This is a genomic window from Metabacillus kandeliae (assembly GCF_021166585.1).
Lineage (GTDB): Bacteria > Bacillota > Bacilli > Bacillales > Bacillaceae > Metabacillus_B > Metabacillus_B kandeliae.
Map to the genome: position 1 here is coordinate 284,092 of NZ_JAJOZE010000002.1, position 57,671 is coordinate 341,762.

Sequence of the window (57,671 nt, forward strand, 5' to 3'; positions counted from 1 at the left end):
TAAGGAGGTAGCTTTTCATGCAATATACGGCAAAATTAATTGAATTAAACCCTGTAATTGAAGAAGAAGCTGTACTTGAAATTAATGAGCAGAGATTAGTTACTTTCATCAATTACTGTCCTTTTGAAATAATTCAAGGAGGTCATTACAAAGTTGAATTGGAATTAGCTATACTTGATGACTTCGTAATTTCTAAGAGTAATTCAGAAGAAAAAGGTATTGAACAGATAGGAGATAGTTTTTCGTATTTTATTAAAGGTACCTTAAATATTGATAAAGGTACTATAGACGCAGGCATATTATTTGAAATAGATAGTGAATTTCTTTTTGACCATGGATATCTTCATGAAGAAAACGTAAGAATCCGGGTGGATAGATTAAGCGTTGATTTTATTGGATGATAAAGAACCTTGATTGGCTATGAGCCTTTCAAGGTTCTTTAAATTGATGGGGCTACCTAGTGATGATTGCTCATTTTTTTCAGGAGAATAAGGTCAACCCTTGTAATCTCAAGATGATGTCTTTATATTAGAGGTCTTAAAAGTTGATGGTAGTCCTATACAATTAGGTCACAGCCTCCTTCCCGCTTTATAAATGGACCGGTTCTCTTGTTTAGGAAGCAGTAGAACCGTCCCCGTGCTTCCAGCCTCTCTCCCGCTGTTCTCTTGTTTAGGAAGCAGCAGAACCGTCCCCTTGCTTCCTATTTCAATGTTACAGAATCCAACTGAAAGCTCCCGTATATATTTTTTATTGTTATAAGATTCGTTCCTTTTTTCAACTTCACTTTCTCGTTTACTTCTCTCCATTTATCATTGGACTTACCCAATGCAATCGGTTTAGAATCGGTCTTTTTCCCGCTTTCAACATCCCTTACAAGAAGATCTGCTGCACTGAGTTCCCCTGCTCCATATTTCAGGTTTAATTGATAGTTTCCTTCTTTTGGAGCATCTATGGCATAGGTTACACTTTGACCAAATTTATTGAGATTGATATATCCGAACCCGTCATATCCTTCTGCTGTTTTGGCAAATTGCGCCCCATTCGAATAGGAGGCAACTTCTGCTTCGTATACTTTATTTGATTTTGCAGAGGCAATTTTATAGACAGCACTGTCATGCGGAGCAAGAGTTTCATTAAACGCTGACTGGATACCTAAATCCTTATGTTGCCAAATATCACGCACTTCTCCTTTTTCAATTCCAAGTTCCTCTTTAAAGTTAAAAGTTAGTGTCCTGCTCACATCCTGACGATTGAACAGCCCGACAACCCAGGTTCCGTCCGGAAGCTGCCCTGCCCATCGTTCACTGTCGCGGCTATCATTGGATTGCTCATATGGGACAGCGCTTTTGAAAATCGGTTTTCCTACCAGACCCTTTTTATTTAATTCAATCAGCTCGGTGTTTTGATAATATTTGTAGTTGTTCCCAATCGTATCTGGACGGTCTGCAATGGCGATTGGAGAACCTGCCATCGTGTAAAGGGACATTGTTGTCTTTTTCTCGTTTTCGGCATAATCCCCTGAATACGTATTAAGCCGGAGGAAATCTCCATCAAGCATTAAATTGGAGCGTCCTGAAATATCGGAAAACCCTGTGAATCCCTGGAACGCGTTGGCCCATTGTGACCAGCCCGGCTGCCAGCTTTGGCGCCTCCCGCTAATATGATCCCATCCTCCTTCAAATGTGTCTTCATCAATGCGGATCATATCGCCATATTTTTGTTCCAGATCTCCGTGTTTTAAAAGATTCGGCATGACGAGACTCAGCGTTATATGGTATTTCTTTGCGGCTTCAGACATCCATCTTAAGGCTGTTTCATAGTCCTTTTCATGTGCCCTGCCAACTGTTCCTAGGTTGGGATCTTTTCCTGTTTCATACCAGGAAAGAAAATCTACCCGGAGAAAATCGGCCCCTTGATCTGCAAAATATTTTACGTATCCTTTCAAATACTTTTCAGCACCTGGGTGATTGATATTAAGCCAGTATAAAGAGGCCGCATTCGGGCTTCCACCGCTGAACCGGTCCCCATCATTCGGGTCGTTTGGATTTCCCTGATCAATCATATCTGCCACATATGTAGGACCGGCTGAATTGTGCTCCGTTCCTTTTACCATATATTTGTCTGGATGTTTGACAGCCTCAGGGCTTACCCAAAGCGGATTGTAGTAAATTCCAAATTTCATACCTTTTTTGTGAATGTAGTCGCCCCAATACTTCCAAGTGTGGCCTTCCGGATATTTCTGGGATGGGTATTGAAATGGTTCATTGTCATTTGCAGGTTTTTCACCTGTTTTAAAAAGCTCAACATGATCGAGTTGGAATGAGCTGTATTGGGCTTTGGCATCCACATTAAATTCGATGGTTAACTGACCGTTTTTTACCTCTGCCTGCATTTCGAAGAGACCGTAAACAGGCTTTCCTGATTCATCCGTCAAACCTTTGTTAAGTTCTATGGATTGTTCAGGAGATGCCTCAGCAAAATCTTTCAATTTCATAGTTGCCCTGCTTGTCCCATTTATGAAATCATTGACATCGCCATTCGGAAATTTAACCCGTGCTCTCACCGTATAATTTCCGTTACTAAGGTCTGTTATTTTTTGAGAAACCTTTGCTGTATGCGGATCATTTGCAAACACCCACAGCTTGGAGCCCTCATACGCATCATTGGAGTCCACACCGTAAGCGGCATTCGTTTCGATGTTCCATCCATTCAGGCCATCTTCGAAATCCCCATTCTGAAGCACCCCTGTAACAGGTTTGGAGCCTAATGGATTAGTCATCCATTTATTATTATGAGTGACCACATAACCGTTTTTATTTAATAAGGATGCTCCCTCAATCCAGCCGTCCGTACTGATCATGTCATAGCCATATGGCTTGAAATTTTCCGCCATCCAATCAATATCCTTCTTATATTCGTCTTCATGCATATAAGAATTATTGGTAAACTGATATTCGTAGGTTGAAAAGTACATGGGGCCAGCCCCTTGCCTGGTAAATTCCGAATCCTGGGCCAAGGCTGTCCCTGCCGGTATTGCGGTAAAAGCCAAAGAGGCAGCAGCTGCAGAAAAACTGATCTTTCTCCATAAACCTTTTGCAGGTTTAATCATTTGATTTCCCCCTTTCATATTTTGGTAAATACATCCCTAAACGATTTGTACCAATGAATAGGTGAACCATTTTTTCCATACAAAGCTTATTATTTACCGGGGCAAAATCATCGTGATCTAAGAATTATGTCAGCGCTTTCATTTTCTTGTGCAGCTTCACCTCCCTACAGTAACTTGATAGATGGGCAGCTGAAAAATATGAGTAAGGACAAGGAGTGATCCTCCGACTAACCAGGCATCATCATTTAACCGGGACTCCACAATTTTTGTAGTATGGCCTACCTTTGAGAAGAAATTATTTTGGGCAACTTGTCGTACTTTATCCATAAACAAACTGCCGTATTTCATCCCCTCACCAGCTATTACAATTTTTTCAGGATTTAAGGTGTTTATTAAATTACGTATCCCATGACCAAGATAAGAAGCCATCTCGTCAACTAACTGCCCGGCTATTTCGTCACCGTTTATTGCTTGTTCAGCCACTTCCTCAAATTTAAAGCTTTTTAAACCACTATTGGGCTGAAGCAAAAGCAGTTCTTTTCCCTTATTTTCAAAATAAAATTCGGAAGCATACATTTCGAGACATCCCCGTTGCCCGCAGTGGCAAAGGTAGCCATCAACCGCTATCGTCGTATGGCCGAATTCTCCAGCTCCCCCGATGCTGCCATAATTAATCTTGCCATCTATAACAACAGACAGGCCAACTCCAGACCCAACAGATACTAAAACAAAATTGCCGCTCTCTTTTCCCTCTCCTTTTGAAATTTCAGCCAGCGCGTACCCATTGATATTCTTGTCTGCCATAACCGGAATGTTTCGGAACCTTTCTTTCAGCATTTCTGAAATAGGCACATTACTCCAGTCTAATAAGGAGGATCGAATCACCATGCCATTACTGCGATTTACAAGTCCTGATGATAATAGGCCGATTCCTTTCAAGTCTGCCAAACTTTTTTCGTTTTTTTCAAAAATGAGTTTTATATTCTTAACCATTTTGCTGACAATACTCTCCGGTGAAGCATGTCTTTTAAAAGCTATTTTCATCACATCAATAATCTCTGCATCCATATTTGTCAGTCCAACAAGAAGACGTTCTTCTTCCACCTTAATGCTGACAATGTAGCCGAAATTTTTATTAAACTCTATTAATCTGGCTCTTCTGCCGCCAGTAGAAGTAGATTCTCCAATTTCAAAAATATATCCCTGTTCAGTTAATTCCTCAATAATATAGGTGAGTGTAGACATACCAAGGGCACTTAACTTCGCAATCTCCACCCGGCTGATCGGATGTTTCTCACGTATAATTTTTAACACTTTAAACCGATTGATATCTTTTATAAGTTCTTTGCTTCCGTTTCTTATCACATTCATCATTTTCACAGCAACTTTCTTTATTCAATGAACGAAGTATGTTTATAGTTTAATGGAAAAACTTCTCAGTTTCAATTTATAATTTTTATAATATTCAAAAAAGAAGCACTGGGACGGTTCTCTTGCTTCCTAAGCGCCAGAACCGTCCCCATGCTTCCTTAATCAACAACCCTTGCCACATCTTGTCCGCAGTTTTTGCATTTCCCTTTTATAACAATGCCGTGATCTCCATCTTCTATTATGTAATGGACAATAGTGGTCACATCTGAGCAATTTCCGCACCTGACATTGCTGATAATCCGCCTTCTTGCTTCTTTCGAGAGGGTAAGATATTTTTCATTTGCCTTCATTTAAGAACCTCCATCCTCCTCCATTTTTGTACATTTTACTTCTTTATTATTTTTATGAAAAGGAAGCGCGGGGACGGTTCTCATGCTTTTTTGAAGCACCAGAACCGTCCCCATGCTTCCTAATCAAAAGCCAGCCCGCAAGAACAACGGTTCTCCCCAAACAGCAGATGATATGAAGCCGGAAACTCCTGATTTACTTTCTGCACTTCCTCCGCAAATTCCCTGCTGTCTGCCGGCACTCTTGGCAGTGCGTTGGCTTTTTGCTGGGTATCGATATTGGCGCCCGGCGGGACGAAGCGGTTTGGGGCCACTTTGACTCCGTTTGTGACGACAGCATTGTAGGAGATAAAGACTCCTTCTCCTACGATGGCGTTGTAAACAATGGATTTAAACCCGATAAATACGTTGTTTCCGATGTAGCATGGTCCATGAATCAGAGCTCCGTGGGCAGCGCTGACTTCTTTGCCGATGTAAATGGAGTATTTTCTCCCACCGGCTGCAATTTGCTTTTTGAGGATGCCGTGCAAAATTACGCCATCTTGAAGATTGGTATTGGATCCTATATAAAACGGCGTTCCTTCGTCAGCACGGATGCTGACGTTTGGCGCAACATACACATTCTCCCGTATCGTCACATCCCCGATCACACTGGAAAATTGGCTGATAAACGCTGTTTCATCGATATCAGGGTAGATCTGCACCGGATTAAATGTGGTGATGGGATTTGGACTGATGAAGGGTGAAAAACAGCACTTTGATTCCTTTTCTTCATTCATTGGATTCGCCCCTAAAAACATGTTTACGGCAGTATATGGGGATGACAACTACTGTGCAACAAAGGGAGCCGGGTCTGTATAAACATCTTCTCCCGTGTTAGACTAGGATTCTAAAACAATCCAGGAACGGGAGACAACTAACGATGAATATGGATCATAATGACCGCTTAATACGGCTGCGTTATGCATTAGATTTAAAAAATTCCGAGGTAGAAGATATTTTCAGCTATGGCGGCGTTGAGATTTCAAGACCCGATATCAGCAAGCTGCTGACAAAAACGGACGAAGAAGATGATGAAAATTACATTCCCTGCAGCTCTCACATGTATCAGTCTTTTCTAAACGGACTTATCGTGTTTAAAAGAGGAAAACAGGAAGGCCAGCCGGATCAACCCCCAATGACGCAGGAGCATCCGAACAACATTCTGTTGAAAAAGGTGAAGATCGCTCTCTCACTCACCACAGACGATATCATTGAAGTGCTGGATCTTGCCGGTGTCACCATCACAAAGGGTGAACTCGGTGCCCTGCTTCGAAAAGAAGGCCACAAAAATTACAAAGAATGCGGCGATCGATATGCCCGGAACTTCTTAAAAGGATTAGCAATTAAATATAGAGGATAGGAACGGCGGATTAACATGATTCATACGTATTCAGGGGAAACCATCAGCTTCGACATTCAATACAAAAAACGTTCAACCATAGGCATCTATGTAGATGCCTATGGAAATGTGGAAGTCCAGGTTCCAAAGGGCACTGCGGATGCTGCAGTACTGAAGCTTGTTGAGGAAAAATGGGATCTGATTCAGCAGAGAGTAAAAGAAAATAAAGAACGGCTCCTCGGTCCTCAAGTCAAGATGTACGAAGAAGGAGAAAGCTTTCTTTATTTAGGCAAAGCCTATTCCTTGAAGGTTCGAGAAGACTTGCAGGCTGAGAAGGATTCTGTCTTTTTCGAAGGGGACGAGCTGCACGTCGTTGTCAGGCAGCTGGAGGATGAAAAAATCAAAAACGCGCTGAAACGGTTCTATTACCGGCAGTGCAAGGCTTTGGTGGAAAAAAGAATCTCCGCCCATCAAAAGCACTTTAAAACAAAACCGCGCTCCATCCGCATTACAGACAGCCGAACAACTTGGGGAACCTGTGACGCACAGCTGCAGCTAACCTTTAACTGGCGGCTCGCCATGGCCCCGCCAAGAGTCATCGACTACGTCGTCGTTCACGAAATGTGCCACATGGTCCACCTCAACCACGACCGTTCCTTCTGGCGGCTCGTCGGGAAAATGGTACCTGACTATAAGGACGATGAAGCATGGCTGGCGCGGTCTAGCTGGAAGATGACGGTTTAGGAAGCATAGGGACGGTTCTCGTGCTTCCGAAGCAGCAGAACCGTCCCCATGCTTCCAAAAAAACAGCACAGCCCGCATTCAATGGCTGTGCTGTTTTACTATCATTCTTTCCCAAATTCCTCAAGCATCGTCCGCACTTCATCCGTCGATTTCGTATTCATCAACCGGTTCCGCAGCTCAGCCGCTCCAGGGAATCCTTTGACGTAAATTTTGAAAAAGCGGTGAAGCCCTGTAACAGATCGCGGCACTTCCTCCGCATATTGATCCTGAAGATCAAGCTGCAGCCTCAAAAGATCGAGGTACTCCTCACTGCTATGCTCTTTAGGCTCTTTTTCAAAGGCAAACGGATTTTTAAAAATTCCGCGCCCAATCATCACGCCATCAATGCCGTACTTCTCAGCTAACTCAAGGCCGACTTTCCGGTCAGGGATGTCCCCGTTAATGGTCAGCAGCGTATCCGGTGCGATCCGGTCGCGCAGCTCTTTGATTTCCGGAATCAGCTCCCAGTGCGCATCAACCAGACTCATTTCATCTCTAGTCCGCAAATGGATGGAAAGGTTCGCAATATCCTGCTGCAAAATATGCTCGAGCCACTCCTTCCACTCGTCAATCTCCTTAAAGCCAAGCCGCGTCTTTACGCTGACAGGAAGTCCGCCCGCTTTGGCAGCCTGTATCAATTCCGCCGCCACATCCGGACGCAAAATAAGCCCGCTGCCCTTCCCTCTTTGCGCCACATTCGGAACTGGACAGCCCATATTAATATCAACGCCTTTGAAACCAAGCTCCGCCATCCCAATACTCATTTGGCGGAAATACTCAGGATTATCTCCCCAAATATGCGCCACCATCGGCTGCTCATCCTCTGTAAACGTCAACCGGCCGCGCACACTTTTGATCCCCTCCGGATGGCAAAAACTATCCGAATTTGTAAACTCCGTGAAAAACACATCCGGCCTGCCGGCTGCACTGACAACATGGCGGAAAACAACGTCTGTCACATCTTCCATCGGTGCAAGCACGAAAAATGGCCGCGGTAAGTCACGCCAGAAATTATCTATCATGTTGAACTTCATTTCCTTTCGTTATGGGTCGTGCTTTATATTTATTTAAAGTTATGTTGTGTGAAAATAGACATTGTTTATTTTAACGGAAATTGGCCGTGAATGGAATTTTTATATACAAAAAAGGTGCTGGAATTTATTGTTTCTGGAAGCACGGGGACGGTTCTCTTGCTTCCGAAGCAGTAGAACCGTCCCCGTGCTTCGCCCATGCTTGTTATGAGAGACAGATCGGGGTTATTCCCGCCTAATCTGGATTATAACGAATGATACCAGTGACATTAGGGGATAGATAGGATAAATCAAGCGAAAGGGAGTGTAAAGATGAGTAAACCAAAAAGCCGTGAAGAACGTGAGTGGGACCAAAGGAAGGAAAAGCAAAATCCCCACGGAGAAATCAAATCCCTGAAGGAACTGAGCAAAGACGAAAAGAGTCAGAAGTAATAGTGTTATCATTCAGAAGACTTTTTGCTTGTCTTAAAGCACGGGGACGGTTCTTTTGCTTCCGAACAAGCAGAACCGTCCCCGTGCTACTAACAAAAAAAGGTTCTAGTATTTATTGGATTAATATTGAATGCTCTCCACCTTACCCCAGTGGTTCTTCCCCAAATTCCCTCCATAGCACAGGAAATAAATCTTCCAGATCGTCTTCCTCCCAATCGAATTGTATCTCAGGCTCAGGCTGTAACCCCTTTTCATCAAGCGCTTCTAATAACTCATCATATACCTCATCATCCCACTCGACATCGCCCGTCTTGATCAGCGTAAAAGCATCTGCTCCAACCGCAAGCAAATCTTCATTTTCAGGGACACCTTCATCGCCAAGATTATGTTCATTTATGTATGCTGCTAAGTATTCAGGATCTTCCATTACCTGATAAAATACTTCATCACCCTGCCCAATCAGCCAGCCTCGAAAATAATCAAAAGAATCATCCGAACAGCCGCCCATCAACACATATGCTGCTCCCCATAAACGGGATTGATAACTATCGTTCATTAATTTTCGAAAAATAAATTCAAAATCTAATACTTCCTCTATACCTTTTTCAACCAGCAGCTCTGTTAGCCATTCTGCTTGGTTATCATGTTCTTTAGACTTTTCAACTAAGCCCCAAAATTCTTTCTGGTCCACTACATAACCCCCATTCGCTTCCTTCTCCTTCTCAAAAGGAACGGTTCTGCTGCTTCATGGAAGCACGAGAACCGTCCCCATGCTTCCCTAATGAGCCTTCTCCAGAGCCAGCTTTATACCAAATCCAATAAGGATAGTCCCTGTAATGCCTTCAATGATATTCTTAGTTTTAGGTTTTTTCATAAAAGCACTAATTTGAGTAATTAAAAAGATATAAAGCAAAAACCATACCGCTGTCAAAAGAGTGTAAGTAATGCCCATTATGAGAAACGGCAAAAAGGTATTGCTTCCCGTATCCACGAATTGAGGCAGAAAGGTTAAAAAGAAGACAGCAACTTTAGGATTTAGGATATTGGTAAGAAACCCTTGCTTGAAAAAAGATGGTGCTTCAAGCTGAGGTTTTGTGTTCATTTCGACGCTTGCTGCTTCTTCCTTTTTCCTGACAGTCCATAATGTTTTCACACCCAGATAAATCAAGTAAACAGCGCCAACATATTTGAAAATAGAAAACAACAGCGCTGATTTCACAATGATCGCAGAAAGTCCTAATACAGCAGCAGAAGTATGAATAAGAAGCGCGCAGCAAGTGCCTAAAGCTGTCCGGAGACCTCCGCTCCTTCCAAAGGTGACCGTGTTTTTCGTAGCCATGGCCGTATCAGGACCAGGTAAAATAATCAGCAAAACACACATAACCAAAAATAGATAAAAGTTTACCATGTTGAGATCTCCTTTCTGATTGGAAGCATGGGTGGAAGCATGGGGACGGTTCTGCTGCTTCATGGAAGCACGAGAACCGTCCCCATGCTTCATAAAGGCAAAGCAATATACACAGCTGTCACTTCTCCCGGAATGCTCTCTATCCAAATTTCCCCGTTATGAGCCTCAACCAGCTGTTTGGCTATGGTCAGTCCTAAGCCGCTTCCTCCATATCTGCGGTTTCTGGATTTCTCCGTTCGATAAAACCGTTCGAATACTTTTTGGACGTCTTCATCCGGAATGCCGATGCCTGTGTCTGCAATAACAATTTGAGCCTTTGGCCCTTTTTTCTTTGCAGTCACCGTGACGGTTCCCCCTGCTGGCGTATATTTTAATGCATTCGATAGTAAATTGATCAAAACCTGCATCATCCGTTTTTTATCTAATGGCATCTGAATATCAGCCTTAGAAGATGAAAGCATTACTCCTTTTTGTGCATAGGATTCTTTCACGGTGTTTATGCTTTGCTGAATTACGTGATCCAGATTCTCTGGCTCTTTATCTAAAACAAAGTCAGGTGCCTCATAAGCTGTTAATTGTTCCAGATCTTCCACTAAAGAAATCAGCCGCTCAATTTCTTCTCCAAAAGAATGCATCCGTTCTGGTGTGGCTTCAAATATGCCATCTTCCATTGCTTCTATATGACTTTTCAGGGTAGCCAAAGGGGTCCGCAGTTCATGAGCAATATCACTGGTCATGTTTTTACGGGCTGTTTCCTGTTTTTGGAGCTGGGAAGCTAATTTATTCAATGAATATCCTAATTCCTGAAGCTCATCATGACCTTTGGTTTTCACGCGGATCTTAAGGTCTCCCTTTGCCATTTTTTCAGCTGCCCTTCTCATCATCACTAGCGGCTTCGATAACCTTTTGGCCACGAGGTAACTGAGGAGGCATACCAATATAAAAACACCAACAGATGTCCAGAGAATTGATCCTAAAACTGCCCTTTCAAAATGCAGAACAAGGGGCTGAATCGAACGGAACTCGGGCGCGTCCATCCGAAACATCTTAAAATGATGGTGAACTTCAAATAAAATCACGATGCTTGCCACTGTTAAAATCAACGTAGCTGCAAGGATAAAAACAAGGGTGAGACGGGCATGCAAACCTTTCATTTTCACAAAAGTCACCCCTTAAATTTGTAGCCGGCTCCAAATACGGTATGAATGTACTTTGGCTGCTTAGGATCGGCTTCAATCTTGTAGCGAAGGTTTTTGATATGCTGATCAATGGTTCGAGGTTCTCCTTCGTAATCAAACCCTAATACTTTTGCCACAAGCTCTTCTCTTGAAAAAGTGCGATTGGGGTTTCTGGCCAGGACCAGCAAGGTTTTGTATTCAATCGGTGTTAAGTAAACCTGCGTATGTTTTAAGAAAACCTCTTTCGCTTTCGCATCAACCGTTAACTCTCCGCCGCCATATGATATTTGATCGGCGAGCAGATCGCTTTCATTAACACGTCTCATAATGGCTTTCACCCGCATAACCAATTCCCTCGGGCTGAAGGGCTTGATCATATAATCATCTGCCCCCAAAGACAAACCGTTTATCCTTTCGTTTTCCTTCACTTTTGCGGTGAGCATCAAGATTGGAACAGCAGCCTCCCGGCGAATAAATGTACAAACTTCTTCTCCGCTAATATCCGGCAGCATTAAATCGAGAATCACAAAATCAATATAATGATTCTTCATAAGACGCAATGCTTCTTGCCCTGTTGAAGCTTCTACCGTTTGATATCCTTCATTTTTCAAGTATGTAGAGATGACCTCCAGGATCTTTTCCTCATCATCAACAATTAAGATTGTTTTTGCCAAATCGTTCTCTCCCTTTGGCTTATTATACCTTCTGTTTCGAGAAAAAACGGAAATTCCATAAGAATGAAATTTCCGTTTTTTCAGGTGCTTTATTCAGGCTGAAGCTCACTCTCAGTGACCCACTTATGATTTTTAACTGTATCCCCGCCTGTCGCAGGTGTGTAATCGACCATGTAGACTGTTGTCTTTTCAGCTGATTCGATCACGGCAGAAGCGCCCTTCATCCCTTTCATGTGATCCGCATTCAACGTAACTTTGTCACCCTTTTTCAGCTCTTTATTCCCTGCATCCTGGATTTCCTCTTTAATCACCCATTTATGATTTTTCACAGGATCTCCGCCTGAAGTTGGCGTATAAGTCACCACAAAAGCGTTCGTATCAAAAGCACCGGCAATTTTCGCCTTTGCCCCCTTCATCCCTTTCATATGGTCCGCTTCAATAATGGCCTCGCTTCCCACTTCATATTTAGGATTCTCTGCCTTCTTCAAATCCTTCGGCACCTCGCCTGAACCGGAATGCATCATCCCCTCATGGTTCATGCCTTCATCCTTCATTTCCTGTTTATCCATTTTCATATCACCGTTGTCATTCGAACAAGCTCCAAGCGTCAACGATAACGCAAGCAATGAAACAGCAAAGATGCTGCTTTTTATTCTCATGGTGTGAGCCCTCCTTGAGTTTTTCATTTCATTGCTGTGATTGTATCGAATAGTTGTGAAGAAGTTGTGAAGGAAGCAAAGGGACGGTTCTCTTGCTTCCTTGAAGCAGCAGAACCGTCCCTTTGCTTTCTAATCAAAATCTCTTTTTATTTCTTCTAAATTTCTCCCAGTATTGGATTCAATAAATTGATAGAGAAGTTGTTTATCCTCATTATTAACATGGTTTTTAAATTTATCTAAGTGTCCTTCAAATCCTTCAAAATAGGAACTTTTATAGTTAGGATTGTTGTAGATCATGACATATTCTTGATATTCCTTTATCTTCATTTTATCTTCAATCTGAATGAGAATTTGATTCCATTTATTCGATCGTTCAGTACGAAAAGGTTTTTTTACTAAGGCTTCATTTTGTTCTTCGTTATTTATTTGCTGAATAAATTGCGACACTTCTAGTTTGCATTGAAGAAGTTCAATTCTATTCTTGTTATCTAAATCATGTAATATGTCCGAGTTATATTGAATAAATCTAGCTTTACGGTAGGGTGTCTTTCCCTGCTTCTGCTTTTCATCTTTTTTATTGTTGTTATATTCATTTACTTTTTTTGCAGCTGTACTGGCAAATTTCATTGCTGAGGCTATATTGTCCAAATTATCCACAACAAATTTTCCTGCTTTGGGGCCATGAGTCTTTACTGTTTTGATTATAGGTTTTATAGGGATATTACCCATGATAATTGCTCCTTTCAAATTATATGGTGACAGATATACCTACTTAATAGCCTTATTCATTACTTCTTAACCTAGAATTTCCAATACATAAAAATACAAAGGGACGGTTCTTTTGCTTCCAAGAAGCACCAGAACCGTCCCCATGATTCCTAAGCAGCCATAGATTTCTCTCTTTTCTGTTTAACTTTCGATTGAATAAGCGGAAAAAACAGTACAGCAACAGCTAAGATAAGAAAAATCAGTGATACGGGTCTTGTAACAAAGATACTCAAATCAGCATTTGATATGGTCATTGCCTGCCGGAAGGATTGTTCAATCATGTTTCCTAAAATAAAGGCAAGGATAAATGGCGGTGCCGGGAAATTGGCCAATCGCATGAAGTAACCGACGATGCCGAACCCAACTAGTAAAAAGAGGTCAAAGGTGCTGAAGCTTACGGCATAAACCCCCATCATACAAAAAATGATGATTAAGGAAATCAGCAGCGGCCTGGCGATTTTTAATATTTTCGCGATATATGGAATCAGCGGCAAGTTCAACACTAAGAGCAGAACGTTTCCAACATACATACTGGCGATGACTCCCCAGAAAATGTCCGGGTGTTCGGTTACAAGAAGCGGGCCAGGCTGTACGCCCATCACCATTAATGCGCCGAGCATAACCGCCGTTGAACCGGAACCGGGAATTCCAAGGCTCAGAAGCGGAACAAATGCCCCTGTTGACGCTGCGTTGTTAGCTGATTCAGGTGCTGCAACTCCTCGAATTTCGCCTTTTCCGAAGTTTTCCGGGTTCTTGGCGATTCTCTTTTCCGTTAAGTAGGCCATGAAGGAAGCTATTGTTCCGCCGGCTCCAGGTAAAACACCTACGATAAAGCCCATGACCGAGTTTCGAGCCCAGGTAGGGGTAATCCACTTTATTTCCTTTTTCGTGAGTTTCAAGCTCCCAATCGTATTTTGCTGTTTTACTTTTTCTTTCCTTTTAAAAACAAGTGCTGCTACTTCTGCTAAGGCAAAAAGACCAAGAGCAACGACAAGGAAATCAATTCCCTCCAAAAGATGAACACTGCCGAATGTAAATCTTGGCGTTCCTGTCTGGCTGTCTATGCCAATCGTTGAAAACATAAAGCCCAATGTAGCTGTAATCAGCGCTTTAATTGTTGAGCCATCCCCAAGACTGGCAACTGCCATAAGACCCATCAGCATTAATGCCAAGTATTCGGGAGGTCCAAATGAGACGGCCACCTTGGCAAGTGTCGGAGCCAGGAAGGACAGTAAGATCACACTTAAGGTTCCTCCTACAAAGGAAGAACAGGCTGCAATAGCCAGTGCCTTTCCGGCCTTTCCCTGCTGCGAGAGCGGATATCCATCAAACGTTGTCGCCACAGCCTCTGAAGTACCTGGTGCGTTTAATAAAATGGAAGAGGTCGCTCCGCCATAAGCAGCTCCGTAATAGACACCTGCCATTAACAGCATCGCAAGGGAAGGCGACATGCCGTATGTTATTGGAATCATAACAGCAATAGCCGTTATTGGCCCAAGTCCTGGAATCATTCCAATGATCGTCCCAATAATGACACCAATAAAGACAAAAAGAAGGCCTTGAAGACTGAACGCGACCTGAAATCCAGTTAATAATCCATTTATTGCATCCAACTGTAACACCTCTTTTATCCAATATGTTTAAATAGGCAATATTCCCGGCGGCAAAGCGACCTGAAGGCCCTTTGTAAAAGCAAAGTAAACCGCCAAAGGGAAAATAACGGAAACGATCCCATTGACCAAATAGTTTTTATATCCGAGAAACCGGGAACACCCGAAAATGAAAATGAGTGTTGAGAGAACAAAACCAAGCGGCTCGAGCAGAAAAATATAAAGAATGATAAAACCAAGCACAGATAAAACCATCAGCTTTTCTTTTCCAGGAATCTTTTCTTTGCTCTCTTCTTCTGATGTCACGTGATTATCTTTCGCAAAGTAAAGACAGATAGAGAGAATCACCAAAAGAAACCCCAATCCCATTGGAATCATATCTGAATCAACCGGGACATATTTATAGGCTGGCAGATTAAAAGTTAAGACTAAATAAAAAATGGAAAACAGCAATAAACCAGCTGCAATTTTTTGATTCAATGTTTTTAACATCGCGTTCCTCTCCTTTAAGAAATCAGGAGCCTATGCCATTCGCTGCATCGGCTCCCATCCATTCCCTTTTAGTTCTTTGAAAGTCCTAATTCATCCAGTAATGCTTTGTCTTCTTTTTCCTGTTGGGCTAAGAAGTCTGTGTATTCTTTGCTGTCCATATATTTTTCATCCCAGCCATATTGCTCCCGTATCTTAGCCCACTGTTTGGAATCACTTAGTTCTTTGAATTTTTGTTCGTAATATTTTAGTGCCTGGGGATCCATATCTGGAGGGCCAAAAAATCCTCTCCAGTTAATAAAGTCAGCATTAATGCCTTGCTCTTTTGCCGTTTTGAAGTCAGAAATCACATCGCCTTTTAGGCGGTGATCAGCTGTAATTCCCAGTACTTTGACTTTGCCGGCTTTCACTTGTTCAACAGATTCCGCAATCCCCGCAGAGTATACTTGGACACTGCCGTTTAGAAGCTGAGTCAAAGCCCCGCCATCCTGGTCTGAAACGTATTTAATTTTCTTAATATCAACGCCTGCTTTTTTTGCAATTCTTACAAATAGAATATGATCCATGCTGCCTGGTGAGGAAGCGCCGACAACAGAGATTTTGGATGGATCTTTTTTCATATCTTCGAATAAGTCATTTAATGAATTCCATTTTGCATCTGCCTTTACAACAATGGCGCCATAATCTGCGATCATATTCGCAATTGGTGTAAAATCTTTATAACCGAATTGGGATTGCCCGTTTAAAGGGACTAACAATAGCGGCGGTGAAGAGACAAATAAATGATATGGATCTTTTTGCGAATGGACGTAAGCCCAGCCTACAGCGCCGCCTCCGCCTGGCTTATTCACAACACCGATGCTTTTCGGGATAATTTTATCTTCTGTAAACACTTTTGCTGCCATCCGGGCAGTCGTATCCCAGCCTCCGCCGGCACCTGAAGGAGCTGCTATTTCAATTGTTTTGGCAGGCTCCCAGTCCTTTGCATCAGCCTTGCCGCCTGTTGTCTGGCTGTTTGAACATGCAGCCAGGGCCAAAATCATCACTGCACTAAATAAAATAACTGCTATTTTTTTCATGCTTGTCCCCCTTGTCTTTTCTTCCCAATCTGATAAATATCGGAAAAGTTAGAATAATCGTAACAAGAGGGATTAAAAATGTAACCGTTTTCAAAATAAAGTAATTAAACTGCAATTTGTCTATTTTGTTCATTTTGTTCACGGATAAATGCTCTACTTCTGCGGGTAATAGCGCCTTTCCGGACGGCCGACAATTCCATAGACAAGCTCTGCGTAACAATTTCCGATCGAAATGAGGTATTCCAAATATCTTCTCGCAGTTGTACGGGATACACCTATTTCTTTTCCTGCTTCTTCTGCAGAGATCCCTTGAGTATGCTTTATAACAATCGCTGCTACCTTCTCAAGAGTGATTTGATCAATCCCTTTTGGCACAATGGTTTGAGTTTCTATAGAAGAAGTTTGATGCCCAAAATAATGATCGATCATCGTTTGATTCAGTTCATCGTGTTTTTCAATCAAAGATCTTTTATTTTGGTAGTTTTCAATAACCTCTGTAAACTTTTCTAAGGATACAGGCTTGATTAAATAATTGAATACTCCATACTGAAGAGCTCTTAGGAGAAAATTTTTATCCGTAGATGCTGTGACAATGATGACGTCAACGCAGGAAAACCGTTCTCTGATTTTTGAGAGTAAATCTGTTCCCAAATCGTCAGGCAAGTAAATATCCAATATTAATAAATCAACGGGATGCGATTTTAAAAATTTCAACGTATCTAAAGCATTGACTGTTTTACCGGCAATACTTATTCCTTTTATATTTTCCAGAAATTTCTCGTGAACGGATGCTACTCGAAAGTCATCCTCTGCTATCAAAACATTGACCATGGTGAATCACCCTCACCCTTTTGTTTTTGGAATATAGATTGTGAAAATGGCTCCAGCTTCTTCTCCATTTTTCACCTCAATCACACCATTTAAATTTTCCACCATCTCTTTCACATTGGATAATCCGTAGCCTCTGTCTCCAGAACCCTTTGTTGAAAAACCTTGTTCAAAAATTCTCCCGAAGTTTTGTTCCGGTATTCCCATTCCGTTGTCTGCTATTTCAAAAACAAGATCATTTCCCATGTCCAGGGCGAAAAAAACCACCTCTGGCTGCGGTGTGCTCATTGCTCCCTCGATCGCATTATCTATGACGTTCCCAAGGATGGTTGTTAACTGAGAGATGTCAATATGAGCAGGCAGCGGATTCAGTGACGTATTCTCATCAATCGTAAACACAACCTTCTTCTCCGATGCTTTCCCGATTTTCCCAAGCAAAATGGCTTGAACCCTCAAATCCTGTACTTGGTCAAACAAAATGCGATTTTGATTATTGTTAAGTTCCGTCTCTCTCTGGATCATCTTAATTGCTTCCTTGTAGTGCCCAAGCTGCAATAAACCTGAAATAACATAGAGTTTATTCGTATATTCATGCGTCTGGGCACGCAAATCCTCTGAATACTTTCTAACCTCTGAAAGGGTGTTCACCATCTCCCAGATTTCGGTTTTATCCCTGAAGCTGGAAACCACCCCTATCACTTTATTTTTCTCAAAGATAGGTGTCCGATTGACTATCACTCTGCGTTTCCCGATTTGAAGCTCTTGATCTGTCTGAGTTTCCCCATTTTTCAGCACATCGTACATCTTTGTCTGCGGCAAAAATTCTTCGATTTTCCGCCCAATAAAATCACCGGTTTCACCAAAAAAATTCATCGCCGCAGAGTTAATCATGGTAATAGCACCCTCATGGTCGATAGAGATGATACCTTCTTTAATAGAATGAAGAACAGCGCTTCTTTCTCTGTATAATGAGGCAATTTCGTGAGGCTCTAAACCTAACGTATCCTTCCGAATATTCCTGGACAATAAAACGCCGCCAAGGGAAGCTAATGCTAAGCTCAGCAGGGAAAATACAGTGATCTTCAGGATTTTCTTGAAAATTTGATACTTCACATCATTAATGAGATAGCCTACAGAAACAACTCCTATAATTTCCCCGCTATCCGAAAGAATGGGTGACTTTCCCCTCAACGAAGGCCCCAGCGTTCCGACCGCTTTGGATATATAGGATTTCCCGCTGATCAGCGCACGGTCATTGTCCCCACCGACCATCTTTTCACCAATTTGCTTTTCATTTGGATGAGCATAACGAATCCCCTCTTTATTTCCCACCACAATAAACTCCGCATCCACTTCGTGACGGACCTTTTCAGCTAACGGCTGAATAACACTTGATGGATCCTTCCGTTTAAACCCCTCCCGTACAGCAGGCATCATCGAAAAAATCCTTGAAACCTGCAGCGCCCGATTCCCCATCTGTTCCTCCACCTGATGCCATTCAATATAAGTAAACGAAGCGGATAAAAGTAAAATGATGAAGACCATAAGAGAAAGGATTAACAATAAAATCTTCGATTGCAGCGTTAACTTTGGTTGCTTTTTCTTCATCGCGGACTCCTAATCTCTCAAAATTAAATATTTCTTACTATTATAAATATTGGGAATCGTTATGGGAAGGGGAAGCAGAGGGACGGTTCTTGCGCTTCCTAAGCAGCAGAACCGGCTTATCCGTGGATCATGAGGAAAAACACGGGAAAACACGGGGACGGTTCTCGTGCTTCAATGAAGCAGCAGAACCGTCCCCTTGCTTCCTTAGACTCCTGGCGTTGGAGTAGCCCTGAATGAATTTACAGTCTTGTCCATGACAACCTGGGCATCACTTCCCGAATCAAGAATGATATTTTGAAGCGATTCTTTTTCTACCAATACTGTTGTTACGGTAAGCGGCTCTTCTGCTTCGGCAGTCAACAATGCTTCTACTTGCGCAGTGAAACAAGAATCGCTTGTGTTGGCATGAACCTCCGCGGCAACAACATGATTATTAGAAATATAATTTCCCTCACCCGAAACAATCCGGATGATAACCGGTGTTGCTCCTTTCGGCTTAATATTATGAATGACCTCGGAAAAGTGATTGGCCATCACAGAATTATGATTGCCGCTGATCGAGAGGAGACCATACAAATCATCCAAGCCATTGTCAACGCCCACAAAAGGAGTCCATGGTTCATGGTCACGCAGAAAGTGATTGGAAGAAACCAGGTTTTCCGAACAATTCCCCTCGAATACCACCATTCCTGGATAAAAGGAATGAAGTCTATTACTTGTGATACTAGACCGTGTCACACCGTCAAAATAGATACTGCTCGCCCCTCGCGGGAATACATTATTCGCTGTAATTAAAAGTCCCCCAAAATTTTGAGCGTAAATGGAATATCCTTTGTAACCGGCTCCTATCAAGTTATCCGTGATTTTTGAAGCCTGTCCCCAGCCTCGCAGTTCTATGCAATTCCCGCATTCTGCTATGAAATTGTTGTGAATAGACAGTGCATCTGCATGATAAATCGTGAGACCATGCTCTAAATACACAAATCCCATGCCTGAAATCCGAAATGAGTCACAAGCACTTGCCACATAAATACCCGTTTTACCGTTCGTATAGGTGTTTTCCGGATTGATCATCCCTGAACCATCTTCGATAAAATGCAACCCATCAATACAAAAGTCAGAAAACTCCACCGAACTTATTCGGGGATTTCCGCTTCGTTCCACATAAAAGGCTGCTCCTTTATATTCCTCATCATTTTCTTCCTGTGGAAGATCTACGAGTATGCGGCTTCCTCCCGGCCACAATTCATGCAAAGCCGCCCATTCCTTTTTAGAAGTATTAAAGCGAATACTTGATGATGTAAACCCATGTCCAGAACCCGTAATTTTGAGAAAACTGATATCGATCACTACTTGGCTGCGAAGATGATAATCTCCCGGCGGAATATAGATCACCGCACCCGGTTTTCCGCCTTTCTTTACATCCGTGTTTCTTTGCCTATTTTTTACATCAGCTATTATACTATTAATTACTTCACCAATATCCTCATAAGGATTGCCGGCAGGCCACTCTGTTACGTCGTAATAGTTTTCACTAGCCATCCATAAATTCTCCTATCGATTTAGTGTGTTTGTTATCACTTTAGCGGATAGAGATCCAGAGTAAGCAGTTTTACATTTCCGCCATTCGAAAACAGCTCTATACCCTTACTGAATAAGTCTGGAAAGACTAAACTGGTCATGGCCATTTCCCCATTATTTACAAAAACCTCAATAGAAGAACGATCCACAAAGACTTGGAATTTCATCCGATGGTTTGGAGCTTTGATCACCGCACAATCGATAGATGAAAAGAACTCATTAAAAGAGGTTTCCCCAGAGTTTCTTCGATCCATGTACACTTCCTCTTTTTCCACATGATAGCCTATCACTGTTTCTTTATTATCTGACTTAAACACTCTTATTCCAAAGTCCTTACCACTCTCAAACTCAAACTCTACAATCATTTCACAAGTATTTCCCTGAAAGTTCACTAGGAGATCCTTATCTGGTGCCAGCAGCTGATTCTTCATGTGTATAGGTTCATTGCGAAGATTTTCCAACTCTTTAATTGGCTTTTGGATCAATAGGTCCTTAGATGATAGAAATAATTCACGCGGGAGTGTCATAGCCCCTCTCCACCCATGAGCCGGGATTTCGTTGGCATATCTCCAATTGTTCATCCAGCCTATATAAATCCTTCTGCCATCTGCCATGTCTGACCAAGTAACTCCAGCGTAATTATCTTTGCCGCTGTCAAGCCATTTTACCTTGTGATCCATACAGGAAGGTTTAAAGCTATGGCCGTCGAAATCTCCTACAAAATATTGAGTTCTGGAACCATAAGGACTATCTCCATGACTGACAAAAAGAACCCATTTCGTTTGTTCTGGATGATCAACGACAGGCAATTTAAATAAGTCAGGGCATTCCCATACTCCAAACTTTTCACCTGAGGGTCCTTCAAACGAACTTTCATATTGCCACTCTTTTAAATTAGGAGAGCTGTAAATATCTATACGATCTCCAGCTGCCAAAGTCATAATCCATTTATCGGTTTCTTCATACCAGAACACCTTTGGATCACGAAAATCAATTTTCGCCTCATCTACCAGAACAGGATTATGGGGATATTTTATCCAGGTTCTTCCTTTGTCAAGACTGTATGCGAGGCTTTGCCGCTGCCGGGGTTTAGTTGAGTGCGGATCCGTATCATGATGGGTGAAAATGGCCACTAAACCGGATTTTCCATTAAAAAATCCTGTCGTATCATTCCAATCTACAACAGCACTCCCAGAAAAAATCATTCCATTTTCATCAGGGGCTAACGCGATGTCTAAATGTTCCCAGTGAACCATATCCTTACTAACAGCGTGCCCCCAATGCATCGGACCCCATTGGAGGCCAAAAGGATGGTACTGATAGAACAAATGATATTCCTCTTGATAATAGACCAATCCGTTCGGGTCATTCATCCAGTTTTGTTTAGGAGTAAAATGATAGGATTGCCGGTATTGTGCCTCACAGGCTTCGGGCTTAGACTTCAACATCTTTATTACTCTCCCTTCAGAATAAGACACATAAAATTCCATATGCAGCCACCGCACCAAAGGATTTGCTGAAAATGGTGCTGGCGCCTGCTGTAATTAAGCTATTTAAAAAATACTTTCCTATAGGTAAGTATTTAAACATCTTTCTATAATATTGAAAGGATGACCATGCTCGACTCTTTCTATTAAAACAGCTAGAGTTTCATTTGCCTCTTGTGTATTTTGCAACTTGGTAACGGTTACATTTTTTATACTTTTATTGTATTAGTTAAGATGCTTTTATAAAATTCCAACTTTTTTTGAAAAGGTTATATATATTTAGAACTTTTTACGCTTGGGGCCGCGGGAACGGGAACAGCAGCAGAGATAGAGGCTGAGGTGATAAGCCTTCTTTTCCCTGCCGATGTTTTTATTTGATTATCCCAAAAATCGCATCAAGCGCGATCGCCACTCGAGTCTCATAATCGGGATGATCAATCTCTGCATATGGTATCCCATGCTTGTCCATTCGATCCTTTATCCGCTGTGCAGCAAATTCACGGTATTCCTCGTGCAGCCTCGTGCCATCATCCACCCATTTAACTGTCGGTTTTAGGAACAGGTACAAATCCGTGTGCTCCTTATAGGAAAGGATGTGTTTTTCGGCTAGCACATCGAATTCCTTTTCTCTGAGGGGATAATAGAGATCCGCAAAGGTTTGGGTAACGATGGCGTCTGTGTCACAGATGAGAATCTGGTTCTTCCCTGCCTCAAGAGGAGTGTGGAGGAACAGGTGAAGCTGCTTTTGCAGCAGAATATAGAAATCCTGAATGCCTGTGAGAGGAAATTGGTCCGTATAGGTTCTTCCATATTCCTGAACCCCTATAGCATTCAATTTTTCAGCGAGGGTCTCTGTCATTGTGCTTTTGCCGGACGATTCGCTCCCGACAATGACAAACCGGTACTGAAAGGGTTTCGGCTGTTTCGTATGAAGGTCAGCATATTCTTGAAAAAAGGGAGTAAACTCCGGGTGGGTTCCAGCTTTCCCAGTAAGGTATTGGCGGCAAAGAGTACCCGAAACAGGATGTGCCAGCCGCTCCTTGTCGACGAGCACATGCTTGCAATTCAAGCAGTCGGCCATTTGAAAGCCATATTCCTCTGAGGTAAACAGCGCATCATAAGCAGGATGAGCGGGAGTTAAATATCCTTCCAGGAGATCTGTCCAGATGCCCCAGAAATCAGGATGCTCTGAAGGCTCCTGCGGAACGGTTTTATCCAGATGCAAAACGTCCGCAGTTTTTCCTTTATACTCTTCCTCGGCGAGCATTTCCTTTACAGCTTGGTGAACCCAGGCATGGCGCAGTACCCCTGGAATTGTTTCTGACAGTAGAGAACAGACAACAATTGTCACATGGTCCGATGCAGCAATCGCCCTCTTGATTAAATAATGGTGCCCTTTATGAAATGGATAAAACTTTCCAAACACTAAGCCATGCTTATACATGATTTCCCCTCCCTCCTTCATGCTGCCTGTTTCGTGTGGATGCTTTTAAGTTCTTTTTTCCAGCTGATCAACCCATAGATGCAGATGATGAGGAAAACAAAGTATGTAAAGGCAATGAGAGGCAGCCCTTTATATAGGTAAAGTCCTACAGACAGAACATCAACCGCAATCCAGATAAACCAGTTCTCGAGAACTTTGCGGGAAAGGAAGAACTGAGCGAAAATGGACATGGAGGCTATTAAAGCATCTGCATAAGGGATGGACGCATCTGTATAAGCCGACAATCCATAGCCCCAGATTCCTGTCACCAAAACCATTCCGGCAAAAAGAAAAATGCCCTCAGTCTTTGTCATTGTTCTTGTAGGCCTGACTGGATGCCCCTCCCTTTTTGTCAGCCATACTGCCCAGCCATAAAGGGACAGAACCAGGAAAATGACCTGCAGGGCAGCATCTGCATAGAGTTTTACATCATAAAAAATGAAAAAGAACAAAGCCAAATTCACAATCCCAACAGGATATGCCCATATGTTTTCCTTTGCATTAAGCCAAACGCAAACCAGTCCAGCCAAACTTGCCGCGATCTCCATCCAGCTGCTGTTTGAGTACCAGGCCAATCCTATGAAAATTATAAGAACGAGCCAATCATATCTCCTAAACATGTAACATTCTCCCCTATTTCATTTGGTATTTTTTAGCATACTCCTTATCTATTAAATAATTTCGCTTGTTAAAAGTAAAGGTTTTGGAAGCATGGGGACGGTTCTCGTGCTTCCTAAGCAGAAAATATGCTTATTTTAAAAACAAGGTTATTCTGGCGGCCGCTAACCTGTTTTCTTAATGAACTCGGAGGCAGATTATTGAAAAAGAAAAAAGGAAGAAAACTAAATTCTTTCATCTTTCCATCGTGCCCGTTTCAGGGTTAATAAGCTTTATCGCCGGTGTTAGCTGCGCAATGATGAATCGTAAACAAATTCAGGATATTTTAATATTAAACAGAAACAAATTAATTAAGGAGCACCTGTTAAGTGCTCCCTTTGTTTTTACATATTTCTCAAAACCATTATCCGCCATACACACTCGCACAAGTTCCTGCTTTCGGTTCATAATAACAGTGATTCTTGTATTGGCCGGCTTTGGGCTGGCCGTACCATGATGGAGGACACGGCGCATAAGGGTTAAAGTACCACAGGGAGTACTTAGCGGGGTGGTCCCGCCAATAATTCAGGTTCTTCTTAGCGAGCCTTTTCTCTACTGACCTGGCCCTGTTATAAAAAACATTCCCTTTTTGAACCGCCTCAAAGGAATAATTTCCGCCCTGCACCTGAAAAATCACCTGCCGGATGGTCCGTACGTCTTTAAAATCCAGGCAGTTTGCTTTCGCCCGGTTCACGATCACATTCCCCACATACAGCATGCCTTGCTTTCCTTCACCTTCAGCCTCCGCTCTCATCATCCTTGCCATCAAGGCAACATCGGCATCCGTGTATTTAACTCTGCCCATTTTTCTCACCTCAGGATAGTGTATGAAGAGAGGGGGGAATCATGATATCTGGTTTCATTTGCAGCCTCTTCGGCTTACAGCGGTTGATTGTACACCTCTGTATATACTGGTGTCTTGAGCAAAAATTGAAATGCTAGCATGAAGGAAGCACGAGAACCGTCCCCGTGCTTCATCGGCAAGCGGCTTCGAGTTCAATGGCGATCTTCTCGACAAGGCCTTCAATTGGGTCATGAGTGACGTTCACCATGCGCAGCGCGTCACCGTGGGTGACCACACCGAGAATCTGTTCTCCAGCGACCTGTGTCGTCATTGTTGGGCCCCACATTTCGAGTACATCCCGCTCTGCGGCAATTCCCCTGGCTACCCCGAGGTTCGTGATCTCTATATCTGCGCCAGTCGCGGCAAGCATCATCATCTCTGCGTCATCAGCGGTCGACGGAGCGAGCTGCGCAAGCATCAGAGCTGAGTTTCGAATCGTCTCCGGATCGCGTGCTGCCTTAAGCTGAGCGGCTGCACTGCGCGCGAGATCCCAGAACCCCGTAACAGCCGAATGGTCAAGGACAACCATGGTGGCAGCAAAACGGACGACGACATCTTCTGGTTCGGCAGCTTGGCGCAGGTCAATTGGCACGTTGATGCGGACCTGCTCACGATCCGTCGATTCAAACAGCACCGAAGCCGCCGCTGCGCATAACGCGGCCTGCACCGTGCAAGATTCGGCACGTGAGCGTTCAATTAGCTTTCGGGTACCTGCAACGCCGATGTCTTCGGCTTGAATGTGCGGAATCGCTCCATCAAAAGGACGCAATCGTCCAGGAGGCGACAAGATTGCTTCCTCCTCCACATCCGGTTCCGCAACAGCACTCTCGACGGTGGCGGCCGTCTGAGCGAGGCCTTCTAGTAATTCCTCCTGCGCCACAGGAAGGTCCGCTGGAAGCACGCTTTCCCCTGCTAGGATTGCCGTTAGGTCCTGTATAGCACACAAGGCACCGCGTCCATCCGTAATCTGATGAGCAAACGTCATCACGACAGTGGCCCCTGCAAGCCCATTCCCGGCAGGAATCAGTACCGCGCGTGCCAACGGGCCCGGAGCAGAACTGATTGGTGCCGTCTGTTCATAGGCTGCTTCGCGCTCCCACGTCGTCTCGCGCGCGACACGGACGGGAATTCTTCTGTCTGAGGAGCGAAATACAGCACCAGTGGCTCCGTGATCGTCATCGTCAGGGCGATGGACTTCGACGGCAAGCAGCGGATGGACCCGCTGCAGCCTCTGCAGCGCCTGAGTCAGCTCCTCTTCAGAGACATCACGAGTCAGCACGGCTGCCAGGGAAAATTGGACAGGGTTGCGATGCATATAAAGATCAATGATGCGTTCGAATGCACCGAGGGGACGAAGGTACTGTTCTGTGGTGCTGCCGGAAACTTGAGACATAGTGATCTACTCCTTTTTTTATCGTTTCAATAACATACAGGATCACATGCAGGCTGGTATTCTGATGTTGCATTAACAAGTGGGTTTCAGCTCAGATGGCAACTCTGATATATGTAGGGATCCATTTTCCGAGGCGGCTACTGTCTATGAGGGAAGGGGCGTAATCTACTAAACTTACTTTTTTCATCACAAATTCTTCCAAAATCATCATACAGCTATTCACTTACCCCTGTTGAGGTTGCATAAACCGCTTTATTATCTCGGAAGCAGAGGGACGGTTCTTTTCAATGCGATCCATTAATAATAGCTATCCGAATTTTTGAACTCTGTGACTCCATCGGTGCCGACACAAAAAACAGACGCAGCAGATCATCTGTATCGAAAGCAAAAGGGCCGGCTCTCAGCAGAACCGCCCCCTTGCAATGTAGACTTATTTCGTTTTAAGATCTCCCTATACCATTAAAGGGTTAAAATAACCGGACCGTTTTTCGTAATAATGATTGTATGTTCAATCTGAGCAACATAACTTTTTTTGGTAGCAAATGTCCAGTCGTCTTCCATTTGGAACACTTCTTCTTCAGAGGTGGAGATAAACGGTTCGAAGGCGATGACCATCCCTTCCTTTAATAGCTCATTATCCCACGGATCATTGTAATTTAAGATATGGTCAGGAGCTTCATGGATGGTGCGTCCAATCCCATGTCCTGTAAGGTTCTTGATAACGGTGAACCCATGCTGTCTGGCTGTCTCGAAAACGGCTTTTCCGATTCGGTTTTTTTTTGAGCCGGGTTTGGCTTTCTCAAGGCCCGCTTCAAATGCCTTTTTCGCCGTCTCACATAGTCTCGTTAACACTTCTTCGCCTTTTCCCACTACAAACGAAATTCCCGTATCAGCGAAATAACCGTTCTTGGAAGCAGATACATCAATATTGACGAGATCCCCTTCCTGAATCACCCGGCCACCCGGAATCCCATGTGCCACTTCTTCATTCACGCTAATGCACGTAAACCCAGGAAAATCATATTCGCCTTTTGGCGCTGAAACGGCCCCTGCTTTTTCAAAAAGTTCCCCTGCCAAATCATCCAGTTCTTTTGTCGTTATGCCAGGAACCGTCCGCTGCACCAGTTCATCCCGGATGGACGCGATAATTTTGCCAATCTCCTTTAAACCATTAAAATCTTCTTCTGTTTTTGCAATCATTTTTTGTCCCTCGTTTTCTTTTTTTCTTCTATACAGTCATTATTCCTTTATTACGTTTAAAATACCAAGGTTACGCTTCACGATCCATTCAGCGGACGAAAGGAAAGCAAATACCATTTGTATGGATTGAATCTGTGAATGGAATAATCCAGCTTATATTAAGAGCATGGATTACGATGGTTAAGGAGCTTATCCTCCTATTTTTATTTAGAAGTAAACACCAGATGTAATTTTTGTTTTTATTCAATTTACTTCACTTTTACAACGCTAATGAGACAGTCCCCGTTATCAAATTTTGTCTGTTCTTGGAAAAAATTAAATTTTATGTAAAGGCTTCTCCCTTTTACATTACCCGAATTGATCAAAAAATTTGCATAAAATACAGATTTAATGCGTTTGGATGTAAATCCGTTTACATAAAAATTAAGAAAATCTTTACATTTCCCTTTCATTCAGAAAATCTTCTTAATATTTACTTGCTATTATTTCGTTTAGAGAAATAGTTAGGAGGGATTAACAGAAACACATTTTTGCCGTTCATTTTTAAACTTTTTTTAATACGAGTATGGAGGATATGAAGAACAATGAAAGCAAACAAGCCTACTAAAGTTTTATCCGTCACCATGGCCCTTTGTTTAGTTGTACCCAGTGCACTGCCGCTTTTTCCGTCAAAAAGCCACGCAGAAAGCCTGGTTGTAAACAATCCAGCCGGTTCTACTGTTCCATTAGAGGGAACCACCGACCCTTCCAATCCCCAAACAGCTGATGCGCCGAATACGGAGGTGGAATCAGGAAGTGCAAGCACCGCAAACCCTGCATCCGGTACGACCAGCGGCAGTACTAATTCCGATACGCACTCAAGCGAAGAAACAACTCCAGCTGGCAATACGGAAACTACCCCATCAGCCAATGAAGGGAAAAGCTCTGCGGGAGCTCAGAACCAGGATCCAAATCATGCTGCTGTAAACCAAGTACCGGTTATTGAGCACACACCTGTAACAACAGCCAGTGCCTTGCAGGATCTGAAAATTTCAGCTGCTATTACTGACGATAATGAATTATTCGAAGCCAAGCTTTTCTATCAAACTGGCAGCAATGCAGAGTTCAAGTCACTTTCTATGATAAAAGGAAACGGCTCATCCTATGAAGCTGTCATTCCAAAAGAAGAGCTTGTCTCACCTGCTCTTACCTATTACATAGAGGTAAAGGATTCTGCCAACACAACCGTTTACCCGACAGATCAATCCAAGCAAGCTGTTTCTATCACTGATTTGGCGACGGAAAACTTCAACCATTATCCTAAACTGTTAATCACTGAAATCAGTCCGGATTCAATGGCAAGCGGTACAGATCAATTTGAGTATTTTGAGGTTTATAACAATACTGATAAGCCTATGGACTTATCCAAATACTCTTTTATTTATCATTACACGACAGGCACTACTGATATCCCTTTAACTCTTCCAAAGGCAACACTTGAGCCGAAAGAAACGAAAGTATTTTGGTTCAACACAGGAAATAAAACTTTAAGTGACTTTAATGCTGAATTCCACGTGAACTTAACAGGAAATCAGGTGGTTCCTTTTACAAGCGCCGGCTTTAGTGGTTTTGCTAACGGCGGAAATCGCGCTGTTGTTGTCAAAGATCCCCTCCAAAATGAAGAAGTGGTCTCTGCAAGCTATGTCCAGGCAGATGAAGGACCAGGCCTTACAGCTGTATACAAGTACCCTGCTTCCGGAACGGCAATGAGCATTTTCAAGCAAAAAGCGAATCCAACTCCAGGGACACTGGAAGATGGACAAGTTCCCGCTCAGCCTGTAAGTGTTTCTGATCAGGAAAAGGATACGGCTCCTCCTGTTATCGAGCACACTCCAATAGCAGCAGCCGAGGGATTTGCAGCTGTAAAAGTTCAGGCTAAAGTCACCGATGATAAAGCAGCAGCACCTGCAGTAAAGCTTTATTATAAGAAGAAAAGCGAAGCGGCGTTCCATTCTGAGGACATGTTTTTAAGCGAGCAAACGCCTTCCCTGTTTGAATCGGAAATTCCGGCAGTATCTGTAACTGAAGATCTTGTCTACTATATTGAAGCAGCAGACGGCACAAATACAGTTAAAACAGACGAGGCTGAAATAACAGTACAAAACACTGAGCTAAATTATGACAAGCTTCCAAGTCTGCTTATTACAGAGATTGTTCCTGATTCAACTAATGTAGGAACGGCAGACGGCTATGAATTTATTGAAGTATATAACAATACCGATAAAGATCTTAATTTCAAAGATTACAAGCTTCAGTATCGTTACAGCAAAGATCCAAATACAGACGTAATCTGGGCATCAATCCCTGATGATGCGATTATTAAATCAAAGGGAACTTTGGTATTCTGGATTATTAACAGCCAAAACCGAAATTCAACGGTTGCTGATTTTAACCAAAACTATGGCACCAACCTTGTGGAAAACCAGGATATTGTAAGAATCTATTCAGATGGGATGGCAAATTCATCTCTTAGAACATTGGTAGTTGCCACTAACAGTGATGAAGAAATCTCAGAAGCAAGCTATATGGATGAACCTGAAATTGATGATACAGCTGCGGATAAAGGCATTATGTACCAATATCCTGTGGACGGCTCTAAAAACATGGTAAAAATCAGTTATGGCAAGGACATGGCTACACCAGGAAGTGTAACTGCTAAACAAGTTCCTGCCAAAACTGTAACTGTGCCGGATGACAATGAGAAGCCGGTTATCGAAAACCTGACAACCCAAACAACCGTTAAACAAAGCGAAAACATTAAAATCACTGCCGATGCCCAGGATAATATCCAGGTGAAAACTGTAGTTCTTTACTACAAGCTGGACGGGCAGCAGGACTTTACGAAAGTGCTTCTTCAAGAGGACTATAACAATTTATTATTCAACCATGTTATTTACTCACCTGATTTAATCGGAAAGAAAAATGTAGAGTATTATTTTACTGCTTCTGACGGAAGCAACGAAGTGACAAGTGACCATTATAAGATCGATGTCACATCTGATAAGAGTGATGCCCCTTTAAGATTAAACGTGAAGGATGGACAAATTTTATCTGGAGAGCAAATCATTAAAGGCACCTCCTCTTCTGCAGCGTCAGACACTATCCAACTCTATATTGACGGAAAAGAGCAGAGCCAAGGAACCTACCATGCCGTGGAAGATGAAGCCTACCTGGCATTTGATGTCAGCGGAGTAAATACATTCTTCCAAAACGGAGTCACTATGGGAGATGAGGTACTCCATATTTTTGATGACTTTATTGCTGATTGGCAAACCATAACAGTTCCTATAGATCCAAATAAATTGCAATTAGGAAACAATGTTTTCACGATCCGCTCTGGTGACAAAGTTTCGCCGTTCATTACGGAGAAAACTGAAAACCGCGATGATTATAAGGTAAAAAACGTCCGATTGGTTTTATCTGACGGAACAACAATCAAAGACGCTGCATACTCAAATCCAGCAACTGCGATTGCAATGAATGATGCCCATGCAGCTCAGGATTTCACATTTGCCCTGTCAGATAGTGAAGTCCCTTCTAAAGCTTTTAAATGGAACACGGAAGATGCAGGTGATGGAACGCATACTGTTAAAATTACTGACGGGGTGAATGAGGATATTACAGCAGAGGTAAAGGTTGATAATACCGCACCTGCTATTGTACCGACCATTGAAAAGGATAAAGACTATAAAGGCGAATTTACTATTGATGCGGCTGTTACTGATGAAATTGCAGGGGTTGAAAACCAGGAAGTAAAACTGGATGACAAAGTAATTGCTGTACCTCTGAAAACAGCTTCATCTCAACTTGCACCTGGCAGCCATTCTTTAGAGATTACAGCCAGTGACAAAGCCGGAAATACTTCAAAAATGGCAGTGCCATTTTCAGTCGCGAATGAAAATCCGGCAAAGCCGGAACTTATTTCACCTGCTGACGGAGCTGGAAGCATTGTGGGAAGTCCTCAGCTGAAAGTAAAAGTAGTAGATCCTACCAATGATGATATGAACGTAAGCTTTTACAGAGGGTATACATATAATGCCGCTAATAAAGCAAGCGTAAAAGCCTTTAAAAACACAGCAGAGGTTGAACCGCCGCAAACCATGGCTCCTGAGGGCGAAACGGCGATGACAGATGATGAATTGGAAAAAGTGTCTTCTGTTGATGGACAATACCTAAAGACAGAATCCAGTACTAAGTTCCCGTATCACCGTTTTGATGTAACCCTTGACAGTTCAGTAGACAATACCGATATCGTGGAATTGAACTGGGCCGGTAAGTCTTTAAATGGCAGAAAAGTAACCATGTATGCGTGGAGTTATGATCAAAACCGCTGGATGCCTCTTGTATTTAAAATTGCAGGAGATGAAGATTTTACGCTGAAAGCCAATGTAAAAGTGGACGAGTTTTCAAAGGATCATAGAGTTCATGTCATGATTCAGGATGAGATTCCTTCTTCTCCGGACGACTATGATTATACGTTTGTTTGGATGTCTGATACGCAATATTATTCAGAAAGCTATCCGTGGATTTATGACAAAGAAACAAGCTGGATTGCTAAAAATCAAGATGCGTTGAAGATTAAATACGTGATCCATACCGGAGACCTGGTGGATGAAGCGGACAAGCCTTATCAGTGGGAAAATGCCGATAAGTATATGAGAGTCCTGGATGATGCCAATGTCCCATACGGTGTTCTTGCCGGAAACCATGATGTAGGGCATAAATCCGAAGACTATACGGAGTACTACAAATATTTTGGAGATCAGCGCTTTAAAGATAAGAGCTATGTAGGAGAATCTTATAAAAATAACAAAGGTCATTATGATTTAATCTCCGCAGGAGGAAACGATTATATTATTGTATATATGGGCTGGGGCATAACCGACGAGGATATTGCCTGGATGAACAAAGTCCTTGCTGAGCACCCTGACCGGAAAGCTATTTTAAACTTCCATGAATACTTGCTTGCCTCAGGTTCACGCAGTCCGATAGGCGACAAGATATATAATGAAGTCATCCTGCCTAACAAAAACGTGTTTGCTGCCCTTTGCGGACATTATCATGAAAGCAAAGAATTAGTGGATGAAGTAGATGACAATGGAGATGGAACTCCTGACCGTAAAGTGTATCAAATTCTGGCCGACTATCAGGGCGGACCGGAAGGCGGACAAGGATATATGCGCCTTCTGCATTTTGACACAGATCATAACCGTGTCATTGTAAACACTTATTCACCTTATATGAACGATTATAACTTCTATGATGAGGACAAGTATCCAGGAAAAGACGAATTCATTCTAGACCTGAATCTTGAGCCTGAAAACAAAGTAGTGGAAACAGACAGCTTCTCAGTTAACGTCTATACAGACACAAAAATCGGTTCTGTCGATCAAGTGAAGAGCGGAAATACTGCGGAAGTAAGCTGGAATGGTTTGGCTGGTGCTAACACCTACTCCTGGTACGCAGTCGCTGAAGATCATTATACCGGGAAATCCACTTCTGACGTCTGGTCCTTCGCAAAAGGAACGGATGTTGTGACAAATCCGGGCGGCGGCACTACTCAGCCTGGTGATGGCTCTGGCAATCCGGACGGCGGCACTACTCAGCCTGGTGACGGCTCTGGCAACCCGGGCAACAATGATAAGCCTGAGGTGAAACCTGTCCAAGGGCAGCCAACAGCTCTTGAATTGAAACCAGAAATAAACAAGGCTCCGGTAGCACGCATGGAAATTAAAAAAGAAGTACCGCTTTACAAGAAGAAAGCCGATGGTACTTATACCAAATCAGGTCTTACTGCAGACCCTGGAAATGTATATGTATACGGTAAAACAGACGGTGCCTACAACGTTGGCGGAGACTACTACATCCTTGATAAGGACAGCAGAACTCCGCGGATTGGACGTATTCTTATTAAAGATACGATGAAAATGTATACACCAGACGGCAAGCTGTTCCGCACCCTTGAAGCCGGGGAAGCTGTTAGAGTTTACGGCTATGACGGCGAATCATTTGATGTGGGCGGCGGCTATTATGTAGAAAAAGAGAAAGACACACTATTCTACACTGGGCTTATTGATGTATTAAACGATCTTAAGCTTTATGACGAAAATGGCAAGGCAGCCAAAACCCTTAAAAAAGGAAGCCAATACCGTGCTTATGATATAATTGGCGACAAAATTTATATGGGCGGCGGATATTACGTAATGGCTGACAAATCAAAACTGTACTACAACAGCAACTAATTATAAAAAAACCAAAAACTGCACCCCCTTGTTCGAACCACATGACAAGGAAGGTGCAGTTTTTGGTTTGGGGGACTGTCCCACTGGCCTTGTAAGACTTTAAAATAATTCGATATTTTCAAAAATGAGATTTTATACACAACAAAAAAACTCCTATTGTAGAAGTTGTTGATCTTGTTTTGTTCCCTTAAACAAACAAGTCTTCTACAAAGGAGTAAATAGCTTGAGGAGAGAGGGAATGAAATAGAATGGATTCAGTAAGAAAATTCGTCAGAAGACGCTTTTCAATCTACATCTCTAATTAATTTTCCGAGATTAGACCGCTGAATCAATATTCAAACACAGAGTATGGTCAAAGGACCATTACGGTATTATTTTTGATTTTCTTCTCCCCACTCACATAACTGTTCCAGGATAGGAAGGATCGTTTCTGCTTTATGAGTAAGACTGTACTCAACTTTAGGAGGGATTTGAGGATACTCTTTACGGTTGACCATCCCAGCTGCTTCTAATTCTTTAAGTTGTGTACTTAGTGTTTTAAAGGTAATGGTTCCAATTCTATTTTTGATTTCGTTAAAACGCATAACTTGATTTTCTGATAAGAGATAAAGAATCAGCATTTTCCATTTTCCACCTATTACAGACATTGTATAACCAAAAGGCGTTTCATGAATATTACCTTTTTTCTCAAAATCACTCATGCTCATAATGGTCACTATCCTTTCTGGTAGTATCTATCAAAAAAGTGCGTACTGTTTTTTCATTAAAACCCATTTTATACTTACCATAGTTCTTAAAAAAGGAGAGATTAAAATGAACAATATTAAAACTTATAATCACGACCTTTGGGATCACGGAATTTCTCAGGGTTACCGTGTGGATCATACAATTTATATCTCGGGGCAATTTTCTCACAATGAGAAAGGGAATTTCATTGGTGAGGCCGACATCAAAACTCAAACAGAGCAAACTCTTAAGAATTTAGATCATGTTTTGAAAGGGTTTGGCGTCACGAAGTTCAACCTCGCTTATGTTGAAATCTATCTAACTCAACCACCAGCACACGCTGAGGAAGTCATTAATATGTTTAAAGCATATGTAGACACACATCGACCGGCTGGCAGCTTAATAGGAGCGAACCACTTAGCATTCCCTGGCCAGCTTATTGAAATTGCTGCGATCGCACACTCCAGTTAAGGAAGCAGAGGGACGGTTCTTTTGCTTCCTTAGCAGCAGAAACCGTCCCAGTGTTTACCTCAACCATTATTTGTTGTTTAAATATGCAAAATCATGAAACTGGTATTGCATGCAACTCTCTTATATAATACCTTTTTATATTTTTTTATATTGTGGATTATGATGTCTTCTGCATCCAAACAAATAACATCCTTTTTCAATAGGTGGGTCGAATAGTATTGGAGGACGATTAACTTCCATGACCCCCTTAACAGAACGTTTTAAATAGTCTATGTCATTGTTTAATCCATCAATATATTCTTCTTTTACTCCGGGTTTCCATTCCCCATCATCTATAAGAGCCTCATTTAATTCTTTATATAAAAAAGAGCGAGCACAAGGCATCACTCTCTCAGAAAAACTTAGGACATAAATATAATCGACTTAAAAATCTACTTACTCGTTTTTCACCCTTAACCGATGAGACAGAAGAAATGCTTCATTATCTAGTAGAGAGAATCGATGTTGATGAAAAGGGCAATCCTTTAATTACCTACAAGTTAGAAATACAAGTTTAGCTATGTGCATCCTCTTTTAAAATCATCTGCGACACACACTCAACATGCATAGTATTGGCTATGGTGAAATTCCTTATTCCTCTGAACGGTTCAATATAGACTGCATCGGTTTTATTACCGGTGCTTTTTTCTTTATGGTAGTTTATTTTCCTTGAACTTGTCCACATTCCGTGGTCATTTTGTGGTCATGTGGTCAAGCTCACAAAAGGTTACCTGTAGGTATGCTGCTCCAGTATACTCACGGGTAACCTTTTTATTTTAGCCGGACAGACAACGAAAAGGTTACTCGTAAATACACTAACTTTGTAGATTTGAGTTTACCTGCTGATACACTCATGGATCTACTACTTGAAATACACTTATCCAAGCTGAAACCCTTGCAGCAGCAAGAAAAACGAAAATTATTTAGAAAGAGGGATGAAGATGTGGGTTGTGGGAGGAGTAGGAGCCGTGATATTGGGAGCTGCCGTTCTGGAAAGAAGATTAGTCAAAAAGGGAAAGTATATGGAGGCTGAATTATTCAATTCAATCGTGGGAGGAGTTTTAGCTTCTGGAGTAGTTTGCGCAGCTGCTTGGTTTATTATGCATGCGGTGAGGAGGTTTATTTTGTGATCAAAGGCTTTCTGATGAAAATGAAGCTCCGGAATGCCTTTAAACAGGCCGACTTATCCCATTCCTATGAGAAAAACGGGAATCGGTTCAAGCGTTACCCCTCAGTCAATATCTTTGAGGAAAACAAAGACTATCTCTTCTACAGCTTTTATCTGCCGCTTGGGATGAATCCAACTGATCTGAAGAAGAAGGAATACGTGCTCTCCCAGGTATTCGGCAGCCGGTATGAATTGAAAGGTGACGGGATCCGGTACACGCTAAAGATTTACACCAATGAGCCGGAAACCAAGTTCGACTTTGAATTGCCAGAGCTCACCGGGCGCATTCCGGTACTGGCTGGCAAAGATCAGCTCGGGAATATGCTCTCTTTTGATATGGTTGAGAACCCACACTTGCTGATTGCTGGAGAAACGGGATCAGGAAAGAGCGTGACGATCAGGATGATTTTAACGGCCCTTATCCTCGCCAAAAGGAGTGAGATAGACTTTTACCTTGCTGATATGAAACGGAGCGAATTTCACCTGTTCCGGCACTGTGAGGGTGTGCAGGCGGTCATGACGAAAAAAGAGGAACTGGCACTTTGTTTGTCTCATCTTCGGAAAGAGATGAAATTAAGAGGAGATCTACTGGATGAAACCGAATTAGACCACATCGACAAGTACAACAGCAAGTATACCAGTCAGAAGAAAAAATACATTATTCTCTGCATTGATGAAGTGGCTTTATTAAAGAAAGAAACAAAGCTGATGGATGTTGTGGAGGAGATTTCCTGCATTGGCCGCGCTCTCGGTATCTTCCTTATTCTCTCCATGCAAAGGCCGGACAGCAAAGTGTTAGAAGGGCAGCTGAAGAATAATTTAACGGTACGCTATGCCTTTCAGCACTCGGATAAGATCAACAGTGACATTACGCTTGGAAGAGGCACCAAAGAGGATGCGTCCAAACTCGAAAGGCCTGGTCAATTTTACTTCAAGAATCAAAGTACGGTTATGGTGCAGGCGCCCTTTCTCACAATGGAAAGAGCTAAAGAACTGCTGGAGCCGTATAAAGTCAGGCCATATATTGATGTTGGGGCCGAGATCATAGAACAGGATGATTTCTCTCCGCTGCCGTCCATCGAGGAGGTAAGCGATGAATCAAAGGGATCAGGCGATTCTTAACGATTTGCAAAAATTCAGGGTGATGGAACGGGATCATATTGCGCAGCTGCACTTCAGTGAAAACAAAGACGGCAAACAAAGCTGTAATAAGGTGATGAAGCGCCTGACTCGGGATGGTTTCGTAGACGTAGACCATTCCAGACGGCCATATCAATACTTCCCCGCCCCCTGCCCCTTTAAGAAGAACAGCACCAAAATTCCTCATTATAAGGAAATAGTAGACTTTTATATCGATCTGTCCAGGATCATCAAGCCGTCTAAGTTTGAAGTGGAGTTTCGCACCACTGGGAACCTGGTCCCTGACATTTACATGACATGGAGCAATGCATCTTTTTTCGTGGAGATCCAGAGAAACATCTATACAAAGAAGGTAATGGAAGCAAAAGTGGAACGGTACCGGCAGTATTATTTAGGAGGAGAGTGGAAGGAGTATTCAAAGCATTTCCCGCTTATTTGGTTTATTACCGAGCATACGTACAAAATCGACTTTGATCCGCTGCGTGTTTATCAGACAAAGAATGTAGAGGAAATGATTGAGCGCCATATGACAAGGAAATAAAAAAGAAGGGCTCGCTTTCCACGGCGGGCCCTTCAAACATAATAGGGTACTACGAACATACGTTCATTGTACACTAACTCTATTTAGCTTTCAACCTTCCATCTTCAATTGCTTTCACAACACCGTTAATCAAAGAGAAAATAGTATTTTCTTCAGATGTAGTGATTTTATAGTCCTTCGCCGCAATTCCATAAGAAGAAAGCTTATCCAATACATGCTTTTGAGCATCTGTATTTTCCACTGTTTTCACTTCAGCTGTCACGCCTTTCACCTCCTTTACCGCTTTATAAGCTGCTACCTGCCGCAAAAACTCTCCCTTATCCAGCCCAGTACCTGGACAAGACTTCGGAGCATGCTCCCGATGGAACATCAGCTGAGCTCCGTTTTCATAGATCATGTAGTGCTGCAACTTCAGCATGGAATCTAACTGTGCCCCTTCCAGCTTGTCATGACCCTTATCGAAGTTTCCAAGAGTTTCCGTCATAAATGAGCCTGTATTAAAGCCGGTGATGCCGGCAGGCGTTACATTCAGCGGACGACCAGTTACAAACTTTCCGTCAGGCATCAGGGTTACATGCTGCCCAATGTCGGACCACCCACGTGTGTTTACGTGGTAATCCTTCATCCCTTGCTGCAACTGGAGATGATTCTTGCCGTTAAAATCGGAATGATCCGGCTTATATGTGTGATGGAATTGAGAAATCTTGAACTTGATACCTGACTTTCTAATGCGGTCGATTAACTGATCAACCGTTAAAATTTCGAATCCCATTACACTTCCTCCTTATGAATAACCACTTTATCCGTGACAATAGGAACCTCGATGGTTTTTTCTTGTGTTTCCTGCATCACATGGAGCTTGTCTTGAATGAATCCAGGCACCGGGACGCCGATCTGAGAAAGATTTTCCACGATGGAGAGTGCTTCGTTCACCAAATAAAAAATGACCGTAGCAACCGCCACCGCCCCTTTTAAACCAAGTATAATATCTACGACATTTGCAACAATGATGATGGCGAATACCCCGACTTTACGGGCATATCCGTACAGCGCATTCCGGCTACGGAGACGCTTTTCTTTAATGGCTCTGAGCACCCCTGTTAAGATATCACAAGCCATAAGGACCATGAGTAAATCGAGGAACTTGACGTCCCCGAATAGATAAGAATGAATGATTTGCATATAATTTCCCCCTAATATAAAAAGGGCCGATTAACGGCCCCAGATCATTAATAGTATGAAAAATGCGTAGACACCAACAACAGCTGATATTTGAAAAACTCTGTTTAAGGAGGGCTTATTATTTAAGGTGCGAGCAAATCGCTTCATAATACCCGTTTTAGTTGATTTGAGCAGAACCTTTTTAATAAATTCCCAAATAAATAGAAATGCAATAGCTATGATGAAAAAAGCAATGATACCTGAAACTCCATAACCAAACCCATTCAACGAGTTTAGCAGCAGTCTCCAGCATGCATCAAAAAAACTCTGGAAAGTCTCCAATCACTCACCTCCTTTTTGCCTTGCTTTTTCCTTTTTAGCCTTTCGTTCTGCAAGAATTTCCATATAAGCAGCTAAAGGATTATCTGACTGTTCCACTTTACTAGTCTGCTTTGCTGATAAATCCCTTCTGTCCTTATCGAAATAATCTTTGTATTCCGGAAACGCATATTTACCGAAAATAGCAGCTCTTGCAGTATTGGCAGCATCATCTTTAATCGGAAACTTCATGGTGCCATTTTTATTGTAAACGCCCGGTGTGTCCTGTGGCGCAATCGGATTTTTACCGACAGCTTGCAAACCTTCAAACATCTTTTTCAACTGTGAACCACCGGCAGGGGTTACGATAAACGATGCCGGCTTCACTAAAAATTCATCGGTCGTGTTTGCTTTACCACTGAGTAAACCATTCACATCTGGAATTCCCGCGCCAATCGGGAATCTCCCCCCATTAATAGCAGATGTAAAAGGGAGCGTTTGGAGAACTTGATCCTTTAAATTTTCGGTCGCTTTTAAATTGGTAATTTCTTCATTATTATAATCGTTATAGGCTTTCATTGCTATACCGATTGGATCAAAAGCAGGCCTTCTTCCTGTAGCTTTCTCGTACAGCTCGTTAAATCCATAGGAATATATCGCTAATTGAGCAAGAGCTGAAGCCATTCCTTTTTTATCCGTGGATCTTGGAATATCTTTAAAGATGAACGAAAGCTGATTATTCACTTCTAACTGGAACTGCGTTAACGCTCCGAGAGATTTAGATCCAATTAACGTAGGAACGTCACCTTTTGCTCTTCCGGCCATGATTCGGGATGCCCAATCATCTGCCTGCTTCATTGCTTGTGATTCGTTAAGCCCCTTGCTAATGCCCTCCAGGTACTTACTCCTCACAATGGTTTGTGCTGAGAACATATCGACCGTTTTCATCAACCACATGGATTTATCAACTGTATTATCCCAAGCTGTCCTGTATAGAGGATCCGCACCGATACGTTTTGTGAGAAAATCCGATTTTTGAATGAAACCGTCATTTTTAAACGTGTTCTTCATTGTTTGGAGCATTCCTTCAACAAAAGCCTTTTTAGAAGTGGTTGCAAGCGATTGAGTTAATGGGATATAACCAGTCAAGGCAGACCCAACGTTAGCCCCGATCATATTTGCCGCTGTTCTTCTGCGTATCGTATCGACGAAGTTGTAAACCTTCCTGCCGACAAGACGCTCTGCTGCACGGTCAACCATGTTCTTTTTCCCGGCCAGAGTGTTCGTATAATCCAAAAGCTCAACTACAAAATTATTCAATTTCTCTCCGCCCTCATACTTAGACCGGATAGAGTCCTCTAAGCCCCTGAGACGTTTAATATTTGGCGTATGATGGATGATGTTAGAAATCCCTTCTAGGTAGCTGTCAGCCCCTTCCGAAGCCCCAAAAGCTGTCTCGTCTGATTTTCTTCTCAAAGCATTACCGAAGAAGTTTTTATTCGGACGGAATCGATCAGTCAGACCATTAATATCCGTTGGCAGAGAGTTGTTATTTATATCAAAGCCAATTTCCTTGAAGAATTTTTCAAATTTACTCAAATCTTCATAATGAGGGAAATAGTCTTTGCGATAGTCAATTTCTTTCATGCCGTTTTCTTTTAAAACTTTATTAGCCTGTTTAATCAGAGAATCGTACATGTTCCGATAGTGTTCAGCAGCTTGAGAAACTTTTTCCCACTGAGGTGTTTTATCTTTCAATTCATCTAAAGTAATTTTCTTTTCACCATACATTTGAACAAGTTTATCTTCCTTGCTGCCCGGCTTGATCTTTAAATCTCGAATTCTGTTTCGCTCGGTGTTCAAAAAGCGAATCCGTTTTGCTTCACTGGATTTAACAGGATCAATAAATACTTTCTTCATTACCCCTGCATCTTTCCCCATAATATCTTCGAAGTTTCTCTCCATCGTCTCTCGCTGATACATGATAGGGGCTTTATCTTTCCAGTTATCCGAATTCTGCAACAAATCTTCATATGTGGCATCGTGACCAATTAAAGATTTCTCTTTTTGTACCTTTATTTGCCCTTCTACCTTAGCAATATCCTCTTTGATCGTTGCTTTGGCTGCAGGATCCTTCGTGCTTTTTAGTGTAGCCCTTAAATGGTCAAGCTGTTCTGAAAGAGGTGCTTCAGAATTCATTGGTTTGGGCCCGCTCGGTTTATCTGGGTTGTCCACTCTTTTCAATGGAACATATTCTTCTCCAGCTGTAATCGGCTCGAATGCTTCTTTTTGAGACCTTGACTTTATGAAATCAGTCAATGGGTTTTTAGGTGCAGGTTTTTCGTTCATAAACTTCAGAGTTTCGTCCATTTGATTGTGAATATGGCTGAAATCCGGTTTCTTCGGCGCCGGCATCAATGATTCGAGCGCTTTATTGACCTTCGGATCATTGTGCAGCATGCTTTTCAGGTTCGGTTCAGGGCCAATTGGCTTTGTATACTGTACAGGTGCCTGAGCAGGGCCTATCGGCTGTTCATGCATCGTTGTCTTAACCGCCGGATTGTCTTTGTAAATCCGCTCAACTACTTGATCCAGGCTGTAAGGGAAGTCTTTTGGTGCATAATGGGTGAAAATCTCGTCCAAAGCTTCTTTTGTCAGCTGATTTTCGTCGTAACCCTGCTGTTTAACGTATTTCGCAAAGCCTTCATACAAGCGATCAAAGTCTAACTCCTGCTGCGGCTGATTTGCGAACATCTGTTTAGGCGGTGCTGGAGGTGCTTCAGCTGGCTTTTGGAATCCGCTGAACATTGCTTCGAAGCTTTTTTGTCTTTCTGCTTCCTTAACAGCCTTTGATGCCTGCATATCCCTCAGGAACAGATTCTCAACCTGTTTTTCGAGTGCAGGATCATTGCTTTTCGGAAGTTTAGGGACGGTGATCTTCGGCAACTCTTTCGGGTCCATTGTGAAGCTTCTGAAGGCATCCTCACGGCTCGGATAAGGAACACCTAACGTTTCACCCTTAACCGCCTGCATCTTCTTCAGAGTGTCCTCAAAGCCGTTAAATTCGGTATTAGGGCGCGCTTTGGCGATAGAGTTCTGAATCGCTTCGTATTTAGGAGTAAAGCTGTCTGATTGGACAATTTCATTAAGGTCTTTCTTGCCGGCATTCAGGCGGTTGAAAACCTCGTTCATGAACTGATTTTTCTTGCTGTTGGCTAATTTATCACCGAGCTTCCCTAAACCAGTGTTTAATGCGCCGCCGAGTGCTGTATCAATCGCAATTTCCTTCGCCAGATCCCCATAACTGTGTTCATCAGGGTTAATGCCTTTCTTAATCGCGGCACTCGCTACTCCGAAGCCTGCCCCTGTCGCAGCACCCTCTTTAGCGAATTGAGCCAGCCGTGCAATGCCGGATGTTCCTAAATTTGCGCCAAGTCCAGCAAGCCTTGCACCCGCCAAAATCCCCTCACCCGGTAATAGATACGATGCCATGTCTGTTGCAAAATCAAGGCCGCCACCTTTACCTAAATCTCTGTGAGAAAACGCGTCCTCTTTTTGAACTAAAGAAGGATGCCTCTTATCAACGTTTCTCTTGATCTCAGCAATAGCACCCAATGTAGCGCCATTTGCCCCACGAGAAACCTGTCTGCCGATCTCCTGCATAACAGGATCACGTTTGGTATTGTTCACGATATTTAAGTTTTCATTGGCTGCCGTGAACATGTTCGTATTTGGATCGCCGTCAAACTGGTACTGAACACCTTTCCACCACTGATTAAGAGGCGTGGTAATATCTTCATACCACTGACGCTGTTTCATACCAGCTTCTTTCTTTTTGGCCTCACCCTGTGCTTTCTTCTGAGCAGCTGCGGCCGCTTCATCCTGTTTTCTAGCCTCTATTTTACGAGATACATCTTCACCATACAGGCGGTTTGCTACATCCACACCGGAAACCTTTACTGCCGGAGAAGCTAACTGCTTGGAATCGAGCCACTGGCGAAACTCACCCTGCTCTGATGGATCGGTCACGCCGATCGTATTCATGATATTGGCGAATTTATTTTTATTTCCATGCCCGAAGTATTTGGTTGAGGCACCGCTTAAATAGTCCTGCGTCCACTGGTAGCCACCGCCGCCATCCTCGCTCAGCTTCTTTTTACCCGCACCGTATAGATCAACAGGGAGAGCCCGAACAGGACCAACCGCTGTCCTGTTCGATTTGGCTTTGCCGCTTTTAATATCTTGTCGGTTTTGCAGCCATGAATCAAAATAGCTCATTCATTACCCTCCTATAAATTGCGATCTGATCAGCCAGTTCGGGTTCCGTGCATCAAGTGGCCCTTTCGGTGTAAGAGCGTCTTTTAGGGCGCCCTGGTATGGATCAATCATCTTTTGCTTGTAAGCCTTGGCATTCTCCGTCTGATCCTTATAAGGCCCGAGCCAGCCCATCTGAGGCATTTGACTGTTCATATAGTCATCAAGAGGCGTAGGAGCTGTCTGTGCCTGCTCTTTTTCCTTCTTGAACTGTTCGTATTCCTGAGCCAAGCCGGACGCCTGATCTGCCTGTTCCATGGCGGCCTGCTGATAGTCCTCGAACTGCTTTAATTGGCGGAGGTACATTTCCTTTTCGAATTGTGCCTGTGCCTTTAGTGTCCCTGTCTGACGGGCATTGGAGACGCCCTGTTCATAGGCGCCTTTCCCGTACCGTTGCTCAAATATCTGCTTGTATTTATCCACGTTAAAAGTCGATGCCATGCCGCACCACCTTAATAATATTTGTGCTTATCCCAGAAAGCTAACGCCTTCTCGGGAGTTCCGTACCGGTCTTTAATATAAGCCACAGTATTGATGATCTGTCCCACCGGATCACTTGGCGAGTATTTGTAGCCGGTGATTTTCGAATACTTTATTTGGTTGTCTTTCAAAAGCTGGCCGTACCCATAAGCAGAAGATTTACTGTTTTTAACGTTTGCGTCCCATGTTGATTCGCGACCAATAAGCTCCGTTAATGGAACAATCCAGCTAGAAGGAACCTTGCCTGTCTGAAGTGCTGACGAAAGAGCTCCTTTATATGTCTGATAGCCAGGAGCTTTCGTTGCTTCCTTCCTTGTCTTGTAGGTGTTAGTGTAAGATGATTTTGGTGTTTCACCATAAAGATTATTTATCTTGCCGGCAGGTGCTTTTTTAGGAGAGGAAGAAGATCCTCCTGATAGCCCTTGAAGGAACTTATAAGGATCAATATACTTTCCATTCTCCAAGATTTTCAGATCTAAATGGGCACCAGTTGAGCGACCTGTACTTCCCACATTGCCCAAACTCTGCCCAGCTTGAATGGTTTGGCCTACTTTGAGATTAGGAGGGTTTTTCATGTGAATATAGCGATAATCCCGTCCATCTGTTCCTCTGATAACCACACCGTTACCAGCTGTTTTATTTCCATTGAACACTTGAACCACTTTTCCACCCGCGACTGCCGGTATATTCATACCCATTGCAGAACCGGGACCCTTTTTGCCTGCAAGATCAATGCCCTTATGCCCGTCCGGATGGAGAGTGTCATTTGCCGCAAATGCAGTAGAAACCCTGAAATTAGACAAATAGTAGCTTGCCGCTTGGGATTGCCCGGCCCCGCCGGGCTCATTAGGGTATACCAGGGAGACTCATGCCATTATTTTTGTAGAAATCAATCTCCGCTTGGCTCATACCTTGGCTTGCAGCATTGTTCGAATCATTCTCATACATTCTCCAAGCCATGTCCTCACCAAACTGCTGTTTCGCCCACTCCATATTCGCCTTTTCGGAAGCTGACATATGGTTGTAGGTGTATTCTCTCCACTGTTTCTCCTCCGCGTCAGAACGTCTCTGATACTTTTGAGAGGATTCCCATTGTGAATCGCCCACTTTGTCACGACCCTGCTGATAATCGAACATTTTCTGTTGCCAAGCTCGGTCATATTTAGTCTGAGACTCCCATTTCGCATCCGATGCAGCATCACGACTCCGGTCGTACTTCGTTTGAGATTCCCACTGAGCATCTGCCCGGGCATCCCTGGTCTTTGTATAGTCAAACTGCGATTTCCATTGCGAATCCCCCACAGCATCCCGTGAACGCTGATAAGCCTGATCTGTTGTACGGTTATAGGCATCCATCATCGCTTTGGATCTCTCTGCTTCGAGGGCCATTATCATGGCGTTTTCATCTGCTGGGTTATTCAAATCAGAGATCCGGCGTTGGAAATCATCCATTGTCTGCTGTTCCTGTAGGTTCAGGTTGTTCAGGGAGGTTTGACGGGTATTGTTCTGCGCTACCTGTGCGGTGACGTTCTCTCCGCTTGCTGTCAGGCCGTTGTTCGCCATCATTTCATTGAGTTTCTGTCCATTCTGCAGGTTCACGACATCCGCTTGATTCCTCGCTTGTTGATACTGAGGAGCAACCTGCCCCATTTGCTGATTGATCTGTCCGACCGCTTTATCCCTTGCTGCATAATACTGATCCAGCTGCGCCTGCTTCTGCTTATTAAAGTAATCATCCATATAGGACTTTTGCTTATTCATCAGATCTTCTTGAATCTTATTCTGATCAATCTGAGGAGTCGTATTGTAATTCCATTTATTCGCCACATCGTTGTACTGCTTCATTTGAGCAGCCGTAACGCCTGTATTGTTCTGCAGAGCCTGGCTTGTACGGTTTAAAAAACGCATATCCACGGACTTTGTATAGTCGCTATTTGGATTCGCCTGCCGGTAGGCTCTTTCATCTGCCGCATTAGCGAAGGACGTTGCGGTCGGGTTATTGTAGACCATCCCTCCAGCAGCTTGTGGTTTTACGGTCGGCTGAACTGGTTTTTTAACGATTGTCGCCATTCTTTCACCCCTTACGAGAAGATGATTTGTTTCGATTTCACATTTACTTTGTAGCTTTTATGTTCCTTAAATTGGTCAGAAAAGGCGCCAAATTCAAGGTTTATATAGTCGAATGAATCTCTGTCACGCTCAGAAAGCACTGGAAATGAAAAAATGTCCTGCATATCTGTTGTCTGCAAGACATCGCCCTCCATTTCTCCTTTATCCAGAATGACCTCTCCGCTTGCGTTGTCATAATATATCCGTCTGCCTATTTGCATATAAGCCTCCTATTCACAGGCTATCCAAGAATAATTTCCATCATCAGCCACGGGCATTGTAAAACCGTCTGCCCTTATTTCCTGTCCGCTAGTATAAATCAGCCGTTGATTCCCAAGCGCTACATATTGGATTCCAGATCCAAGAGGGAATACTGAAGTATCAATCATTGCTGAGTTATAAAAATTGTTATTAGCAAGTGGGTTGTTTGTATAGAGCACCGCATAAATAACACGGGGTTTAAACGTCAAATTGTTGACAGTTATACGGAAATTACCACCATTATTAACCCCAGCCGCTACACCGGTTGCCGACTTTCGTCCAGTACTCACGCTGTTGATCTTGGCCGCCAAAGAATCCAGACTTTCCGTGCCTATTGCCGAAGTACCCTTCGCAGTAAGGTTAGCAGCTAGCTTGTTTTTCACATTTTGAACCACTGTTTTCAGATCATCAAAAGATCCTGTAGCCGATGCGGGGGAGCCAATAACACCCGCTAAATTGGTTTTACCGTTATTGGCATTTGTAAAAAGCTCTTTCAGGACCCCTTCAAGGTCTGCAGCTGCAAATAGGTTGGATGCATCAGCCACCGTGATATTGGATGCTTGTTTTGCTGATGCTGCAAGTTTCGCTGATGTGATGGCATTGTCAGGAATTTGCCCCAGTGACACGCTATCAATTTGCGATTTGAGCCATACAAGAAGCCCTTGGAGGGTAGATGGGCTACTTCCGATCGGCGTTACACCGATATTGTCCGCACCGCTTTTGCCGCTTTCTATGCTAGCGAGCTGATCAATCAGATGATTGAGGGCTACCCGCAGTTCCTCGGGTGAATTGTCAAAGTAGGCTTTTAATTCAATGGGATTAAGTGAGGGTTTATCCTCTAAATCACTGATCTTCTTCGTGAAATCGTTTAATTTATCGAACATTTTCTCACTCCTTTACTTCACAGCAGATTGCATTTTGTATTTGATACCAACAGAAAGAAGCCCCAAACTCTCATCTGGCTCCTCGTTGCTGATGACCAGTTGAAAGTGTGTGACCTTCTTTGCCTTGATCTTAGCCATGGTTTCCTGCGGGAATTCGCTCATGATGAAGGAAAATCGGCTGAAATCCATATTTTTAAAGTCGAACAAATCCATCCTTGCTGTTTTGATGATACCGCTCTCCTTTTTATTGGAGATATAACTGAGATTCGCCGAAGTGTTGGTGTCCGGCTTGATGCTGAAGTACACCTTATCAATCAGCTTCTTCATTTCATGAGCACCGAAGGTCATGTGCTTGGACTTCCAATAGGCTTTAATTGCCTTTCCATCGTCATTATACGGACGTTGCTCATCAGGGCGCATAAAACGGTGTATAAGGCCGTCTCTGGAGCTTCCGAAGTATAAGTCTCCCTCGATCTCCAAAAAGCAGGAGGCGGGGATATTATCATAAATCAACCACTCCTGAACACGGTAATCAAAGAGATACACCTTCTCATTAACCGCTATCCAGTATTTGTTGTCGTAATCAAAGGTGATTGCCTTCTCGATGTTCGGTTCTTGTTTCAGCATACTGTCAATATTCTCTGAAAGGTGCAGCACATTGCGCTCATCCCTAACATTTGTTGACTGCAGCATGTAAATGCCTTTTTTTGAGAGCATAACCGGGTTGTTTTCCACGATTTGAATGGAATTAGAAGCAATGGTCCCTACCTGATCGTTTAACGGAATGATCGGGAACGATGCTTCACCGTCAACCATGCTATATTGCATCTTCCAGAGGGAGTTTTCCTTATGAACGATCAAGGAATCGTACTGCTTGGAGAAGCCGACTACCTTTTCAACGTCCATTCCGATCTTGTAGAAGCCGTTTTCCGGCCAATACGTCGGATCATACAGGCCGCTGCGCCATACATAGCTTGGCATATCCGGATTTCCGCTGAAAAACACCCTGGTATCATTTGCGCCGCCATACAGCACCATAAATTTGCACTTTTTGATCTTGGCAGCACTACCGTCTATCGTCTTGTAGGCGGTAATAACGACGTTATTCGTCCCTTTAGCCGAAGATGCAGTGAATGTCACCTTTCCAGCTGCCCGATCCACGGTGAAATCCGTTCCCTCTTTCTTATCCGTGTTGTCCACTCTGGCTTTTACCTCTGTGGCATCCAGCCCTTTGAGCGATAAGGTAAATTCCTTTGATGTCCCGTCGCCCGAAAAGCTATCCTTGAACCCTGTACCAAGCAGATTAAAATCCTCAAAGGCTGTGCCCCCGCCTGCAGGGTCTTTGGATATGGAGACTGTCGGGATATAAGGCTCTACCGCCTTAACGTCTTTTCCATCAAATAAAAGGAACTGCGCCCCATCCATCATGTACATTTTGTCGTTCATCATAAAAAAAGACACCGGGGAATCAGATAGTCCGGTGTACTTCTCTACTGGCCTTACGGCTTCGGTATATAATTCACTTTCCCATGAAAGCAAGTGTGTTCAGCTCCTTTCTTGGAGGCATAACAAAAGAGCCGATGTTAAACACCCGCCCCTTTTTTGTGATGAAATTAGCATTTTAACTTATTGCGTAGTTTGACTTATTGTTCACCATGTAAGTCTAAATTTTCTTTTCTTTAAAGACTTAATAATTTTTTCATTCTTTACTTCAATGACTTCTGTGTTATATATGGGTAACATACAACCTAAAGCTAGGAAGGTAAATAAAATTCTATTATCATTTATATCGCCTGACACATTGGCATTCACTAAGGTATAAAAGAATAGGATTATTAAACATAATTGAGCATTATTAATACCTTTCTTCAATGATCTATAAATGCCAATTAAACTAAAAATGATCAACAATGAAAATATCATAAAGCCAATCAAACCAAGCTCAGATAAAAGTTCTAGAAAAATATTATGAGGATAGCTTCTGATATCTGCACCCTCATAAAAAGTTGAAAAGGAACCTACGCCTTTGCCCCAAACAGGACTAGAATAAAACATTTCCTTTGCCGCAAGAAATCTTTCCGTTCTTCCAGAAGTATAATCTCCCAACAATTCCAACCTTAGTCTAATTGTGTAAAATTGTGGCTTGGACCAGTTAGCGATCAAAAGGATAATGCCAACCACCATTGATGACAATAAAAATACCATACTTTTGATTTTTGTTTTATATCCAGCGGTTAATCTAGTAGAGATTATCAAAGCTAAAATACATGAACTGGCTAGTGAAAGTAAGGGCATTCTAGAACCAGTTTGAAGCAAAACATACACAGTTAAAGATGTTAATACTAATGACAAGAGCTTATACTTTTCTTTGCCTAACAATCGTACTGTTATTAAAATAATTGCTCCAGTTCCAAATAAACGAGCAATACCGATTGAGTTGGATTGACCTAACCTGGTGAAATCCCCAGCAGTATTTTCAAGGTTTGTCATTGAAATAAAACTGACAATTACAGTAACGATAATCCCAATGTTTAGAAACTTTTGCAATGATTCTTTAGTTTTTAAGAAGATAAAAACTCCAACAAAGGCCCAACTTGTTAAAGCGAAGTTAACTAATTTATCCATTCCGTATTCTAAGCTAGAGGTATAGGAGTAACTTAATAGAATTGAAATGAACAACAGCGTCAAAAATGTAATGGGATAAATAGTTGTTTTGCGTAGTGTCGGATTTTTTATTAACTTGTTTATACCTAATATCATTGAAGCTACAAACAATACCAATGTGAGATTTATTGTTAAATTCGAAAAAGTTGTCCTTAATGCCCCTGAGAACAAAAAACTAAAAAAGATAAATTCTGAAGAAAAAACAGTAGTAAAGATTTTTTTCATTGTATTCACATCCTGAAATATACATATTAATTGTATGATATATATTCAGGGAAAAAAAGTAAATATTTTTTTAAGTTTGAGAACCCACAACAACACCGTCGGTATCGCTCGTAGGTGCTCCATTTTTGATTCTTAACTTACCTGTTGCATCCATCCACAGATGATTACTACCCAAAATTAAATGACCGTAGTTCCAACGACCATCAACCTTCCAACTATTTGCATTTGTAACACCGCCAACATTGTCTTCCCATCGAATTATAGCGATATCCGGAGTTTTTGTTCCATCTCCTATTTGAAAACCTGTGTGCTTAATCCCTATTCTTTGGTAAACTTCTCCCGTCTTTTTAGCGATTATTACATCATTATCTGTTTCCATTGTAAAATGTGTTTTGTATTGAAGAGAGCCATTTCTTCCATCTCCTATAAATACCGCAAAAATATCGTTAATTGTTCCGCCGCTTATAAAATCTGTAGTCGGATTGCCTAAAAATCCTGTCATTGATGATGTTCTTGATTTAATACCACCCGTGGGAATATCAATTAGTGTACCAGTAAAGCCAGCAAAAGATGGTCTTCTGATATCTATGTTTATTGCATTAGTCCATTTAAAACAATGAGTAGTTTTTGCTCCGCCCCCAAAGTGGCATCCATCAAATAGTACGTTGATAGCCGCTAATGATGTGGTGCCCAATTCGATTAAATAGTCCACTGTAGAGCCAGTATTTTCAAACCAACAACCGTAAAAATTCAAATTCCGTACTTTCCCTATTTTTAGCAATGTAGCTGTTAACCCTTCGGTGGAAAAATCACAAGCAAAAAAGTTTATTGTGTCCGAAAAACCCAATGAATCTCCATTAATCCCTATAAGAGCTGAGCATTCATTAGCTAAAAATTGACACTTTGTAAAAGTTAAATCATTGTTGTTGGTATTATTAATATCTAGCCCTATTTTTGTTCCTCTAACCGTCAGTTTTCTAAAATCAGCAGAATAACAAGAATCATCAATGGTTAATCCTGTCCCATTGACATTGGCAATGTGAACATTGTCAATTAAACTTTTCCCGAAGCTATACGAAGTATAATGTATCCCCTTAGATGCCATTAATTGCCCATCAATAGCGATATCTTTTAAATTGATTCCATTTTCCGAATCAGGAACATTGACCTTTATAACCGTATTTTCATGATTAGCTACCAATGTGGACTTTCGGATATTTGTATTTCGGTTGTTACCCTGTATAAAGGTGTTAGCTTTAGAAATGACTATTTCACTGTTAATTAAGTACCTCTCTTTTTCTAAAAATAATGATTTATCCTGATTACTATTAATGAATGTGTTTATTACGGCGGAATCATCTGCTGCGTTATCTCCTTTTGCATTAACTTGACCTGACGGCTTAGTCATATTAATGCTATCTTTCAACTGCGCAGTAATATCAACTTGCTTATCATTTAAAACCGCAATTTTATCTTCTTTTGCCTTCAGATCGTTCGCAATCGTCTCAGTAGCTGCCGCCATTCCCTCGATCGTCTGGATCTTCGTATCTTCGGCACTCCATTTGTATAAATTAAGATGTTCTGTTGTTTCAGCCATCTAACCACCCCACGTTTCCGTTAAATCATCATCAGACCACACAGCTTCCGTTTTATTGTTCCTGCTGGGCTTTGCTGTTGTGGTATATAGTTCGTTCCCTTGTGCAAAGAAGAATGTTTCTGTGCCATCCAGCTGCTTATGGACGAACATGCCGTTGATCTTCCCCTGACCCACTGATTTAGGGATAATTCGGCTGTACCCAGTGCGCTTATTCAATGCTCCCCGTTCATCAATGTTCATGTTCAGCATTTCTGGAGACTGAGCTTCTTCAATCTGTGTCGGCGTGACGCTGGCGTTTACCCCTTTAAACGGCTCTACCCGCAGCAATAGAGGATCTGCTTGCATTCTTGCGCTCATTTTAGCCATTGAATCCATTCACCCCGTAAACATCGGTTATAGGCTGGCTTCTCGTCTGCTGTTTGCGCTTTAGCTCCTCATATCGGTCATTGAAGAAAGAAGCTGAGTTAGGATCATCAATCAGCAATAGGTGAGCAGCAAGGCCATAAGGAAGCACTAGTAAGGCTATTCGATCAGATACAAGGAGGTATTGTGATAGATCAGTCTGAATGACCGGTGATTGATCAAGTGGAATCAACTCTGTTTGTAATGTCGTTAAGAAGGTCAGCGCCTTCGCTTTGTAGTAACCGGGATTCTCTATCACAATGTTTCCTGTTTCTGAGACTTCATCAATCAGCGTCATCGCCATGTCAAAGACTTGCTGGCCTGTGACTGCCATTCAATCACCCCTCATATACATAAAAAAAGGGCAGGTTACCCCGCCCTTTACAGATTACTTGCGTTTCTTCGGTTCTTCTTCATTGATTTCTTTCAGGCCTTCTGCTTCAAAAGCAGCAGCATGTGCCTCACTTTTTGCTTCAAGTTCAATACCGTTTTCCGTTACAAAAACTCTTGCCATGTTCCATCATCCTTTCTAAATTAAACTGTTAACCAAGCGTAGACAGCTTTTTTCTTGGAATCCATGATGAACGCATCATAATAGATACGGCCTTCAACCAACCAGCCGTTGATACCAGGAGGATTATCATGCGTCTTATAGTCCTCCAGCTTCTTAGGAGCACACATCGCTGATTTGTGAGTCAGGATGAATGGTGTTTTAGCCGGGAAGTAAGGAGTCGGCATTTTGATAATCGCCACGCCATCAACCTCACCAACCTGGCCTTTCACAAGCATTTCCTGCGCCATGTCAGATGCTTTGATAAAGCTTGGATCTAGTTTCAAGAAGTTGTGGTAAGCAGGTGTTACATAGCAAAGGCGGCTTTCAACCGGTACTTTGTTGTCATCAAGATAAGCCTGACCTTGCAGGAATGAAGTGTAAGCATTGGACGCTGTGATGTTTGTCGCTGTCGGTGTTCCGCCATTAGCTGCTGCAGCTGCTGCGTATTTACCGATGCGGTACATATCAATCTCAGGCACAACGACTTCACTGATCTGACGAGCAAGCGCTTTGCCGGCTTCTTTCACGTTCATTTGATCCGCTTTATTACCACGGTCGATCGTGAAGGAGAAAGAACGATCTTGCGTAAGAGTGTAAGTCGCTACAGTGTCATCAAGCTCAGCAGGCGTACCGTAACGGCCAGAACCTGTCCGAGTGTAGTTGTTCATCGGGGATGTTGCAATAGAGTAAACGTTAATCGTCTTAACGCCGTCCCAATCGTATTCCTGATGCACGTTTTTCTCTGTATAGGATTTAAGTTTAAACCTCTCGTCTACTTTACTTGAATACTTGGAAGCTAAATTAACTGCCATTTATGATTCACTCCTCAATCTACTGAATTAAATCCTGTTAAGAAATCGTCCTCAGCATCGATCTCTTGGGATCCATGCATCGATACGCTTCCGACAGGTGCCCTTTGGGCGTTTTGTTCATTCTGTTTAAATACTTGAAGCTGAGACTGCAGCTGTTGGTTTTGGTGCTCCATATAGGCATAGCGAAGAGGCACACCGTTTGCTTGCGCCTGCCATACTTCTGGAGGGATTTGATCCGGCTTTACACCCGGGAAATGGTCCATAAACTCATGAAACTCAGCAGATTCCTTCTCTTGCTTCTCTTTTGCGGCTTTCTCCTGCTCCCATTGTTCACGGAATTTGCGGGTTTCCAGCATCTCTTTGGCGTACTCTTCCGGAATGTTCTGCTGCACCAGTTCATCAAGCTTCTGCTGCTCAACATGCTGCTGATAAGACTGGATAAACTCAGGAACACTGAGCCCCTGATCCTGTGCGAGGGTTTCAACAAACGAAAGGCGTGGATCCGATTCGAGCTCGTTTAACCGTTCCTGAACCTTGTCATAGTTCATGCCCTTTTGAGCGAGACGGACAGCCTCGTCGTATGGTACTTCCATTTCTTCATGGTTGTATTTAAGTTTGAATAGCTGCTGCTGTTCTGCAGGCGTTAATTCATCTTGGTTCTCAGGCGGTGTGGTTTCCTCTCCTGATTCCTCTGGCTGAATATCATCCTGTTCAGGTGTTTCAGTTTCCTGCTCTTCGTAGTCATCAGGAAGAATCATGTCCTCCTCAGCGAAGAACTGTAAATCCAATCTCAATGGCTCGCTATGGTTGGCGATAGGTGTACTCATGTAAATCCTCCTTCGCTATGGTTGGCGAATTATTATGGGGACTTCTGTACTTCTTTCGTTTCCATCGACCTCAGTACGGACAACGTCCGCTCCCCTAGCCTTTTAACGTCATGCTTAGGACAAAGAAATTATTTTATTTCAATCAATAGCTCATCTAAGATAGCAATCTCTAAAGCTTCAAGGGCTGCCTCGTTCAAAAGCGGAGAGGCGCTGAAGAGCTCATACGCTTTGAGCAAACCATTAAGTCGATCCATTTTTATCCCTCCTCAAAATAAAAACCCACCTATTGACTAGGAGGGTTCATGATTCTTTCCATTATTCTCTGCTGCTGTTCAGGGTCCATCTTCTTAAATTCATCCTGCACATGCTTCGGAAGCTTTGCTAACAGCTGATCGAAAGGATGCGGCTGCTTCGCTTCTTTCTCCGCCTGCGCCTTTGATTCGGCTTCCTGCTGCGCCATCATCTGTTGCTGTTGTTCCGCCATCTGCTGCTGTTGCTGATCCTGCTGAGCCTGTGCCTGCTGCTGTTGCTCCATCATGGACTGCTCCTGCTGCTGTTGTGCCTGCATCTGCATGTTTTGCTCCAGTTGTGCAATAAGCTCGGCTTTCTGAGGTATATATTCATCCGGAACACGTTCCAGGTAATTGATAATGTCGATATGACCATTCGCCAGCAGGTTATCAAGCGTTTGTACGGCAGCGATCTCAGACCAGTAAGAGGCTTCCCCTACATCTGCCCGGACATTGAGCCATACATTCTTCATTTGGCTGAAATCGTAATCCTTCAGCATCTTTTGCCCGTTCTTTTCCATCACAAGTGGCCTGAATCCGTAATAGGTGCCCATCATATCCAGCAGGATCTTCCCAATGTCCTCGATCCACTCATAAAGATTGGAGCGTGGGTTCTCTAATGGGATCGCTGAGGACTTCTGCACCGCAATGGTTGCACTCGTATTCTTTGGATCGATGTTACCCAGTGAAGCATCTGAGATGCCAAGCGTCTCTTTCGTGTTTGCCATCGCCATATCAATAACGTTGACGATCTGAGCGGACATATTGCCCGGCTCCAAGTAACCAGCTATGTTTTTAATAGGGGTATTCAGATCAGCACCATGCACTGGAATAGCTGAACCGATCTCATTGTCCCAAGTTTCAATCATGTCAGCGTTGTATACGGCCTTGGGGAAGGCTGTCATCATCAGGTGATACATGACCATCGCAAACATACGGTTAATGAAAATCTGATTGGGAAGAATCCCTGTGCAGCTTGCACGGCCATGGTACTGATTCTTCTGTTTCTCCCAGTTAAACCAAGCAACGGGATAGTTTTCTAAGCCGGTGTCAATGTCCTTGTAGATATAAGCTTTCTCCACACTCTTCGAAACCTTGATCGTGCCCGTTTTTTTGTCCTTGCGGTACACAATGATATACAGCGCCTTGCCGTATTCATCTGCTTCCACCTCAATCTTTCCGGAATCGCCTGCCTGATCATCTAATGACCGGTCAGAAGTGATGGAATCAACGTCTGTTTGGGCTGATTTGTACTGTTTCGCCTCTTCCTTCAGGTTTTCTACCGTGTCCCTTCCACTTATGATGATGTAAGGCTGCACATCTACCCTAGGATTGTTGGCATTCCCGAAGAAAACATTCGTCCCATCCACTAAATCCATCTCGATTTCACCTTTTATATCACCAAACGCACCGCCATACGGCTTTTTCGTCATGTCAAAGTAGAAATGGGCGCATGAATCACCTGTTATTGCCCCATCTGTCAGCGCTGTTTTGGTGAGGAAGTCGAATTTAAACTTCTCCAGCAGGTTATTGACCTGAGCATTCGCCACATCCGATATATCAAGATCCTCCTGAAAGTTAGGATCAGGACCATCATCTGCATTCGTGAGTGGTTCGAAGTGAATCTTGATTTTAGAAGTAGTCAAGGATGCCACTTGGAAGGAGATCACACGCTTGATGATGTTGAATACCGGCTTCGGCATGTCATTGTCCGGAAGATTGCGCCACTGATCGCCCTGGTAGAAAGCAAGGTTAGCGTCCACGGTGTCATAGTAACTTGGTTTGATTTTGTTGTTGTATTTCTTGCCGGCTTCATACAGCGCCCAGTCTTTTGTAATGTCATTCTTCATCATAATCGTGGTTCACCTTCTTTCGTTTCAGAGCCGTGTTCATATCGTAATTAAATAGGTTCTGGAAGTCCTTCTGCATCTTGGCTACTCTCCTATTCGCTTCCTCGTCAGGCTTCTGTATGGGCGCTTTCTGGCTTCCTGCGCGGTACCCATTTTTGTATGCCATTGAGACAGCAATAAAAAAGACCACTCCAGCGAGTAGTCCTAAAAAGAAATCCATATTATTCACCTACCATTTCGTAAAGGCACTCACTTTTGGCGAGCCGCCTGTCATCTTCTTAATGGCCTTTATCCGTTTCTCTTCCGGTGTAGGGAAGTCAAGATCAGGCACATGCTTTTTAAATTCCTTGAACTTCATCGCTTCATCATTCATCGCATAGCGGACAGCATCAATGGCATGGTTGTTCTTATCTGCAAACTTCGCTTTGAAATTCCCGTTCGCATCCTTCTCCAACTCATACGTCAGAAACTCTCTCGCTGTCTCGGGGCAGCGGTGATCATCTATGATAATGGATTCCATACTCTGCAGGAACTTGATGCCGTATTCCACGCTGTCAGGGCCCTTCTTAACGCCTTTTACTCTCAACCCATACTGGCGGAGCTCATGGATGCTTTTCGGCTCTGCAGAGTCCGCTAACACCATTTCATTGTGTCTGTTCTCATCATGGATATGATCGTAAGCTGCTTTATTCGATAGCCCCACTTTGTAAAGCTCATGGAAGATGAATAGCTGCTTCTTCTTCCGGTTGTAAGCGACCACGTTATAGGATAGAGGGTCAATAGCGTAACCAAAGTCAAGACCACGCTTAACGACTTCAAACTCCTTGATCTCTTCATCGGTGATCGGCCTGATCTGCACATTGTCAAATACCTCGCCGCCTGTTCCAGTGACATGGCCCAAATACTCATGTTCATAAGATGTGGGCTTTGTGACCTTCAAATGCTCTGCTTCAACGATAAACTGTTCACCGAGCCATTCCCTTGGTACGGTTAAATAATTGCTGTGGTGAGCCAGCCTGTCGCTTCTGGTGAGCTTTACTTCTGTATTCACCCAGTTATTAGAACTCTTGGGAGGATTGTAAGAGTAAAAGACGGTGAACTTCTGACCGCCACGCATTAAGGACTGATTGATCATCCGGATCTCTTCCATGCCGGTGA

55 protein-coding genes (2 of these 55 only partly in view) are annotated in these 57,671 nt (G+C 42.9%); 10 read left to right on the forward strand and 45 right to left on the reverse strand.

The window, feature by feature from the left end:
* Together LRR81_RS08465 and LRR81_RS08470 are read left to right on the forward strand one after the other, a co-directional pair.
* On the forward strand, window positions 1-3 hold the end of the coding sequence (locus LRR81_RS08465; protein WP_231788911.1) for a pre-toxin TG domain-containing protein. It extends 1,368 nt beyond the left edge of the window; 3 of the gene's 1,371 nt are visible here — the last part of the coding sequence; its start codon lies off the left edge, out of view; it ends in the stop codon at window positions 1-3.
* A gap of 14 nt (window positions 4-17) precedes the next feature.
* On the forward strand, window positions 18-401 hold the full coding sequence (locus LRR81_RS08470) for a hypothetical protein (protein WP_231788912.1): 384 nt from the start codon (window positions 18-20) through the stop codon (window positions 399-401).
* Between the two features lie 299 nt (window positions 402-700).
* On the opposite strand, the gene LRR81_RS08475 is transcribed toward LRR81_RS08470, so the two are convergent.
* From LRR81_RS08475 to LRR81_RS08490, 4 genes are all read right to left on the reverse strand, one after another.
* Window positions 701-3,109 carry a CBM35 domain-containing protein gene (locus LRR81_RS08475; protein ID WP_231788913.1) on the reverse strand — a complete coding sequence of 803 codons (2,409 nt, stop codon included), beginning with the start codon at window positions 3,107-3,109 and terminating at the stop codon, window positions 701-703.
* Window positions 3,110-3,265: 156 nt separating this feature from the next.
* On the reverse strand, window positions 3,266-4,483 hold the full coding sequence (locus tag LRR81_RS08480) for an ROK family transcriptional regulator (protein ID WP_231788914.1): 1,218 nt from the start codon (window positions 4,481-4,483) through the stop codon (window positions 3,266-3,268).
* 155 nt (window positions 4,484-4,638) lie between these two features.
* Window positions 4,639-4,830 carry a hypothetical protein gene (locus LRR81_RS08485; protein WP_231788915.1) on the reverse strand — a complete coding sequence of 64 codons (192 nt, stop codon included), beginning with the start codon at window positions 4,828-4,830 and terminating at the stop codon, window positions 4,639-4,641.
* A gap of 119 nt (window positions 4,831-4,949) precedes the next feature.
* Window positions 4,950-5,606 carry an LbetaH domain-containing protein gene (locus LRR81_RS08490; RefSeq protein ID WP_231788916.1) on the reverse strand — a complete coding sequence of 219 codons (657 nt, stop codon included), beginning with the start codon at window positions 5,604-5,606 and terminating at the stop codon, window positions 4,950-4,952.
* A gap of 149 nt (window positions 5,607-5,755) precedes the next feature.
* Between LRR81_RS08490 and LRR81_RS08495 the strand changes: the two genes are divergently transcribed.
* Both LRR81_RS08495 and LRR81_RS08500 read left to right on the forward strand, forming a co-directional pair.
* On the forward strand, window positions 5,756-6,229 hold the full coding sequence (locus LRR81_RS08495; protein WP_231789087.1) for a YehS family protein: 474 nt from the start codon (window positions 5,756-5,758) through the stop codon (window positions 6,227-6,229).
* Between the two features lie 15 nt (window positions 6,230-6,244).
* Window positions 6,245-6,952, forward strand: a complete 708-nt coding sequence (locus tag LRR81_RS08500) for a M48 family metallopeptidase (RefSeq protein WP_231788917.1) — start codon at window positions 6,245-6,247, stop codon at window positions 6,950-6,952.
* A 101-nt stretch (window positions 6,953-7,053) separates the two neighbouring features.
* On the opposite strand, the gene LRR81_RS08505 is transcribed toward LRR81_RS08500, so the two are convergent.
* A complete protein-coding gene (locus tag LRR81_RS08505) occupies window positions 7,054-8,013 on the reverse strand; it encodes a tRNA dihydrouridine synthase (RefSeq protein WP_231788918.1) in 960 nt (319 codons plus the stop codon).
* 321 nt (window positions 8,014-8,334) lie between these two features.
* Here LRR81_RS08505 and LRR81_RS08510 point away from each other — a divergent pair, with 321 nt between their 5' ends.
* Complete coding sequence (locus LRR81_RS08510) at window positions 8,335-8,454, forward strand: DUF6254 family protein (RefSeq protein WP_231788919.1); 120 nt, start codon at window positions 8,335-8,337, stop codon at window positions 8,452-8,454.
* A gap of 142 nt (window positions 8,455-8,596) precedes the next feature.
* Here LRR81_RS08510 and LRR81_RS08515 read toward each other — a convergent pair whose 3' ends face one another.
* The 18 genes from LRR81_RS08515 to map form a co-directional block, all read right to left on the reverse strand.
* Window positions 8,597-9,145 carry a DUF4240 domain-containing protein gene (locus LRR81_RS08515; protein ID WP_231788920.1) on the reverse strand — a complete coding sequence of 183 codons (549 nt, stop codon included), beginning with the start codon at window positions 9,143-9,145 and terminating at the stop codon, window positions 8,597-8,599.
* A gap of 87 nt (window positions 9,146-9,232) precedes the next feature.
* A complete protein-coding gene (locus tag LRR81_RS08520; RefSeq protein ID WP_231788921.1) occupies window positions 9,233-9,862 on the reverse strand; it encodes a LysE family translocator in 630 nt (209 codons plus the stop codon).
* Window positions 9,863-9,951: 89 nt separating this feature from the next.
* On the reverse strand, window positions 9,952-11,016 hold the full coding sequence (locus tag LRR81_RS08525; protein ID WP_231789088.1) for a sensor histidine kinase: 1,065 nt from the start codon (window positions 11,014-11,016) through the stop codon (window positions 9,952-9,954).
* Between the two features lie 11 nt (window positions 11,017-11,027).
* On the reverse strand, window positions 11,028-11,714 hold the full coding sequence (locus LRR81_RS08530; protein ID WP_231788922.1) for a response regulator transcription factor: 687 nt from the start codon (window positions 11,712-11,714) through the stop codon (window positions 11,028-11,030).
* 89 nt (window positions 11,715-11,803) lie between these two features.
* Window positions 11,804-12,373 carry a YdhK family protein gene (locus LRR81_RS08535; RefSeq protein WP_231788923.1) on the reverse strand — a complete coding sequence of 190 codons (570 nt, stop codon included), beginning with the start codon at window positions 12,371-12,373 and terminating at the stop codon, window positions 11,804-11,806.
* Window positions 12,374-12,502: 129 nt separating this feature from the next.
* Window positions 12,503-13,102, reverse strand: a complete 600-nt coding sequence (locus LRR81_RS08540) for a hypothetical protein (protein WP_231788924.1) — start codon at window positions 13,100-13,102, stop codon at window positions 12,503-12,505.
* 149 nt (window positions 13,103-13,251) lie between these two features.
* Window positions 13,252-14,754, reverse strand: a complete 1,503-nt coding sequence (locus LRR81_RS08545; protein ID WP_231788925.1) for a tripartite tricarboxylate transporter permease — start codon at window positions 14,752-14,754, stop codon at window positions 13,252-13,254.
* 27 nt (window positions 14,755-14,781) lie between these two features.
* Complete coding sequence (locus LRR81_RS08550; RefSeq protein ID WP_231788926.1) at window positions 14,782-15,243, reverse strand: tripartite tricarboxylate transporter TctB family protein; 462 nt, start codon at window positions 15,241-15,243, stop codon at window positions 14,782-14,784.
* 68 nt (window positions 15,244-15,311) lie between these two features.
* The gene (locus LRR81_RS08555) at window positions 15,312-16,319 is read right to left on the reverse strand and encodes a Bug family tripartite tricarboxylate transporter substrate binding protein (protein ID WP_231788927.1); all 1,008 of its coding nucleotides are present in this window, start codon (window positions 16,317-16,319) and stop codon (window positions 15,312-15,314) included.
* Window positions 16,320-16,472: 153 nt separating this feature from the next.
* The gene (locus LRR81_RS08560) at window positions 16,473-17,150 is read right to left on the reverse strand and encodes a response regulator (protein WP_231788928.1); all 678 of its coding nucleotides are present in this window, start codon (window positions 17,148-17,150) and stop codon (window positions 16,473-16,475) included.
* A 12-nt stretch (window positions 17,151-17,162) separates the two neighbouring features.
* Window positions 17,163-18,755, reverse strand: coding sequence for an ATP-binding protein (locus LRR81_RS08565; RefSeq protein WP_231788929.1), 1,593 nt, complete (start codon window positions 18,753-18,755; stop codon window positions 17,163-17,165).
* A gap of 204 nt (window positions 18,756-18,959) precedes the next feature.
* A complete protein-coding gene (locus LRR81_RS08570; RefSeq protein ID WP_231788930.1) occupies window positions 18,960-20,297 on the reverse strand; it encodes a NosD domain-containing protein in 1,338 nt (445 codons plus the stop codon).
* Between the two features lie 35 nt (window positions 20,298-20,332).
* Window positions 20,333-21,784, reverse strand: a complete 1,452-nt coding sequence (locus LRR81_RS08575; protein ID WP_231788931.1) for a glycoside hydrolase family 32 protein — start codon at window positions 21,782-21,784, stop codon at window positions 20,333-20,335.
* Window positions 21,785-22,193: 409 nt separating this feature from the next.
* Complete coding sequence (locus tag LRR81_RS08580) at window positions 22,194-23,267, reverse strand: AAA family ATPase (protein WP_231788932.1); 1,074 nt, start codon at window positions 23,265-23,267, stop codon at window positions 22,194-22,196.
* 17 nt (window positions 23,268-23,284) lie between these two features.
* Window positions 23,285-23,926 carry a nicotinamide riboside transporter PnuC gene (gene pnuC / locus LRR81_RS08585; protein ID WP_231788933.1) on the reverse strand — a complete coding sequence of 214 codons (642 nt, stop codon included), beginning with the start codon at window positions 23,924-23,926 and terminating at the stop codon, window positions 23,285-23,287.
* 401 nt (window positions 23,927-24,327) lie between these two features.
* Window positions 24,328-24,768: a cell wall hydrolase gene (locus LRR81_RS08590; RefSeq protein WP_231788934.1), complete on the reverse strand. Its 441-nt coding sequence runs from the start codon at window positions 24,766-24,768 to the stop codon at window positions 24,328-24,330.
* Between the two features lie 169 nt (window positions 24,769-24,937).
* Window positions 24,938-26,200 carry a hypothetical protein gene (locus LRR81_RS08595; protein WP_231788935.1) on the reverse strand — a complete coding sequence of 421 codons (1,263 nt, stop codon included), beginning with the start codon at window positions 26,198-26,200 and terminating at the stop codon, window positions 24,938-24,940.
* A gap of 459 nt (window positions 26,201-26,659) precedes the next feature.
* Window positions 26,660-27,400: a type I methionyl aminopeptidase gene (gene map / locus LRR81_RS08600; RefSeq protein WP_231788936.1), complete on the reverse strand. Its 741-nt coding sequence runs from the start codon at window positions 27,398-27,400 to the stop codon at window positions 26,660-26,662.
* A 584-nt stretch (window positions 27,401-27,984) separates the two neighbouring features.
* Here map and LRR81_RS08605 point away from each other — a divergent pair.
* Window positions 27,985-33,681: a lamin tail domain-containing protein gene (locus tag LRR81_RS08605; RefSeq protein ID WP_231788937.1), complete on the forward strand. Its 5,697-nt coding sequence runs from the start codon at window positions 27,985-27,987 to the stop codon at window positions 33,679-33,681.
* Window positions 33,682-34,052: 371 nt separating this feature from the next.
* On the opposite strand, the gene LRR81_RS08610 is transcribed toward LRR81_RS08605, so the two are convergent.
* Entirely contained in the window at window positions 34,053-34,388 is a 336-nt protein-coding gene (locus tag LRR81_RS08610) for a winged helix-turn-helix transcriptional regulator (RefSeq protein WP_231788938.1), read from the reverse strand.
* A 106-nt stretch (window positions 34,389-34,494) separates the two neighbouring features.
* Between LRR81_RS08610 and LRR81_RS08615 the strand changes: the two genes are divergently transcribed.
* The 4 genes from LRR81_RS08615 to LRR81_RS08630 all read left to right on the forward strand — a co-directional run bounded on the left by LRR81_RS08615 (window position 34,495) and on the right by LRR81_RS08630 (window position 37,766).
* Entirely contained in the window at window positions 34,495-34,878 is a 384-nt protein-coding gene (locus LRR81_RS08615; protein ID WP_231788939.1) for a RidA family protein, read from the forward strand.
* A 980-nt stretch (window positions 34,879-35,858) separates the two neighbouring features.
* Complete coding sequence (locus LRR81_RS08620; protein ID WP_231788940.1) at window positions 35,859-36,047, forward strand: hypothetical protein; 189 nt, start codon at window positions 35,859-35,861, stop codon at window positions 36,045-36,047.
* A complete protein-coding gene (locus LRR81_RS08625) occupies window positions 36,044-37,207 on the forward strand; it encodes an FtsK/SpoIIIE domain-containing protein (protein ID WP_231788941.1) in 1,164 nt (387 codons plus the stop codon). The genes LRR81_RS08620 and LRR81_RS08625 overlap by 4 nt, the downstream gene beginning before the upstream one ends.
* The gene (locus LRR81_RS08630; protein WP_231788942.1) at window positions 37,179-37,766 is read left to right on the forward strand and encodes a replication-relaxation family protein; all 588 of its coding nucleotides are present in this window, start codon (window positions 37,179-37,181) and stop codon (window positions 37,764-37,766) included. Before LRR81_RS08625 ends, LRR81_RS08630 begins: the two co-directional genes overlap by 29 nt.
* A gap of 79 nt (window positions 37,767-37,845) precedes the next feature.
* Here LRR81_RS08630 and LRR81_RS08635 read toward each other — a convergent pair whose 3' ends face one another.
* The 21 genes from LRR81_RS08635 to LRR81_RS08725 form a co-directional block, all read right to left on the reverse strand.
* Complete coding sequence (locus LRR81_RS08635) at window positions 37,846-38,538, reverse strand: peptidoglycan recognition protein family protein (RefSeq protein ID WP_231788943.1); 693 nt, start codon at window positions 38,536-38,538, stop codon at window positions 37,846-37,848.
* Window positions 38,538-38,948, reverse strand: coding sequence for a phage holin family protein (locus LRR81_RS08640; RefSeq protein ID WP_231788944.1), 411 nt, complete (start codon window positions 38,946-38,948; stop codon window positions 38,538-38,540). Before LRR81_RS08640 ends, LRR81_RS08635 begins: the two co-directional genes overlap by 1 nt.
* Window positions 38,949-38,978: 30 nt before the next feature.
* Complete coding sequence (locus LRR81_RS08645) at window positions 38,979-39,269, reverse strand: hypothetical protein (RefSeq protein WP_231788945.1); 291 nt, start codon at window positions 39,267-39,269, stop codon at window positions 38,979-38,981.
* Window positions 39,270-43,289: a nucleoporin Nup88 family protein gene (locus LRR81_RS08650; protein ID WP_231788946.1), complete on the reverse strand. Its 4,020-nt coding sequence runs from the start codon at window positions 43,287-43,289 to the stop codon at window positions 39,270-39,272.
* Window positions 43,290-43,526: 237 nt separating this feature from the next.
* Window positions 43,527-44,000, reverse strand: coding sequence for a hypothetical protein (locus tag LRR81_RS08655; RefSeq protein WP_231788947.1), 474 nt, complete (start codon window positions 43,998-44,000; stop codon window positions 43,527-43,529).
* A gap of 11 nt (window positions 44,001-44,011) precedes the next feature.
* Complete coding sequence (locus LRR81_RS08660) at window positions 44,012-44,842, reverse strand: M23 family metallopeptidase (protein WP_231788948.1); 831 nt, start codon at window positions 44,840-44,842, stop codon at window positions 44,012-44,014.
* A gap of 43 nt (window positions 44,843-44,885) precedes the next feature.
* Entirely contained in the window at window positions 44,886-46,109 is a 1,224-nt protein-coding gene (locus LRR81_RS08665; protein ID WP_231788949.1) for a hypothetical protein, read from the reverse strand.
* An 11-nt stretch (window positions 46,110-46,120) separates the two neighbouring features.
* Window positions 46,121-46,369, reverse strand: coding sequence for a hypothetical protein (locus LRR81_RS08670; protein ID WP_231788950.1), 249 nt, complete (start codon window positions 46,367-46,369; stop codon window positions 46,121-46,123).
* A gap of 9 nt (window positions 46,370-46,378) precedes the next feature.
* On the reverse strand, window positions 46,379-47,293 hold the full coding sequence (locus tag LRR81_RS08675) for a hypothetical protein (RefSeq protein WP_231788951.1): 915 nt from the start codon (window positions 47,291-47,293) through the stop codon (window positions 46,379-46,381).
* A gap of 12 nt (window positions 47,294-47,305) precedes the next feature.
* Window positions 47,306-48,742: a DUF2460 domain-containing protein gene (locus LRR81_RS08680; protein ID WP_231788952.1), complete on the reverse strand. Its 1,437-nt coding sequence runs from the start codon at window positions 48,740-48,742 to the stop codon at window positions 47,306-47,308.
* Window positions 48,743-48,943: 201 nt separating this feature from the next.
* Entirely contained in the window at window positions 48,944-50,182 is a 1,239-nt protein-coding gene (locus LRR81_RS08685) for an O-antigen ligase family protein (protein ID WP_231788953.1), read from the reverse strand.
* A 70-nt stretch (window positions 50,183-50,252) separates the two neighbouring features.
* Entirely contained in the window at window positions 50,253-51,779 is a 1,527-nt protein-coding gene (locus tag LRR81_RS08690; protein ID WP_231788954.1) for a glycoside hydrolase family 55 protein, read from the reverse strand.
* Window positions 51,780-52,145 carry a hypothetical protein gene (locus LRR81_RS08695; RefSeq protein ID WP_231788955.1) on the reverse strand — a complete coding sequence of 122 codons (366 nt, stop codon included), beginning with the start codon at window positions 52,143-52,145 and terminating at the stop codon, window positions 51,780-51,782.
* Complete coding sequence (locus tag LRR81_RS08700) at window positions 52,138-52,515, reverse strand: hypothetical protein (RefSeq protein ID WP_231788956.1); 378 nt, start codon at window positions 52,513-52,515, stop codon at window positions 52,138-52,140. Before LRR81_RS08700 ends, LRR81_RS08695 begins: the two co-directional genes overlap by 8 nt.
* Before the next feature lie 54 nt (window positions 52,516-52,569).
* Window positions 52,570-52,695, reverse strand: coding sequence for a hypothetical protein (locus tag LRR81_RS21220; protein ID WP_269448563.1), 126 nt, complete (start codon window positions 52,693-52,695; stop codon window positions 52,570-52,572).
* Between the two features lie 20 nt (window positions 52,696-52,715).
* Window positions 52,716-53,546, reverse strand: a complete 831-nt coding sequence (locus LRR81_RS08705; RefSeq protein WP_231788957.1) for a N4-gp56 family major capsid protein — start codon at window positions 53,544-53,546, stop codon at window positions 52,716-52,718.
* A 14-nt stretch (window positions 53,547-53,560) separates the two neighbouring features.
* Window positions 53,561-54,373 carry a hypothetical protein gene (locus tag LRR81_RS08710; protein WP_231788958.1) on the reverse strand — a complete coding sequence of 271 codons (813 nt, stop codon included), beginning with the start codon at window positions 54,371-54,373 and terminating at the stop codon, window positions 53,561-53,563.
* A 128-nt stretch (window positions 54,374-54,501) separates the two neighbouring features.
* Window positions 54,502-54,627, reverse strand: coding sequence for a hypothetical protein (locus LRR81_RS21225; protein ID WP_269448564.1), 126 nt, complete (start codon window positions 54,625-54,627; stop codon window positions 54,502-54,504).
* Between the two features lie 29 nt (window positions 54,628-54,656).
* Window positions 54,657-56,516 carry a portal protein gene (locus LRR81_RS08715; RefSeq protein WP_231788959.1) on the reverse strand — a complete coding sequence of 620 codons (1,860 nt, stop codon included), beginning with the start codon at window positions 56,514-56,516 and terminating at the stop codon, window positions 54,657-54,659.
* Window positions 56,503-56,733 carry a hypothetical protein gene (locus tag LRR81_RS08720; RefSeq protein ID WP_231788960.1) on the reverse strand — a complete coding sequence of 77 codons (231 nt, stop codon included), beginning with the start codon at window positions 56,731-56,733 and terminating at the stop codon, window positions 56,503-56,505. The genes LRR81_RS08715 and LRR81_RS08720 overlap by 14 nt, the downstream gene beginning before the upstream one ends.
* A 9-nt stretch (window positions 56,734-56,742) precedes the next feature.
* On the reverse strand, window positions 56,743-57,671 hold the 3' portion of the coding sequence (locus tag LRR81_RS08725; protein ID WP_231788961.1) for a PBSX family phage terminase large subunit. 415 nt of this gene lie beyond the right edge of the window; the window shows 929 of its 1,344 coding nt (coding positions 416-1,344); its start codon lies off the right edge, out of view — the gene reads right to left on this strand; it ends in the stop codon at window positions 56,743-56,745.

Excerpts from the sequence above, each read along its gene's own strand:
- LRR81_RS08640 (WP_231788944.1), bottom strand. The coding sequence starts at position 38,948 with ATGCAAATCATTCATTCTTATCTATTCGGGGACGTCAAGTTCCTCGAT.
- LRR81_RS08615 (WP_231788939.1), top strand. The coding sequence starts at position 34,495 with ATGAACAATATTAAAACTTATAATCACGACCTTTGGGATCACGGAATT.
- LRR81_RS08490 (WP_231788916.1), bottom strand. The coding sequence starts at position 5,606 with ATGAATGAAGAAAAGGAATCAAAGTGCTGTTTTTCACCCTTCATCAGT.
- LRR81_RS08540 (WP_231788924.1), bottom strand. The coding sequence starts at position 13,102 with ATGGGTAATATCCCTATAAAACCTATAATCAAAACAGTAAAGACTCAT.
- LRR81_RS08495 (WP_231789087.1), top strand. The coding sequence starts at position 5,756 with ATGGATCATAATGACCGCTTAATACGGCTGCGTTATGCATTAGATTTA.
- LRR81_RS08705 (WP_231788957.1), bottom strand. The coding sequence starts at position 53,546 with ATGGCAGTTAATTTAGCTTCCAAGTATTCAAGTAAAGTAGACGAGAGG.
- pnuC (WP_231788933.1), bottom strand. The coding sequence starts at position 23,926 with ATGTTTAGGAGATATGATTGGCTCGTTCTTATAATTTTCATAGGATTG.
- LRR81_RS08565 (WP_231788929.1), bottom strand. The coding sequence starts at position 18,755 with ATGAAGAAAAAGCAACCAAAGTTAACGCTGCAATCGAAGATTTTATTG.
- LRR81_RS08690 (WP_231788954.1), bottom strand. The coding sequence starts at position 51,779 with ATGGCTGAAACAACAGAACATCTTAATTTATACAAATGGAGTGCCGAA.
- LRR81_RS21225 (WP_269448564.1), bottom strand. The coding sequence starts at position 54,627 with ATGGATCGACTTAATGGTTTGCTCAAAGCGTATGAGCTCTTCAGCGCC.
- LRR81_RS08580 (WP_231788932.1), bottom strand. The coding sequence starts at position 23,267 with ATGTATAAGCATGGCTTAGTGTTTGGAAAGTTTTATCCATTTCATAAA.
- LRR81_RS08715 (WP_231788959.1), bottom strand. The coding sequence starts at position 56,516 with ATGATGAAGAATGACATTACAAAAGACTGGGCGCTGTATGAAGCCGGC.
- LRR81_RS08510 (WP_231788919.1), top strand. The coding sequence starts at position 8,335 with ATGAGTAAACCAAAAAGCCGTGAAGAACGTGAGTGGGACCAAAGGAAG.
- LRR81_RS08470 (WP_231788912.1), top strand. The coding sequence starts at position 18 with ATGCAATATACGGCAAAATTAATTGAATTAAACCCTGTAATTGAAGAA.
- LRR81_RS08610 (WP_231788938.1), bottom strand. The coding sequence starts at position 34,388 with ATGAGCATGAGTGATTTTGAGAAAAAAGGTAATATTCATGAAACGCCT.
- LRR81_RS08555 (WP_231788927.1), bottom strand. The coding sequence starts at position 16,319 with ATGAAAAAAATAGCAGTTATTTTATTTAGTGCAGTGATGATTTTGGCC.
- LRR81_RS08550 (WP_231788926.1), bottom strand. The coding sequence starts at position 15,243 with ATGTTAAAAACATTGAATCAAAAAATTGCAGCTGGTTTATTGCTGTTT.
- LRR81_RS08590 (WP_231788934.1), bottom strand. The coding sequence starts at position 24,768 with ATGGGCAGAGTTAAATACACGGATGCCGATGTTGCCTTGATGGCAAGG.
- LRR81_RS08535 (WP_231788923.1), bottom strand. The coding sequence starts at position 12,373 with ATGAGAATAAAAAGCAGCATCTTTGCTGTTTCATTGCTTGCGTTATCG.
- LRR81_RS08605 (WP_231788937.1), top strand. The coding sequence starts at position 27,985 with ATGAAAGCAAACAAGCCTACTAAAGTTTTATCCGTCACCATGGCCCTT.
- LRR81_RS08680 (WP_231788952.1), bottom strand. The coding sequence starts at position 48,742 with ATGATGAACGACAAAATGTACATGATGGATGGGGCGCAGTTCCTTTTA.
- LRR81_RS08485 (WP_231788915.1), bottom strand. The coding sequence starts at position 4,830 with ATGAAGGCAAATGAAAAATATCTTACCCTCTCGAAAGAAGCAAGAAGG.
- map (WP_231788936.1), bottom strand. The coding sequence starts at position 27,400 with ATGATTGCAAAAACAGAAGAAGATTTTAATGGTTTAAAGGAGATTGGC.
- LRR81_RS08670 (WP_231788950.1), bottom strand. The coding sequence starts at position 46,369 with ATGCAAATAGGCAGACGGATATATTATGACAACGCAAGCGGAGAGGTC.
- LRR81_RS21220 (WP_269448563.1), bottom strand. The coding sequence starts at position 52,695 with ATGGCAAGAGTTTTTGTAACGGAAAACGGTATTGAACTTGAAGCAAAA.
- LRR81_RS08575 (WP_231788931.1), bottom strand. The coding sequence starts at position 21,784 with ATGTTGAAGTCTAAGCCCGAAGCCTGTGAGGCACAATACCGGCAATCC.
- LRR81_RS08560 (WP_231788928.1), bottom strand. The coding sequence starts at position 17,150 with ATGGTCAATGTTTTGATAGCAGAGGATGACTTTCGAGTAGCATCCGTT.
- LRR81_RS08480 (WP_231788914.1), bottom strand. The coding sequence starts at position 4,483 with ATGATGAATGTGATAAGAAACGGAAGCAAAGAACTTATAAAAGATATC.
- LRR81_RS08475 (WP_231788913.1), bottom strand. The coding sequence starts at position 3,109 with ATGATTAAACCTGCAAAAGGTTTATGGAGAAAGATCAGTTTTTCTGCA.
- LRR81_RS08695 (WP_231788955.1), bottom strand. The coding sequence starts at position 52,145 with ATGGCTAAAATGAGCGCAAGAATGCAAGCAGATCCTCTATTGCTGCGG.
- LRR81_RS08710 (WP_231788958.1), bottom strand. The coding sequence starts at position 54,373 with ATGAGTACACCTATCGCCAACCATAGCGAGCCATTGAGATTGGATTTA.
- LRR81_RS08650 (WP_231788946.1), bottom strand. The coding sequence starts at position 43,289 with ATGAATACGATCGGCGTGACCGATCCATCAGAGCAGGGTGAGTTTCGC.
- LRR81_RS08655 (WP_231788947.1), bottom strand. The coding sequence starts at position 44,000 with ATGGCATCGACTTTTAACGTGGATAAATACAAGCAGATATTTGAGCAA.
- LRR81_RS08630 (WP_231788942.1), top strand. The coding sequence starts at position 37,179 with ATGAATCAAAGGGATCAGGCGATTCTTAACGATTTGCAAAAATTCAGG.
- LRR81_RS08685 (WP_231788953.1), bottom strand. The coding sequence starts at position 50,182 with ATGAAAAAAATCTTTACTACTGTTTTTTCTTCAGAATTTATCTTTTTT.
- LRR81_RS08700 (WP_231788956.1), bottom strand. The coding sequence starts at position 52,515 with ATGGCAGTCACAGGCCAGCAAGTCTTTGACATGGCGATGACGCTGATT.
- LRR81_RS08520 (WP_231788921.1), bottom strand. The coding sequence starts at position 9,862 with ATGGTAAACTTTTATCTATTTTTGGTTATGTGTGTTTTGCTGATTATT.
- LRR81_RS08505 (WP_231788918.1), bottom strand. The coding sequence starts at position 8,013 with ATGATAGATAATTTCTGGCGTGACTTACCGCGGCCATTTTTCGTGCTT.
- LRR81_RS08500 (WP_231788917.1), top strand. The coding sequence starts at position 6,245 with ATGATTCATACGTATTCAGGGGAAACCATCAGCTTCGACATTCAATAC.
- LRR81_RS08620 (WP_231788940.1), top strand. The coding sequence starts at position 35,859 with ATGTGGGTTGTGGGAGGAGTAGGAGCCGTGATATTGGGAGCTGCCGTT.
- LRR81_RS08570 (WP_231788930.1), bottom strand. The coding sequence starts at position 20,297 with ATGGCTAGTGAAAACTATTACGACGTAACAGAGTGGCCTGCCGGCAAT.
- LRR81_RS08595 (WP_231788935.1), bottom strand. The coding sequence starts at position 26,200 with ATGTCTCAAGTTTCCGGCAGCACCACAGAACAGTACCTTCGTCCCCTC.
- LRR81_RS08525 (WP_231789088.1), bottom strand. The coding sequence starts at position 11,016 with ATGAAAGGTTTGCATGCCCGTCTCACCCTTGTTTTTATCCTTGCAGCT.
- LRR81_RS08635 (WP_231788943.1), bottom strand. The coding sequence starts at position 38,538 with ATGGGATTCGAAATTTTAACGGTTGATCAGTTAATCGACCGCATTAGA.
- LRR81_RS08675 (WP_231788951.1), bottom strand. The coding sequence starts at position 47,293 with ATGTTCGATAAATTAAACGATTTCACGAAGAAGATCAGTGATTTAGAG.
- LRR81_RS08665 (WP_231788949.1), bottom strand. The coding sequence starts at position 46,109 with ATGGCGACAATCGTTAAAAAACCAGTTCAGCCGACCGTAAAACCACAA.
- LRR81_RS08720 (WP_231788960.1), bottom strand. The coding sequence starts at position 56,733 with ATGGATTTCTTTTTAGGACTACTCGCTGGAGTGGTCTTTTTTATTGCT.